Raw genomic sequence first — 57,671 nt, forward strand, 5'->3', positions numbered from 1 at the left:
CATTCAGACCGCGGTAAAGAGTTTGATAATCGGTTATTAGCGGATTGTTTTAAGACATTTAATATCACGCATTCATTAAGCAAGAAAGGGTGTCCATATGACAATGCGGTAGCGGAAGCGACATTTAAAACAATTAAAACGGAATTTGTAAAAGGCCAACGTTTCAACTCAACGGCTGAGTTACAACGCGCTTTTTCGGCTTATGCTTATTGGTATAATCATAAACGATTACATTCTTCGTTAGGCTACTTGCCTCCCGTTGAATTTAAAAAACACTTACCCCTTAATTTTTTTGTTTGAAAATGTGTTGCCATTCCATCATTTGGCAGTTAACATATTTTATGAATTTTAACTTAAGACTAGTGATAAGTTGACAGGTTAAGTTTTGATAAAGCTTTTGACATAAAAAACCAGCTTTAAGCTGGTGTTCTTTGTGACTTGGTGCCAGTGGTCGGACTCGAACCGACACGCTTTTAAGGGCGGCGGATTTTGAATCCGCTGCGTCTACCAATTTCGCCACACTGGCATTAAACGTGTAAATAATTAAACGTTAGCATTATACTAAGCTTTACAATATCTGCAACAGGTATTATCGTAAAGCGTTTTGGTTGCCTAAAAAATCAACTACCACCTGCGTTTCCAAGCAGGTAATTTTTTAAGGATTATATAAGCAGTTTGTTTAGCTACTGCATTATCAACATTGTGATTTTGAGCATATTGTAATGTAACTTCATGCCATTTTTCATCAAATGTTTTCATTGTGCCATCTTTATGAGCACAATGTTTACAATAGTTTTTAGACATATCGAGCAATGGATAATCAGCAATAGCAGTCATTGGCATGCCACATGCAATACACATTTTCATATTTTAAATTCCAATAATATTAAAAAAGGTGACTAAATAATTGCCATCTTTATATGTATAAAAATCCTACTCTGAGTTAAACAAGATTACAATATATATTAAAAATAGATAAATAGATTTAGAAATTAAGATCGAATTGAGGTGTTACTGGATTTAAGTCTTGTTGTTGTCGTTGCTGTTTTGATAATAGATAACGGCGTTTTAATGCCCGTTGTTTACATAAACGCAAAACTTTTTGCTTTTGGCTATCACTCAAGGTTAACCAACTAAATCTTTCTTCTCTTGAGCGATAACAAGCAATACAATAGCCTTGTTTATCAGTTACACAAACTCGTTTACACGGGCTTGGAATATCAAAAAATTCAATCTGATCCAATTTATTCCTCGTTTCCTAAGCAAAACGACATATTGACTAATGTTCTTTTAATCCTAACCCTTTGCTTAATACTTTAAAACAGTCATCACAATCATGTGTAGCTGCATGAAGTAATGTTTGAGTCGGTGCGTGGATTAATTTATTGGTTAAGCGATGTGAAAACTCAGCAAAAACATCGTCAATGTTAGCGCCCTGCCTGATGGCATTTAAGGCTTTTATTTGTAACTCACGTTTGATACTTTCTGCATTACTACGATACTGCTTAACATAAGCAACTGCATGTCTAGTCTTAAGCCAATCAATGAAAAGTTCAGCTTGTTCTTGAATAAGATATTGCGCTTCTTTAGCGGCAATAGCTCTTTGTTCTAAATTACTTTCAACCGTTTTTTGTAAGTCATCAATAGTATAAAGATGCACATTATTGAGTTGACTAACCTCTTCCTCGACATCGCGAGGAACAGCTAAATCAATAAACAGCATTTTACGATGATTTCTAGCTCGTAAAGTGCGCTCAACCATGCCTTTACCTATAATAGGTAAAGGACTCGCTGTTGAGCTGATCACAATATCAACATCTTTAAGTCGATTAGCGATATCAGGTAATGAAATGATTTCTGCATCAATATCAACCGCAAGTTTTAATGCCTTTTCACGGGTTCGATTGGCAATAATAACTTGATTAAATCCATGCGGTTTTAAGTAACGTGAAATAAGCTCTATTGTTTCACCCGCGCCAACAAGCATAATATTTAAATTAGAGGTATCACTAAAAAGATGGCGAGCAACTAAACAAGCAGCATAAGCGACAGATGCTGTATTAGTGCCAATATTGGTTTCACTACGGACAATTTTCGCTACATGAAATACTTTTTGAAATAGTTTTTTTAATTGAACAGATAAGCAATTTTGTTCTTGAGCAAAACTATATGCTTGCTTAACTTGCCCTAGAATTTGTGGCTCACCAATGATCATAGAATCTAAACCACTTGCTACCGACATCAAATGTTCAACAGCTTGTTGACCGTCATACCAATAAAATGAATCTCGGTATAGATCAACATCAAGATGATGAAATTGTCCTAACCAACTTTCTACAGATTGTTTTAATCTTAGATAGTCAGTTTGATGCTCATAACTAAGATAAATTTCTGTTCTATTGCAGGTAGACAAAATAACACACCCATCAACTAAAGGATGTTGGTATAAGCTGTATAGTGCTTTATCGACAATCTCATTAGGAAAAGCAAGCCTTTCCCTTAAAGCAACTGGCGCTGTTTTATGATTAACACCAAAAATTGTAATAGACATTGCATCACTTCTTTTTTGAAGGTTATTAGATATATTATTTTATTAACAGTTCTTAAACTTCCATATTATACATAAAAAACAGTAAAGGTTCTTTTTCTTATTCAGTAAATTATCAGTTATAATACTGCACTTATTGACACAAACACTAACAACTAAGAGTTATTTTATGTCTAAAATCAAATATATATTTGTTTTCATATTACCTTTACTTATCACCGCTTGCCAAATAACAAAATCTCAAAACAACACTTCGATTGAACAGCAGTGGCAAATCCGCCAACAAAATCTAAAACAAATAAACACATTCCAAGTTAAAGGTAGTATAGCTTACATAAGTGATAAATCTCGTAATTATGGACGATTTTTAATAGCTCAACAATCAACTGATAACTACCAAGTTAAATTAACCTCCCCCATTGGTAGCAATATTTTAACATTAAACGCCGAACCTAATTATGCCCAACTGGTTGATAAAGACGGTAGAAATTACCAAGATACCAATGTTGAAAATCTTATGAAAAAGATATCCAATGTAAATATTCCACTTAATTCTTTGCATAATTGGTTAAAAGGATTTTCAGACAACATCAATACTGACAAGTTAGATAGTTCAGGAAGATTACTTTCAACTGTCTTTATACAAAATAACAATAAATGGACATTAAAAATTCCAAGTTACTCTACTTATACTTATCAAAACAAAAAGATAGATTTACCTGCAACTATAGAGCTTACGCATGAGGACGAAGTTGTTCGCTTAAAAATTAGTGACTGGATTTTACGATAAAGGATAATAGTATGAAACAGTGGTTATCACCTGCTAAATTAAATTTATTCCTTTATATCACTGGACGCCGTTCTGACAATTATCATAATTTGCAAACGTTATTTCAATTTATTGATTATTGCGACATCCTAATCTTTAATGTTCGTCAAGATAATAAAATTAACTTATTAACCGATTTTACAAATGTACCCGTTAATAAAAACTTAATTGTTGTTGCTGCTGAACAATTGAAATCCTATACCAACCGTAATGATTTAGGTGTAGATATTACAATTGATAAAAAAATTCCTATGGGTGGTGGATTAGGAGGAGCCTCATCTAATGCTGCAACAGTATTAGTAGCACTTAATCAGCTATGGCAACTTAATTTATCAACCGAAATACTAATGGATATAGGACGAAAAATTGGTGCCGATGTCCCTATTTTTATTTATGGTCATGCGGCTTTTGCCGAAGGAATTGGCGATCAATTTCACCCTGTAGATATTCCTGAATATTGGTATTTAGTCACTTGCCCTAATATTGAAATATCAACAGTCGAAATATTTAATGCTCCTGAGCTAACTCGCAATACGCCAGCTCAAAGCATTACTGATTTACTTTCATTGAAGTTTAACGAATTAAAAAATGATTGTGAGGAAGTAGTTAGGAAACGTTATCCGACAATAGATAATATAATTACTTACCTTTCCCAATACGGTACAACTCGATTAACTGGCACAGGTGCATGTGTTTTTACACAGTGTGAATCAAAACAGCAAGCATTAGCTATTCAAAACAAACTTAACGCATTATCTATAAATAGTTTTGTAGCTAAATCGTTAAACAATTCGCCTTTATACTAAATTTAAACAAAAGGTTAACCAAAAAGTATCACTTATTGGTTAACCTTTTTTATCCGTCAACTAGTTTGATATTTATTACAACTACGTTTTATCTGTAATTTGGTAAAAAACGCCTATTAATGCCTATATCCCACTCCATGAATCGTTTTGATCAAAATAGGGGTTAATGGATCAATTTCGATTTGTTTGCGTAATTTCGAAATATGTTGATCGAGTGTTCGGCTGTTTGGCATATAATCATAGCCCCAAGCATAATCAAACAACATATCACGGGTAACCACGTTATTTTTATTTTTATAAAGACATTCTAGTATTTTGATTTCTCGTAACGAAAGCTCAATAGTTTGTTCCCTACGTTTAGCACATAACTCAATTGGATAAACCTGCAAATCACCAAAAACAAAAGAATCATCAACTTTTGGATTGGATTGTTGTGATTTTAAATAACGTTTAGCTATAGCTTTAATTCTTGCTCTTAGCTCATATACGCCAAATGGTTTACTCATATAATCATCAGCACCTAGTTCAAGCCCTATTACGCGGTCAATTTCTTCATCTTTTGCAGACAAAAATAAAATTGGTACATCATCATTGGTTTTACGGATTTCACGACAGACGCTGTAACCATCAAGTTCCGGCATCATAATATCTAAAATAATAAAATCAGGGGGATTTTGCTTAAATAATTCTAGTGCAGCTTTACCATTAGATGCTTGAATAATTGAATAGCCTTCTTGTTCTAAAAGATCGGTCATACCTTTACGGATATATAAATCATCTTCAGCAATTAAAATCTTCATTTTTACTCCATAATAATTAACGAAAAGGCTACGCCAGGGTTTTCATTTACAACCTGAATGGTGCCATTCAATTGCTGTGCTAATTGGTTAGCTATGGTAAGTCCAATACCTGTACCAGCAACACCTTCTGTTATTGATGAATTGATACGATAAAATGGTTTAAAGATCTGCCTGATTAAATGACTCGGTATGCCGATACCATAATCTCGAACTGTAATGATTGTTTGTTTGTCATTTTTATTGAGTAACAAATCAACTTTTTTACCTCTTGCAGCATATTTTTCGGCATTACTTAAAAAATTATTAACAATTTGTAACACACTATCTTCATCGGTATTAATCATGCAATTTTTATCACAATTAATAATTAAATTAAGTTGCAAAGATTTCTTTGCTAACACAGGTTTAAAAGTAGTATAAACTCGTTCAACTAGGTGTGTTAAATTGACTAGTTTAATATTCAGCTTGGCTGGCTTATTAAAATTAAGCACATTTTGTACTAATCTTATCAATCGCTTGCTTTCACTTGTTATTACCTCTAAATAATCTGAAATTGGCACGGGCTCATCTATCAGTTTTTCTTGTAATAGTTCAGCATAAAGTGTGATATTGGTTAAAGGTGTTTTAAACTCGTGTGAAACCTGACCAACAAAGCTAACTTGTTGTTTTGCTAATCGTAATGTTCGAGTATATTCACGATAGCAATACAAAACAATAAAACTAATAGCAATGATAAATAAACCAATAACCCCGCCACCAAGTAAATACAATACTAATAATTTAGGAGATTGATAATAATAAATTAATTTCCAACTCTGTAATGGATAATCTAGCGTAATAGTGATACTATCGGCCAATTGTTCACCATTAACATAAATCTGTTTATCGTGATCTAATAACATAAAATTATCGGCTAACATTTGATCGTCAAATAAACAAATCACATTTAACGAAAAATTAATGGTTGAAAGCTCAAAACCAATTATCGTGTCTGATTCAATTACCCAATAAATAAGATGATCATAGGATTGATACCAACCAAATTTAGGTTGAAATTGCTCAGATTGAGAATGATGATTAACTAAAATTGAACTATCGTATTCAATTGATTCAACAATATTGCTCCATTGCAGATCGGTTTTATTGCTAAAATAAACAATTTTATTATGTTTGATCTTAAAGATATTTTTAATATCGGTTTGTGATGCTAAAAAAACATCAATATCAGTTTGATCGCTATGTAAAAACTGAGCCAAACTATTAAAATAAACAGCTCGTTGATTTAACAGCGATTCAATTGATGATTTTATATTCTTCATTTGACTTTGTGCTAATAGCTTCTGATTAGTTTGGCGCATTAAGACCTCATGCTCAATAGTTCGCCAACCTAAATAGCTAAAAGCAACTATTAATATAAAAAAAGACAAAACCGCTGTTAATTTTTTCATAAGTTATTTTTTTATCACACTTTTCATATTTTGCTTAGATTCATACTGTTTTTCAGTCACTTTTTTACGATAAGTGTTCTCATCATCGGTAAGAATTGCATCAGCCATTATATTATTTTTATCCATTTGTTCTTTTAATCTACTACTTACTTCTGGCTCGCGTTCGCTTAACATATCTGCTCGATCTCTAAGCTTTTTACTATTTTCTTGCAATAACTGTCTTGCTTCTTCTAATTTACCTTCATTATAAAGTTTTAAAGCTTTTTCATTTTCAAGTGCAACTTTTTGTATTTCTGATTCGGCAACGACTTCATGAACAATGGCTTTATTAACTACATCTTGATTATCAGTATAAGCAATTTTAACGACTTGGGTTTCATTTTCGGTTTTATTTTCTAATAAATTATTATATTGCAAATCAATTTGGGCAAGTGTTTTATTTTGCCCAACTTTACCTTTTTCTGGGATAACTTCTAGTAATAGGTATTTTTCTTGATTTGAATACAATTGATTCATTTTAACTATAACTTGATTATCTTTAATCACACCATCACGACCAAGTAAACGCACAGGCTTAACACCGTCTTTCAAATGAATAGTAATAATTACATCTTGCGCAACAGCAGACATAACATCTTTAAATTCACGCACAAATACATTTTCAAGCTTTGCTGTATCATCAATAAATACATGATTACCATCACTATAACTTGCAATCGAGGACATTAACTGCTCATTATAATCACTACCAATACCTAACGTAGTAATAGCAATATTCTTTTTAGCCGCAATAATGGCTAACTCTGAAAGTTCGCCAACCGAAGATGGTCCAATGTTAGCTTGCCCATCAGATAACAAAATAATTCGATTAACTTTATCTTTAGTTAGTTGCTTTTCAACTTGATTAATACCTTTACTTAAACCAGCAAATAATGCTGTACCGCCACCAGCAACAATGTGTTTATTAATCAATCTTATAATTTTTTGTTTATTAGTAACTTTAGAAGATGGCACAATAACTTTAGCATCAGAATCATAAGCAACAATTGATAACATATCTTCATTATTAAGCATATTAACCGCAAGAATAGCCGCTTCTCTTGCTTTTTTAATACGGTCACCAGACATAGAACCAGAACGATCAATGACTAAAGCTAAATTAATCGGTACACGCTTAGATGAGTCAAACTCAATTCCAGTTAACGACACTTTTAAATAATTCTTTTCTTCTGAGTTTTCTAAGATAATAGGCGATGCCAATTCTGAACGAACCTGTATTTGATTATTTGTTTTAGCATTCCCCAAAAAGCTCAAGGCAGAAATTCCAATAAAAATAAGTGATTTAATAAATTTCATGTTATTTCCTTTTTTATATGAAGTTTATCCAATTATCTGCTTTTTACAAAATAAACTGTCTGAATATTGTATTTATTTGTAAAAAAATGTAAAAAACCAAGTCAAGGATTTTAATTTATGCCGATATTGCTTTTTGTTTATTGCCATGCCAAATGGCGAAAGTATATAATAAAAAATTGTCCATTCTTATAGAAATGATATAGAGAACATTTAATATGACTCAATTACAAGAAAAACTTGCACTTATTAAAAATAGTATTATCACCATACCCGATTACCCTAAAAAAGGGATTCTATTTCGTGATATTACTAGCCTGCTTGAAGATCCTGTTGCATTTCGTACTTCGGTTGAGCTATTAATCGATCACTATAAAGATAAAAAAATAGATAAAGTGGTTGGCACCGAAGCGCGTGGGTTTATCTTTGCAGCTCCAATTGCATTAGCATTAAATATTGGTTTTGTACCAGTAAGAAAGCCCAATAAGTTACCGCGTCACGTATTTAAAGAAAAATATCAACTAGAATATGGCACTGACACGCTTGAAATTCACTCAGATGCTATCAAAGCGGGGGAACGCGTATTAATCATCGATGACTTATTGGCAACTGGCGGTACAGTTGCGGCAACAGCAAAATTGATTCAAAAAGCAGGCGGCATTGCCCAAGATGCAGCTTTTGTAATTAATTTACCCGCTTTAGAAGGTAAAACTAAACTCACTAATATGGGCATTAATTGTTTTACATTAGTGGATTTTGATGGTGAATAACCTATCTATTTAAAACATATCTTTTTAAGGGTAATTTATATTACCCTATTTATATAACCTTTATCACTTCTATACCGCTGTACAACTATCAATGGGTAACCTACTTACAACATCCCAACAATTCAGAACAGCTATAATTCAAAGCACTACACCACAAAACAAAATTGAATAAAAAATCAAATTTAAGCTTGATTTAGTTTGTTTAGTGAATTATTATTCAAAAATAAAGCATAATTATAAAACAAGGGTGGATTGAAAATGAAAAAATTTAGTCATATTATTGCAAGAACACCAGCTAAATCACTAATTAATGGTTTAACATCATCCAATTTAGGCAAACCAAATTATCAAAAAGCCTTAGATCAGCACAATAATTACATTCGAGCATTACAACAGTGCGATGTCGATATCACCATCTTACCTGCCGATGAACGCTTCCCCGATTCAGTATTTGTTGAAGATACCGTTCTTTGTACACCTCATTGTGCCATTATAACAAGACCAGGAGCTGAAAGCCGTAGGGAAGAAACTGAAATCATTGTCGATACCATTGAAAGATTTTATCCAAATAAAGTAGAAAGGATTACCACACCAGGTACCGTTGAAGCGGGCGATATAATGATGGTTGAAAACCACTACTACATAGGTTTATCAGCACGAACCAACCAAGCTGGTGCCAAGCAAATGATTGCTATTTTAGAAAAGTATGGACTAACGGGATCTATCGTAACACTAGAAAAAGTTCTTCACCTAAAAACAGGACTTGCTTATTTAGAAAATAACAACTTATTAGCCGCAGGCGAATTTATAACTAAACCCGAATTTGGGCACCTTAATATTATTGAAATTCCTGAACAAGAAAGCTATGCGGCCAATTGTATTTGGGTAAATGATAGAGTAATTATGCCAGCGGGTTATCCAATAACAAAAGCAAAAATTGAAAAGCTAGGTTACCAAGTGATTGAAGTGGATACCTCTGAATATCAAAAAATTGATGGTGGCGTAAGTTGCATGTCATTGCGATTTTAAAATAACTCAATGAAAACTAACTGATATTTAACTAAAAAATAAGTGAATCGATGAATACACCAATACGAAAAAAGCTAGGCATCCTGCCACTCACACTGTTAGTGGTTGGCAGTATTGTAGGCAGCGGTATTTTCAGCCTACCACAAAACATGGCCGAAAGTTCGGGCTCTGGCGCTATTTTAATTGCATGGATAATAACCCTATTTGGCATGTTAATGCTAACACGGATATTTCAGTATTTATCGATTCGATTTTACAAAATCAATGATGGATTATATGGATATGTGCGTGAAGGCTTTGGCGATTATATCGGCTTTAATGCGGCGTGGGGTTACTGGATATCGGCATGGATGTCGTGCACCAGCTACCTAGTGATTTTATTTAGTGCATTAGGATCTTTTGATTGCTTGAGCTTCTTTGGTCATGGTACCACATTACCTGCCGTTATTACAGCTATCATATTTTTATGGATAGTGCACTATTTTGTATTAAAAGGAATATATCGTGCCTTTTTATTAAATTGTTTAGTAACATTCGCGAAAATAGTGCCTATTGGTTTATTTATTGTTTGTGTTAGCCTTGCCTTTAAAATATCGACATTTAAGATAGGCTTTTGGGGAACACCACAACTAGGCTCAATTATCGATCAAGTAAAAAACACCATGCTCTATACCGTCTGGGTCTATTTAGGGATTGAAAGCGCAACTGTGTATGCTGCTAGAGCCAAAAACATCATCAGCATTAGCCGAGCCACCTTTTTTGGCTTTGCTATTACCAGCTTATTGCTTGTTTGCGTATCTGTGTTATCGCTTGGTATTGTGTCACAACAAGAACTTGCTCAAATGAAAAACCCTTCCATGGCACTTGTTATTGAACATGTAGTAGGCAGCTGGGGAGCAACATTAATTAATATTGGTTTAATTGTGTCAGTCAGTGGTGGATTACTATCATGGTTAATGCTAGCGGCCGAAATGCTATTTTTAGCTGGCCAAGGCACACAACACACAGTACCAAGTTGTTTTGGAAAACTCAACAAAGCAGGCACACCATCCAACGCATTATGGTTAACAACATGTTTAATAACTGTATTAATTATCCTTGCCCACTACTATCAATCTGGTTACAACACCTTAATCCAATTATCAACCTCAATGGTGCTTATTCCCTATTTACTGGCGGCTCTCTTTGTTTTTAAATTAGCCGTTCAACAAGGTAAAGCCTACTTAATTATGATTGGCGCTTTAGGATCGCTTTATGGCATATGGTTGATTTATGCCGGTGGCACAGTTTATTTATTACTGTCGATGATACTTTATAGTATGGGACTCTGTTTTTACCTTTATGCCAGAAAGGAACGATCTTTGCCAGCATTTAATTACTTGCATGACAAAGTGTACGCTATTGCAATCATCCTATTAGCTATCATCGCTATTTTACACTTCTACATAACACCAAATTAATTAGTTAGGCGTTATTTTCGAAATAGATAAAAGTCAGCTAATAACTTTCTGAAGTCTTGAGAATAACGCCCATCACCATCTCTCATACACAATTGCTGCTCATCAATTTTATTAGGCTGGATAAATGAAAAAGCCAATAATGATAACGAAAAGTCTTTATCTGCACTATATCTAACATTCATCAGTTGGAGTAAATATAACTGATTAGATTCACATAATAACCTAAACTGATTGGATAAATGATAAGGTAAAACTAAACAAAATTGCCCTTTCGGTTTTAGTAAGCGCTTAACTGTATCAATAAGCTGTTGAAAGTTCAAGCATTCGGTATAACGTGCCAACTGTCTTTGGGAATTGCGACAATCAACGGCAGATTCAAAATAAGGTGGATTAGTCACAATCAAATCATAGCCCACCGCATAACTTGGCTGAAATTGATTAATATCGGCATTAATCGCATTAATCGAAGTAAACCCAGCTTGTTGGCTATTTTGCTGACATTGTGCTACCGCCTGCATATCAATATCGATGGCATCAATTTGGCGGTTATCATGTTCTAACCGCTGAGCTAACATTAACGCAATTACGCCACAACCACAGCCAATATCGAGTATTTTTTGCGGAGCCGAATCAATCGGTACCCACGCCCCTAACAAACAACTATCAGTTGTAACTTTCATTGGACTTTTATCATGTGCCACAAAAAAACGCTTAAAAGTAAAGCCACCTTTTTTTAACGGTAATGAATTATTCTGCATAAATAAACTTCTTAAACAAAGGCTTGTTAGATGCTATCGCATCAGCCCAGCGAGTTGGTTCTGGCAAACGATAGCCCCGCAAGCATAAATTAACCCAATTTAAAGCACTATCTTGACTTACTCGGTGACCTGTTGAAATAAATAAAGGATTGCAATTATTTTTACTACATAAAACCCAACCAATCTGTTCTTGCTTGTCTTGTAAAGGTGTTACATTACCTGCTTGCTTAGGTAATATTTCGTATTGACCGCAAAGCCTTTTTTTAGCAACACCAATTGTTGGCATATCTAACAACAAACCTAAATGGCTTGCAATACCTAAACGCCGAGGATGAGCAACACCTTGGCCATCAACGAACAACAAATCTGGCTTCTGTGTTACCTGTTGCCAAGCGGCAAGTAGCGCAGGGTATTCCCGAAAAGACAAATAACCAGGAATATAAGGAAACCCTGTCTCAACCCGAGCAATATGATACTCAACAACCTCGAAAGTTGGATAGCGCAAAATGACGATTGCTGCTCGAGTAATCTTGCCATTATCTTCAAAACCAACATCAGTACCACCAACGTAATTTATTGACGCATTAAAGTCATCATCGCATTTAACCTGCTTGGCTAACGCCTGCTGTGTTTGCATTAATTGTTCTAAATTGATAGACATTTTTATTCTGTTCAGTATCATTATTCCAATAGATTGATTTTATCAGAATTAGCATGCCATATACATTAGCAAATCCTACCGAGTTAACAGAAGAAATCAAAAAAAGTCGTTTTATTGTCAATGCAGCGCCAGTCACATCAGCTGAACAAGCCACCGACTTTATTAATCAAATAAGCGATCCCAACGCCACCCACAACTGCTGGGCATGGAAGATTGGACAACAATACCGATTTAATGACGATGGTGAGCCCACTAGTACAGCAGGTCGCCCTATTCTTTCAGCCATTGAAGGACAAGATTGTGACCAAGTGGTTGTAGTAGTAACTCGTTACTTTGGTGGCATAAAATTGGGTACTGGAGGATTAATTCGAGCCTATGGCGGTTCGGCTAGCCACTGCTTACAACAAGCTGAGCTAATTGAACTCATTGCCCGCATGACGCTACAATTTCACTGCTATTATAACGAATGGCCAATTATCGAAAATCGTCTAAAGGAACTTGATTCCATTATTGAAAATCAAGAGTTTGATGCTGAAGGTGTAAATGTAAACGTCGCTATCACAAAGGACAAATTGCAACTTCTACAAAAAAACATTAGCGACATTACCCGAGGGCGAGTGATTATTGAGCTATAAATTAACAGTTAGTTCAAAAAAAACACTAAAATGGTGGAAAAATTACCTCTTTATCCCGACTGATTCTAGCCAAAATATTAGACAGTGCCATCTCTAATTTTATCGTTTTGGTAATATTGTTATATTTTTGTTCATATTGCTGCGGCGATATCTAGCCGTTGACTGAATTAGAGCGTATACGATTATAATAGGTTTGTCTCCTATGAGTTTTATTTATATCATAGAGGCAACTTTTGTCCCACTTTTTAGCGAGGAGCACCATAATAGAAAGAATGATTCCGACAGCAATAGCTTCTATTTCATATGAGAAAAATTTATTATTTAAAAAATCACATTTTTCAGGTTGAACTCCAATGATAATCGAGGTATGGAGGATATTTTAATTGCTTGTGTTGATGATTTAAAACGTTTTCTGGATGCGATTAATTCGGTTTATCCAGAGACCAAAATTCAACTCTCTATTATCCATATGGTGCGTAACAACCTGAAGTTCGTCAGTTGGAACAATTATAAAGCGCTAACAAGGGACTTAAAACCCATTTATCAAGCATCGACACAAGAACTAGCATTACAGACACTGACTCATTTTCAAAAAGTGTGAGATAATAGATCCCCGTATATTGGTAAAGCTTGGCGACGGCACAGGGAAAACCTCAGTACCTTTTTTGTTTATTCGCAAGATATCCGTAAGGCGATTTACATAACTAACGCGATAGATTCATTTAATAACGTCATTCGCTACGCCATTAAAAAATGTAAAGTCTTTCCAACAGATGATGCGGTGAAAAAAGTGAGCTATTTAGCAATACAACAAGCATCTGAAAAATAGACAATGCCGATCCAAAATTGGAAAAGCGCGATGAGTCGATTTATGATAGAATTTTGGTGAACAGGTTCACCGTCACCTTTAACGGGTAAATAAATAAAATTTAGGATAGGATCTAACAAGGCGAAACTAATTTTAATAATTGGTAAAATGGTGTTAATTTACTCAATCTCATCTTCAACTTTTTGGGTACGCTTTATTTTGCAGGTAACTCAACAGCAATTTAAAATATTTATTCACTATATGGCTTAATAAGTACTGAATAAGCCTGTTGATAACATTTTTAATGCAATGATTATTATTTGTTTTTTTGATAAGGTTAAATATTAAATTACCATGAAATCCATTTTATTTTGACTAAAAAAGCAAGTTTTTTTGGCTTTTATGAACTCCTTCGTTGGGTAGGTAAGGTAAGCTAATATATTTATCGAAATAGCACACTGGAATAAATATTCAATTGATTAGTAAACCAGATAGTAAAACATCTATCTACAAAAAGGCGATAGTCATAAACCACAACAAATGAACTATCGCAATAGGCCAAGAATTTATTTTTATAAAATACAAATTATTAAATGTTTATTAATAACTAATAAACATGGTGATATAACATTTCAATATCTTTTTCATTAACATCGCGTGGATTTCCTCCAGTACAAACGTCGGCAAATGCAGCCTTAGCAAGTTCGGGAATATCCTGTTCTTTAACACCAATATCACGCAATTTGGCTGGAATGCCGACATCTTTATTTAGTTGTTTAATTGCATCAACAACATGTTTGCGAACATCTTGTATTGGCTGATTTAAAATATCATCCAATCCCATTGCTTTGGCAATATCATGGTACTTGTTACCCGTTGAATCAGCATTAAATTCCATGATATAAGGCAATAATACTGCATTAGCTACACCGTGTGGAATATTATAAAAAGCGCCCAAAGGATGGGCCATGCCATGAACAAGCCCAAGGCCTACATTTGAAAACCCCATACCGGCTATATATTGCCCAAGAGCCATATCTTCTACTCCTTTAGGATCTCCTTTAACCGATTTGCGTAAAGCGCGACTAATAATTTCTATTGCTTTTAGGTGCATCATATCAGATAGTTCCCATGCACCTTTAGTAATAAAACCTTCAATAGCATGAGTTAATGCATCAATACCAGTTGATGCTTTTAAGCTAGCTGGCATTGAAGCCATCATTTCACTGTCAACAATAGCAACAACAGGAATATCATGCGGATCGACACACACAAACTTACGTTTGTTTTCTTCATCAGTAATGACATAGTTAATGGTAACTTCAGCAGCTGTTCCTGCTGTAGTTGGAATGGCAATAATTGGCACTGCAGCCTTTGAGGTATTAATTACCCCTTCTAAACTACGCACATCAGCATGCTGTGGATTATTGATTATAATACCAATTGCTTTTGCCGTATCTTGTGGCGAACCACCACCGATGGCAATTAAATAATCAGCCTCTGACTTTCGAAATATATCTACACCCTTTTTAACAGTACCAATAGTTGGATTTGGAATCACTTCGTCAAAAATATCATAGCTAAACCCAAATTTATCCAATAAATCGGTGACTTTTGTGGCTACTTTAAATTTAATAAGATCTTTATCGGTAACGATGAGTGCTTTTTTGAAATGGCGTTTTTTTACTTCATCAATCAAATGGCAAATTGAACCAGCACCAAAGTACGAAGTCTCATTTAATATCATGCGATAAGTCATATTATTACTCCTTAATTCTAATATTTTTTGCGATACACTTACTAAATAAAGAGGTAATGATTGGAACAACAATTGAAGTAATTACCACCGAGGCCGCAACAAGTGTGGTTGCGGCAGGTGCCGCTTCGGCAAAAATTGGAGCTACTTCAGCTACTAAAAAAGGCGTTGCAACAGCAGCTCCAGCAGTACCTGATGCAGCAATACCAGCAACACCTCGACCACCACCAACAAATATGTCAGCCAAAATGAGCGGTATTCCTGATACAACCATAACAAAAATAGCCACAAATAAACCTAATAATCCAGTTTTAAAAATCACAGTTAAATCAATTGTATTACCTAAAGCAAAAGCAAAAAAAGGAATAAGTGTTTTTGTGCCAACACTAAATAAGCTCCTTAGTTCTTCATCTAAATTACCTAAAATGAAACCTGTAATAAATGGAATTAAGACACCGACCAAATGCTCTGGTTGAAATGACGCCAAGCCAGCAGAACCTAAAATAATCATAGTCATTAAAGGTCCTGACTCCATTGAAATTAATACTGATGCCCCCGCCTCTTCTTTTGTTCCATACTCCTGCATTAAAGAGGCATACAACCCAGCATTAGTCATATCAAGCGACGCCACGATCGCTAAAACTGATAAACCAGCAAAAAATCCCGTTTTAACTAAGCCTCCATCAGGTAGTATTTGTGTAAAAATAAAAGCACATGCCCATGCTACCGCTAATTTAGTCGCAACTAATGTGCCTGATTTTTTTAGTACTGTGCCGGTGTCGCTCACTTTAATCGATGCGCCCATGCAAAATAACCAAACAGCCAAGATAGGCACCACACCAGTTATAATACCGTTAGTAAAAGAACCGAAGTATTTAGCTGTTCCAGGTAAAAAAGTATGTAAAAGCGCACCTAAAAAAAGAGGTACCAACATCATACCACCGGGTACTTTATCAATAAATTTTTTAATTTTCATAAATAAGCCCTTTTATTAGCAGTTAAAAAGTTCTTTTATTTTCTTAATTTGCTCACCATTTAAAGAAGCACCAAAATTTCGTGAAACCGGTTCTAAATAATGTTGTTTTTGTTCAACCGCAACTTTAATGGTTGTTACAAAATCATCACCAATGTTATAAATATTCGACAATCGACCAATTTCTTTATGCAATTGAATTAATTCATTAAAATCATTATTTCTAAAGGCTGCCATTACATTCGCAAAAAGTTCAGGAACAACATTGTTGAGACCCGATAAAACTCCTGCCCCCCCATTCATCAAATTCGGCACAAAATACTCATCAAAACCAGAAAAAACAGCAAAGTCTTTACGAATTTTTTGTGAAGCTAAAACAATTGATCGTGTATGAGATGCGCAATCAACCGTATCTTTAATGCCAATAAATTTTGGAAAGTCAGTCATTAATCGAGTAACTAGTTGTGAATCAACATCGCACCCAGTTCTAGCAGGAAAATTATATATAAACCAGTTACCTACAAATTTTGAATCTAAATATTTATAATATTCATATAATTGATTCGGTGTTTGTGCAAAATAGAAATGTGGTAATGCCATTACGGCGCCATAGCCAGCATCAAATGCTGCATCAGCAAGCTTTACCATATCGTCAACAACGGTGGTTGATACGTTAACAATTAAAGGTAAATCAGTAAATTGATGAGCTTGCTTAATGATTTCTAACCGCTCTTGTATGGTCATGGTGACAAACTCACCAATAGTGCCCATAACCAAAATTCCATTAATTTTTGAATCAGTTAACATTTTGTAGTGCTGTTCCATTGCACCAAAATCGATTTTATTTTGACGGTTAAACGGGGTAATTGCAGGACAGATAGCACCAAAGTATGGATTTGAATTACTCATAATAACTCCTAATTAAATTAACAACATTATATTGAAATTAATTTCAATATAATGTTGTTAATAAATCAGCTCAACTTAATTAAGGCGTAAATAACTCACTATTTATTTAAAATGTGACTGTGATCGAAAATTAGGCAGAATCACCAGAAAGAAATCGCTATTGTTGAAAATAAAAAAATATTTATACTTACATCAACTTCAATACATGAGTGTAATTTGTGACAACAGGAATAACAACGCAAGCTCCCGCCATAGATAAAGCAACTAGAATATTTCACTTTATTGCAAAACACGATGGCGCTACTTATACACAAATTTATCAAGGATTATCGTTACCACAAAGTTCAACTTCGGCATTACTTGCCAGTTTGGTTACTAATGGCTTATTACGGCAAAACGATGGTAAATATTTTTTAGGCCTTGTTTTTTATGAATTTGGTAATAAAGCAATCGAACAATTTAATATTAAAGATTTAGCAGCTGAGCCACTTTCTTTTTTACGCGATAAAACACAACTTGCGTGTCATTTAGGTGTGTTAGACGGCAATTCAGCCATTTATTTAGCTAAAGTAGAAAGCCCAAGTGCTATTCAAGTAAAAAGCTGGTTAGGCCGTAAGCTATCTTTACATAGCTCAGCATTGGGTAAAGCGCTTTTAGCATGGGAAACAGAGCAACGAGTTGATGAGTTGTTCCCAAATGAAAACCTAGTCATAAAAACGCAAAACACCATTACTACAAAAACTGCATACAAAAAAGAGTTAAAAAAAATACGTGAACAAGGTTGGGCATTTGATAATTCAGAAGACTTTGACGAAGTAACCTGCTTAGCGGCTCCTGTCTATGATAAAAATGGCAAAGTTATTGCCGCAATTAGTACATCAGGAGTTCGATTCCAAATGCCAAACGAAAGAATAAACGAATTTGTTCAATATTTGCTAGCTGCAACCAAGATGCTATCCGACAAAATAAAAAGCTAGTAGGTATATTTATAACAACCAGTTCGCTACCAAACTATTTGTTGTTCAAATTGTTGTTCAAAATGCCCATAACTTAATCTAATTGTCCCTAAGTTATCGCCAAAGTCAGTTCCTTGCGATACTGTCACACCTTTTGATAGCAGTTGATTAAGTAAAGCTAATTCTTGTGCTACCGTTTTTACAGGTAAATGCGCATATAAATGAAAGCCACCTAGTGGAGGTTGATAAGTAATCTCACCACCGAAATAGCAATCCAACCAATGCATTAACTGCTCTGCTTTGATTTGTAACGTTTGCCGTAGCTGTTGTTGATGGACAGTGTGATGATGTTGTAGATATTCTTGAGCTAATAATTGTGGCAATATACTTAACCCCGAATCAATGTGTTGCCGAATATTGGACAGATTTTTGATAATATTATGCGGTGCCACCATCCACCCAATACGAATATTTCCCCCTATATATTTTGATAGCGATCCTAAATAGATAACTTGATTATGCTGATCCCATTTTTTTATGGGCAATACTGGCAAATTTGGTTTAAACGCTAAACTGCTATAGGCGTCATCCTCAACAATACCTATACATTGCGAACGACAAAATGCAACAATTGCCTGTTTTCGTTTATTACTCATAACAAAGCCCATTGGGTTTTGAAATATAGGATTCAAAAATAACCACTTTATTTGATGTTGTTGTACGCAATTTGATAGGCTTTCAAGAGTAATACCTTCATTATCACATTCAATACCATATAAACGTAATCCAGCAGCCTGAAACAAAGGTAAGGAGTAAAAATAGGAAGGAGATTCAATGCCAACTGCATCACCTGGCTTAAGTAAACCCTGTGTAATAAGAAATAACGACTGTTGAGTGCCCGATGTAATTAAAATTTCGTTAATATCAACTTGCATAGAAAACTGCGTTTGCATATAAGTTGCAATTTGAGCTTTAAGCGATGGCAAACCTAATTGTAATGCATCGCTGTTTTTTTCATGCATAATCAATTCATTTAACGAAATATTGGGTAGTTGGAGTCTGGGAATTAAATTAGTTGGCAAATCACCATTAGCCAGATCGCAAATATGCACTTGTTGTGTACGCACTTGAGCCACTTTTTGTTGATAAAATGATTTTTTATCTCGATAAAAATGGGCAGGTAAACGCCAATTGATCGATGAATATGTTTGCACACCCCATTTTTTATTATTGACATAAGTACCACTGCCTCGACGTCGAATTAGTATGCTTCGTTCAGTCAACAGCTCCAATGCATGTACTACAGTTGAGCGGTTAATCTGTAACATTTTGGCTAGCTCCCTTTCTGAAGGTAACCTTTCGCCTGCAATCAAAATTCCTTGCTCAATATAATGTTCAATTAAGTGAGTCAGTTGTTGAAAAAGCGATCCTTCAAATTGGGTTAGTTTTTGTTTTTGCCACATATTTTATTTTTAAACACTTGTTTTTTTAGGAAATACATTAAAAATCAAATAAAATCAATAGCCTACCTGAACGATTTTTATAGTAACACCAACAAACCTAAAATTGGATGGTTTTATTATAGTCCAATTGGCTGTTTCGTCTAACTGTTTCTTTTTGAATAATACTTTTCAAACAAGGTCAATTTTCAACTAGGAGTAAAAAATGAATCAAATTACAGGAACACAGACAGTTAAACGTGGTATGGCACAAATGCAAAAAGGTGGCGTAATTATGGATGTTGTTAATGCTGAACAAGCTAAAATTGCCGAACAAGCTGGTGCAGTTGCAGTAATGGCTTTAGAGCGAGTACCATCAGATATTCGAGCTGCTGGCGGTGTCGCTCGAATGGCAGATCCTACTATTGTTGAACAAGTCATGAATGTTGTTAGCATACCTGTCATGGCTAAAGCACGTATTGGACACATTGTTGAAGCACGTATTTTAGAATCAATGGGGGTTGATTATATTGACGAAAGCGAAGTACTAACCCCAGCCGATGAACAGTACCATCTTCTAAAAGAAGAATTTACCGTGCCTTTTGTTTGTGGTTGTCGTGATTTGGGTGAAGCACTACGTCGAATTGGTGAAGGAGCATCAATGTTACGTACCAAAGGCGAACCAGGAACAGGGAATATTGTTGAAGCTGTTCGCCATATGCGTAAAGTAAATGAGCAAATCCGTTTGGTAACAGGAAAATCAAAAGATGAGCTAATGACTTTTGCTAAAGAAATTGGCGCACCTTATGAGCTTGTATTACAAGTAAAACAACTAGGTAAGTTGCCTGTTGTGAATTTTGCCGCTGGTGGCGTTGCGACCCCTGCCGATGCGGCACTTATGATGCAACTGGGTGCCGATGGTGTTTTTGTTGGATCGGGCATTTTTAAATCTCAAAATCCAGAAAAGTTTGCCAAAGCCATTGTGCAAGCTACTACTTATTTTGATGATTATCCACGATTATCCGAATTATCAAAAGGATTAGGCGAAGCAATGAAAGGCATTGAAATCAGCACACTTGCTCAATCAGAAAGAATGCAAGATCGAGGTTGGTAATGGCAAAATCATCCAAACTAAGCAATGTTAAATACATTGGTGTGCTCAACTTACAAGGAGCTGTTAGTGAGCATATTTTGATGCTAAATAGTATTGATAACGTACAAGCAACACTAGTTCAGAAACCTGAACAATTAGCTAATTTAGATGGTTTAATCATTCCTGGCGGAGAGTCGACCACAATTAGTCGATTAATTAAACAAAATGGGCTTTTAACGCCCATTCAACAATTTGCCAAACAAGGAAAAGGAATCTTAGGTACTTGTGCTGGACTAGTGCTTTGTGGCAAAACGACAACTCATAACGAGGTCGAATTATTAGATTTGATGGATATTTGCGTTGAACGCAATGGTTTTGGTCGGCAAATTAACAGCTTTGAGACAATATTAGATATACCAACTATTGGTGAGCAAATTCCAGCAGTATTTATTCGTGCTCCTTATATTGCTAAAGCTGGTGAACAAGTCAATCAGCTAGCTTTTATTGATAATCATTGTGTAATGGCGCAGCAAGATAACATTTTGACTTGCTCATTTCATCCTGAACTAACCGTCGATAATCGAATTATGCGTTACTTTGTTGATAGATGTTAATAAATTGTAGAAAAACGCCGGGTTGTTTACACTTCATGGTTAAAATAATCCCCTAAAAACTCATAAGGCATTTTTCCAAAAATCGCTTTATGCGGTTTAACGGTATTATAAAAATTAATAAACGTTTAAGCTTTTGTTTTCTATCTTTTGAATTGTAAACATTTACCTTTACTTAAAAATGAAACAAAACAGCAAACTAGAGAATATTTATTTGTCGGCATAAAACAGTTGTTTTGTTTTTTACTTAAACACGGTGCTTTCCTGAAACTTTTTGACAAAAATAAGGCTGTCTTTGTTTAGATAAACTACGTGATAACCATCGTATCAATCAAACATTTACCAAACCTACCTACCCACAAACGAATGGGAAAGCTGAAAAGAGTGATACGAACTTTGAATTTTGATGTGGCATAATTCGCAAATATTTTGGTATCGACATGCAACATTTGACCCAGATAGATTTTGTTATAGCGTTTAGCTTGCCGTATTAATTTATCCTCAATGGATTTTTCGACTTTAACCAGACTTTTAACTCCATAACTGATGGTTTTATAACGTTCATTTTTACTGGTTAAAGGCACAAAAAGCTTCAATCGGGCTTTTTTTAGCTCATTATAAATTTCCTAGCAACTGACCATAAAGCATTTAGCAAAATCAGGGACCGTTATTTTTTTTTATGATATAAGTGCCATATCTCTTGTCTGCGATAAGGCGTTAGTTTTGCTTTTTTATGTATATTCATTACAGTAATTTCTCAAATTACTGTAAACAACGCGAGAAATTCCTACACATTAACTCACATGAGTCTATAACTTGACGACTAATACACCAATTTATTGCGGATCTAGCCTGTACTAGTATTGTTCTGGCTCTTTTAAGATTGATTTGTTCTTGCTTTTCAAAAAAAGCGACCATGTCACGCACAGATATTTTATTAACAAGTATATCAGGAAATTGATTATAAAGATTTTTGCATACAACGGCTTGATATAGTGTGGCAGTTTTATCTCTAATCGTTGATACATATCTTTTCCATCCAATAACCAAGGCAAGCATTTAAAATCATACCTGTATTTTTTGCTTGGTTGTGCTTTTTTGGATCTATCCTTTGTTATATAGGTCTCTCAGCTCACAGACTAAAATCCTAGCATCTTTAAGTGGTAATGATGATAACACTCTCTTGCTCTTGTCATTCACCGAGTTTTTTTATTCAATCTGAAACAAATTTGAAATGCAATTGTTACTTTTTGTGATATTCTTACGCCCAAACTATCACCATCAGTTAACTCAGGCAACCCAGTGTAGGGTTTATTTAATATTGATTTTAATTTTGTATCACTTAATGCCATTTTATTTTCTACATTCTGTACACATAAGAAAATATAGTTATGTACTCAATCTGTACACATTTGCAAGTGAACAACTAAAAAAACGCTTAAATAGCTAAAAACAAAAATGAACAAAAAATTATTATATATCATTGAATTTAAATAAATAAAAGAACAATTACGAACAAAGAAGCACAATGAAAAATAATCAAGAACAGCCAAGTTTTTACTTCCACGATTATGAAACTTTTGGCATCAACCCAGCTTTAGATAGGCCTGCTCAATTTGCCGGAGTTCGGACTGATGAAAATTTTAATATTATTGAAGAACCATTGGTTATATATTGCTCACAAACTCAAGATTACTTACCAAATCCTGAAGCAGTATTAATTACAGGAATTACCCCCCAAGAGGCAAACCAAAAAGGCCTTTGTGAAGCGGAATTTACTCGTTTAATCCATCAAGCATTTAGTGTGCCCAATACATGTATTTTAGGTTATAACAATATTCGCTTTGATGATGAAGTGACACGAAATATTTTATATCGTAATTTTTACGATCCTTACGCTTACAGTTGGCAAAATGGTAATTCAAGATGGGATCTACTTGATGTAGTTCGAGCTTGTTATGCGCTAAGACCGGAAGGAATTAATTGGCCAATAAATGATGAAGGCTTACCAAGTTTTCGTTTAGAACATCTAACAAAAGCGAACAAAATTAAGCACGAACATGCACATGATGCAATGTCAGATGTTTATGCAACTATAGCAATAGCCAAATTAATAAAAGAAAAACAACCTAAGCTTTTTAACTATTTTTTTACATTACGCAATAAAAATAAAGTTGCTGAACTTATTAATACCGTCAACATGACACCTATTATTCACATATCAGGTATGCTCGGTAACTATCGTGGCAATATGTCATTAGTTTGCCCCATTGCTTGGCATCCATTACAAAATAACGCAGTGATTGTTTGTGACCTAATGGGTGATATTGATTCAATTATTGATCTACCTGTAGAAAAAATTAAAGAAAAGCTCTATACCAAAACAGAAGATCTTGAGTTTAATGAATCACGAATTCCTTTAAAATTAATTCATATTAATAAATGCCCCATTGTTGCTCCAATAAAAACATTATTATCAGAAAATAGCAAAAGATTTAATATTGATGTAGATCTTTGTTTAATCAAGCAAAAAAAATTATTCCAACATCAAAAAATACTACAAAATAAAATGGCAGAATTATTTGCAATAAATGAAAATTATTCTACTCATCCTGATGTCGATGCCCAAATATATAATGGATTTTTAAATAAACAAGATAGTTTACGTTGCGAAATAATTCGCACAACACCTGCTAATTTATTAGATACTTTATCATTAACATTTGATGACTCTCGCTTAGCTCCTCTATTTTTCAGATACAAAGCACGAAATTACCCACAAACACTAACAGAACAAGAACAAATAATCTGGCTAGATCATTGCCGTGACAAACTTAATATGTTAAAAGTACAAGATTATTTATTAACATTAGAACAACTTGCTGAAAACTATATTGAGCACCCTAAAAAACTAGCAATAATTAAACAACTTTATCATTACTGCCATTATTTAGTTGGTAATTAATTTTGACGGGCGTATGATATAGGCAAATAACTTTATGTCACTCTAACATCCGTCATAATTTAGAATTAAGATTAATAGCATTTACGTTATGAAACATTTTCTAGCTAAACACGCCACCATCAAACATAGGCTATATTCTTTATACTATACACTTTTTAGTTATGGTCGTGGATTGGTCATATTAACTCTTTGTTTATGGGTAGGTAATATTATTTCTAAAATATTACCTATAATGATTCCTGACAGTATTATTGGTTTATTGATCCTGTTTTTCTTACTTGCATTTCAGTTAATTCCCACTTGCTGGATCAAAAATAGCTGTAATCTATTCATGCGTTACATGACATTACTGTTCATTCCTGCTGCAATGGGGATTATGGATAATTATTCACTCTTATTGCAAAATTGGGTTCCGATTGTATTTGCCAGTGTTGGCGGTACTCTAATTGTGCTACTTTTTACTGCTTTTTTAACAGAACATTTCTATAAAACAGTAAATCAAGATCCAGTTGTATCACCAAAAAATGAGGATAATCAACCATGATATGGATGCTACCATTAACGCTTTGTGTTTTTCTCATTGTTCGAAAAATATCGTTTAAAATAAAAAATCCATTATTTAATCCGCTAGTAGTTACTGTTATTGTTTTAATCCCAATATTACTAATAACCAAAACAAATTACACTCAATATGCTAGTAATGTGCAAATTATTAATGACTTATTACCTTATTCTGTTGTAGCCCTTGCCTACCCTTTATATGAACTTATTCCACAAATTAAGGCTCGCTGGAAATCAATAATGATTATTACGTTCACCGCTTCACTTGCATCAATGATAACGGGAGTTTGCATTGTATTTTGGCTAGGTGGAAATAACGAAATTGCCGCATCAATATTACCAAAATCAGTCACTACAGCTATTGCAGTAACAATTGCAAGTAGCCAAGATGGCATACCATCAATAGCTGCATTATGTGTAATACTTGTTGGAACACTAGGCGGTATATTTGGGCACCAGATATTAAATTTGGTAAAAATAAAATCAGCTCCAGCAAGAGGATTATCCATTGGCGCAGTTTCGCATGCAGTCGGTACTGCTCGTTGCATTGAGATGGACTATAATGAAGGAGCATATAGTTCATTATCATTAGTTTTATGTGGTATCATAACTTCATTGACAGCTCCGTTTTTATTTCCAATAATGGTTTTTATTTTTAACTGGTTTTAGCATGAAATTTAAAAAAATTATTGCTTATATTGCTAGCTTCTGTTTTTTTTTGATGGCAGTAATTGTTAGTTTAGATTATTGGATCAGCTATAAAACAGCACCTTATATCTACCACGATGAAAATAAACTTCCCTATCGTGAGATTGGTGTTGTACTTGGTACATCTAAATATGTTCGCAATGGTGTTATTAATGGGTTTTACCAAAATCGTATTGATGGTGCTATCGAGCTTTATTTGCAAAGTAAAGTTAATTATCTTTTACTTAGTGGAGATAACGCTCTTTTGAGCTATAACGAACCAATTACTATGAAAAAAGATTTAGTAAAGGCTGGTATCCCTAGTGATTCAATTTTTTTAGATTATGCAGGTTTTAGAACCCTTGATTCAGTTGTTCGAGCTAATAAGGTATTTGATGCGAATGATTTCACCATCATCACTCAAGAGTTTCATTGTGAAAGAGCAATTTTCATTGCGCTTGCTCAAGGTATACAAGCACAATGTTTTGCTGTACCTTCCCCTAAAAGCATGAAGTTAGTTAGAATTCGCGAAATGTTTGCACGAGTTAGTGCTTTTATTGATCTTTATGTTCTAAAAAAAGAACCTAAATACCTTGGTCCTGTTATTCCAATCCTATCTAATACTCAATAGATATTCTTAATAAGAAAAATTATGTCAAAAAGTTTCAGGAAACTATGTGTTTTAGTATAAAAACAAAATAAAAAAACGATAATCTAATAAATTAGATTGCATTTTTATGCAAAAAAAAGTAATATTTAATCAATTTTAGCATCATATAAAATATCTAATTAACAATGAATATTGAATTAAACCATATTAACTGCTTTTATGGTAAACATCAGGCATTAAATGATGTTTCACTTTGCTATCCATTGGGTGAAACTATTGTATTACTAGGTCAAAGTGGAGCAGGTAAAAGTTCTTTATTAAAAGTATTTAATTTACTTGAAATTCCAACATCAGGCAACATGACTATCGCTAAAGAACATTTTGATTTTTCGAAAAAAATCAATGAATCAACAGTTAGATTATTAAGAAAACATGTTGGTATGGTTTTTCAAAATTATAATTTGTGGCCACACTTAACCGTACTAGAGAACTTGATCGAAGCACCTTGCCAAGTATTAAAATTATCAAAGAAAGAAGCAAGTGATAAAGCAATGGCTATATTAGAAAGGCTACAAATTAATGATATGGCTCATCGTTACCCTCTTCATCTTTCAGGAGGACAACAGCAACGTGTTGCAATAGCTAGGGCATTAATGATGGAGCCGCAAATCTTATTATTTGATGAACCAACAGCGGCATTAGATCCGGCTATTACTTCACAAGTTGCTGAAATTATTAATGAGTTGTCGCAGACAGGTATTACACAAATTATAGTTACGCATGAAGTTGATTTTGCTCGTAAAGTTGCTTCACAAGTAATTTACATGGAACAAGGTAAAATTATAGAGCAAGGGCAACTTGAATGTTTTGCTCATCCTAAAACTGAAAAATTTAAAGCTTATTTGTCACATTAATTAAAATAAAATTGGGTGGATATATGAAAAAAACATTACTCGCTATTTTTCTTGCAGGCACAGCCTTTTTTGCTCAAGCTACAGAGACCTTAACCATAGGCACAGAAGCAACTTATGCGCCTTTTGAATTTACTAATGAAAAAAATGAAATTGTTGGATTTGATATTGATGTGATTAATAAAATTTGTGACGAAATCAAAGCCTCTTGCAAAATTGTTAATCAATCTTTTGACGGCTTAATTCCAAGCTTAAAAACACGTCGAATCGATGCAGCAATAGCAGGAATTGATGTAACTCCTGAGCGTCAAAAACAAGTTGATTTCACTAAAATTTATTATGATGATAGTTCAATCCAATTTGTTACCTTAAAAGATACATTAACTAGCCTTGATCAATTAAAAGGTAAACGAGTTGGTATTCAAAAAGGGACAACTTATCCAAAATACCTAACTGAAAAATACCCTGATGTTAAACAAGTCAGTTACGATAGTTATCAATTTGCTTTTTTAGATTTAAAAGCGAAGCGAATTGATGCGATCGTATCAAGCTCAATTGTTGCTGGTGAATGGCTAGATAAAGAAACTGATATTGTACCACTAGCAGATAAAATCACCGATCACGAGTTTTTTGGTGAAGGTTTAGGTATAGCAGTACGTAAAGGTAATGATCAATTATTGAATCAATTTAATCAAGCTCTTGATAAACTAAAAGCAAATGGCGAATTAGACACCATTTATAAAAAATGGTTTAACAAATAGTTATTAAATAGTAAAAATCGACGTCATTATGATCTCGCCGCATACTTTCTTTGCGGCGAGTTTATTTTTTATTAAACAATGTTAATTTAACAACGGTTTTCTTATGTCAGACTTTCTAACGGATAAAATAAATTGGATTCTATCTTTGATGGATGGATATATATTGCCACTAACACAAGCAACATCAATTACATTATCATTAGCTTTAGTATCATTAGTGGTAGGCATATTTTTTGCTTTTATTTTTACGCTATTAGAATCGTCTCCAATTAAACCAGTTGCATGGTTAATGTCACTTTTTAATTTAACGATTCGCGCTTTACCTGAACTATTAATTGTTGTCGCTATTTATAACGGATTACCGTTATTACTTATATTATTAAATGATGGTTTTACCATTAACCTTTACTTTACTTCATTAACAATACAGCTAGACATTCAAGATTTTAATATTAATCCTTTTTTATGCGGTGTTTCTGCACTATCACTTTTATACGCTGTTTATGCCTCTCAAACGTTACGCGGTGCATTTAAAGCAATTTCTAACGGACAAAAACAAGCAGCTCAAGTACTTGGGTTAAGTAAATCACGCACGTTTTTTCGTATCATAATGCCACAAATGTGGCGCCACGCATTGCCGGGATTAAGTAATCAATGGCTAATTTTATTAAAAGATACAGCACTAGTATCAGCTATTGCCATTAATGATTTGATGATGCAAACAAAAGCAATTATAGCTCGAACAAACCAACCTTTTTTATGGTATTTCATTGCGATGATTATCTATTTAATCATCTCAATTTTAAGTCAAAAAGTTATATCACAAATTGAAAATCGTTCAACCTATTTTGAACAATCAACATCAGCAAAAAATTAGTAAGGTCTTATTATGTTTGATACTTTTATTTATTATCTTAAAATCATACTTCAAGGTCTGCCTAATACATTAAGCTTAGGAATTTTAGGGATTTTATCGGCAGGATTGCTAGCAATTATCTTATCTTGTTTATTGTCATTAAATTCGTATGCTTTAACTAAAGCAATTCGTACATATATTATTTTATTTACAGGTTCCCCACTACTTGTACAACTATTTTTAATCTATTATGGACCATCACAATTTAGTGGTACATTAAGCAAAGTACCCGCACTTTATGAACTTATCTCATCGCCTTGGTTTTGCGCATACTTAGCTTTAACACTTAATAGTGCAGCTTATACTACACAAATATTTTACGGTGCATTAAAATCGTTACCTCAAGGACAATGGCAAGCTTGCGAAGCACTCGGTATGGATAAAAAACAAACATTAAAAGTTATTTTACCTTATGCATTAAAAAGGGCTCTTTCAACTTACTCTAATGAGGTTGTCTTTGTTATAAAAGGCACGGCATTAGCATCGATGATTCCCGTAATGGACATTATGGGATATAGCAACCAATTAAATAGTGATTATTATGATTTTTCTATTTTTATTGTTGCAGGCTTAGTTTACCTCTTGATAAATGGTTTACTTAGCACCATTATGAGGATTATAGAGAAAAAATCCCTCAAATTCGAAAACTAATATGAGCCAATTTGATTCAGCATCCTTTTTAAAAACAGTCCCACATAAGCCGGGAATTTATCAAATGTTTAATGATAAACAGACGATTATTTATGTGGGAAAGGCTAAAGATCTTAATAATCGCTTAAAAAGTTACTTTAATAATAGTAAAAAAACGCTAAAAACGGATATGCTTGTTAGTCATATCCATCATATTGAATTTACAATTACCAATACCGAAACCGAAGCCTTACTGCTTGAACAGACTTATATAAAAAAGTATCAACCCAGATACAATGTACTGTTAAAAGATGACAAAAGTTACCCATTTATAAAGTTAAGCAAAGAACAACATCCGCAATTGTCTCTTTATCGTGGTGCAGTCAATCGAAAAAAAGATGAGTTTTTTGGGCCTTATCCTAGTGGATATGCAGTAAAGCAAATATTAGCTTTATTACAAAAAACGTTTCCAATAAGGCAGTGCTTAAATTCAACCTATCGCAATCGAACACGCCCTTGTCTACAATACCAAATTAAACGTTGCCTAGGCCCTTGTGTGCCAGGTTTAGTTAGTGATGAAGATTACCTTGAACAAGTTAACTATGTTAGATTATTTTTATCTGGTCAATCAGATCAAATACTACAAAAAATAACTGAAGATATGCAAAAAGCTAGTAGTGAGCTTAACTTTGAAAAAGCAGCGGTTTTGCGTGATCAACTTCAAGCAATAAAACACATTAATGAAAAACAAGCAATATACAACAATAATGATAATCTTGATGTTATTGGATTCCATTATGAATTAGGATTAGCTTGTATCTATGTACTGTTTATTCGTAACGGACAAACTTTTGGTCATCGATCATACTTTCCTAAAGTACCATCAAATACAGAACTAGAAGAAGTTATCGAAACCTTTTTAGGACAGTTTTATTTACAAGGTAATCAAAATAGAAATATCCCTAAAAAGATTCTACTTAACTTCTCATTGTCTGATAAACAACCATTGGAAGAAACTCTATCGCTTATTGCTGAACATCAAGTTAAATTAGTTGATGAACCTAAAGGTGATAACCTAAAATTACTCAATATTGCAACCGTGAATGCTCAAACAGAAGTCAAAAATAAACTACTAGCAAATTCTACAATTAAACAACGTTATGAGGGATTAAAAGATTTTTTAAAAATTGACAAAATTAATAGAATGGAATGTTTTGATATCAGCCACTTTATGGGTAAAAACACTATTGCATCTTGTGTTGTGTTTGATGATAAAGGGCCAGTGAAATCCGAATTTCGTCGTTATAATATTACCGGCATTACACCTGGCGATGATTATGCGGCAATGGAACAAGTCTTAACGCGCCGTTACAGTAAAAAAGATCTACCCGACGAAAAAGTTCCTGATATTATTTTTATCGACGGTGGTAAAGGACAACTTAACCAAGCACTAAAGGTATTTGAACAACTAGAGGTAAATTGGAACAAAAATCATCCCATACTAATTGGTGTTGCTAAAGGTGCTGATCGTAAAGAAGGATTAGAAACTCTCTTTTTTGAAGCTCATGGTACAGGACATTATCTTGATGATCACTCCCCTGCACTATTACTCATTCAACAAATTCGTAATGCATCGCATGATCACGCTATTGTTGGGCAACGCAAAAAAGGGACAAAACAACTTACTGATAGTGCCCTAGAACATATTGAAGGCATTGGAGCGAAAAGACGTCAAGCACTACTGAAACATTTTGGTGGATTAAGAGAGTTAAAAAATGCTAGTATTGACGAGATAGCCCAAGTACAAGGTATATCCAAACCACTAGCAGAAAAAATTTATCTAAATTTAAAGCAATAACACATTGAAAAAATAACATATTTCAGGCAACATAAACGCCAAGAAAATATTGTTTTTAATAATTAGTAATACATTGATTAATAAAGCAAAAAAAGAGCTTATGTCACATGAAAATTAATTTCCCAACAACCTTAACACTATTTCGAGTCGTTTTAATCCCCTTTTTTGTGTTGGCATTTTATTTATTTCCTCATGGATGGTCTGGTTTTTTTTCTGCATTGATTTTTTTAATTGCTGCCGTGACTGATGTATTAGATGGTTATCTTGCTCGTCGTTTAGGACAAACCACTAAATTTGGTGCGTTTTTAGATCCCGTCGCTGACAAAATTATGGTAACCATTGCATTAGTTTTAATTACACAATATTACCAAGCATGGTGGATCTCAATCCCGGCAATTATTATTGTTTCACGCGAAATAATCATATCAGCGCTGCGTGAATGGATGGCCGAAATCGGCAAACGTAACAGTGTTGCTGTTTCATCAATTGGCAAAATCAAAACGATTGTCCAAATGACAGCGCTAACTTGGCTTCTTTGGCGACCTTGTGATATGGTCATTTACGCAGGTCTTGCAGCATTATTTATTGCAACAGTATTAACGCTATTATCAATGTTACAATATTTATGGATAGCACATAGCGATTTATTAGAAGGAGAATAACTTTTGGTTAATATTTCCATCTTACTTCTTTTTATATAAGTAGGTTTGTTCAAAAATTTCGTATAAACAAAATTACTCACCCCCCTTCAAAATCAACCAATAACTTCTATTTAAATTGTCAATCAGTCAAACATTAAGCAATTGAACGATTTATTTAAAATTTTTATTGACTCAAACCATAAGATCGGTAAAATGCACAGCATTCAAAATGAATTACTATTTAGTAATCAATTTTGAGCCCGGGTGGTGAAATCGGTAGACACAAGGGATTTAAAATCCCTCGGCCTTTTTGGCCGTGCGAGTTCAAGTCTCGCCCCGGGCACCACTTCTTACCTATGCGGGAATAGCTCAGTTGGTAGAGCACGACCTTGCCAAGGTCGGGGTCGCGAGTTCGAACCTCGTTTCCCGCTCCAAATTTTTAATTTAACAAATTTTCTTAATTTTTATACTTAAACGTATAGTTTTCCTGAAAATTTTTAACAAAACTTAAGATAATAGCAATATTATAAAGCTCCCACTCTAGCACAAATTTAATTTAGCTCATAAAATGAACTGGATTGATGCTGTTCCTTACATTCCTCGTTATGGGAGCCTAAAGTCAGAGTAAGGTAGATCACAAAGGAAAAAGCAAGCATGCTCATCCAGAACCTAAAATCACAATGAATAAAAAATGTTTTTTGCGCTATCAACGGGTGTGCGGATGAGTGAGATATTTACCCTAACGTGGCACAATGCTGATCTTGTTAATCGTGTAGCAACTGTTACTAACGAAAACGCAAAATCAGGAAAAGCAAGAGCTTTATTACTAAATCATGACGCAATGGAGTTAATACGCAAATTAAGATTTAGATATAATTGTGAATATGTATTCACTCGTTCAACTAAAAAACGAGTTTATAATATCGACAGACGGGATTTTAAACAAGACTGTCAATTATCAGGAATAGATAATTTTTATTTTCATGATTTACGCCATACTTGGGCAAGCTGGCACGTTCAAGCAGGTACACCGCTCTATACGCTCACTTGAACGCTGATCACATGCTTGAGTTTGCAAACAATGTCACATTTACGGCACAAGGCTCATTAAATGGCACGATGAAAAATCTAAGAAATGCTTAAAAAGCTTATATAAATCATGGTTTTAAATGGTGGCCCCTACTGGACTTGAACCAGTGACCAATCGATTATGAGTCGACTGCTCTGACCAACTGAGCTAAGGGGCCATTTGGATGTGCTACTTAGTTAGTAGGTTTGTGATTATAATAGAGTTAAATCCAATTTGCTACAATTAATTAATAAAATAGATTGGTTTGATTATTTATTAATCTGTGCTTTGTTAGATTTTGTGTGAACTCAATTACTGATATTCTTTGTTTAACTAAACTGATACAATAATTTAAGCTATTATTCGTTGTTATATTGGATGAGGGAATTTTATGTTTACCAAAAAATCACTAGTGATTGGTGTTGCGATATCAGCAACTTTACTTTTAAGTGCATGTAGTAACTCTAATCATCAACTTACTTCTGCCGGTAGTCATGTTCAATTCATAGATACTAAACCTGCTGCTTCTTGTCAATTATTGGGTAAAGCAGAAGGACGCCGTAGTAGTTTCTTTTCTGGCCTTAAAACACATAGCGAACTTATTCGTGATGCTGCAACAGAATTGATGAATAAGGCGGCTACGATGGGTGGCAATGTGATTTATAATGCACAAGATACATCTATGCAGTACATTTCAGATATTGCACCAACAGATGCGGTTATGGTTGGTGAGGTTTATAGCTGTAAATAATGCTGATTAAATGAAAAAGGGAGGTTTTTCTCCCCTTTTTGCTGATACTAATGACTTGTAATATTTTGAGTTAATTTAGTGATTTTGTTTTTCAAATCGCTGCATAAAATCAATTAAATAATTAACGCCTTCTTGATCCATGGCATTATAGATAGATGCACGCATTCCACCTGCAATTCGGTGACCTTTGATGCCGATAATGTTAGCTTGAGTTGCTTCGCTTACAAATTTTTTATCCAACTCTTCATTTGGTGATAAGAAGGTAACATTCATAATTGACCGATTAGCTGCTACAACATTATTTCGATAAAAATCAGATTGGTCGATGAATTGATATAGTAATTGTGCTTTAGCTTGATTTCGTTGCTGCATTGCTTTTAATCCACCAAGGCTTTTTATCCATTTAAATACTAGCCCCGACAAATACCATGCAAATGTAGGTGGAGTGTTAAACATTGAATCGTTGTCCATTAAGATTTTGTAATCTAGTACTGATGGTAAGATTTTTTGTGCATAGCCAATTAGGTCTTCACGCACAATAACTATAGTGATACCTGATGGACCAATATTTTTTTGGGCGCCCGCATAAATTATGCCATATCGATTTATGTCAATAGGTTGTGATAATATGCATGAAGATAAGTCGGCAACAACAGTTTTGTTGTTAAAATTAGGCTCTTCGAAGATTTGAACACCGTCGATTGTTTCGTTTGGACAATAGTGTACATAGGCAGCATTATCATTTAATTGCCATTCTGACATAGGTTTAACAGCCGTTAGTCCGTTTTGTTTGATAACAACATTTTGTTCATTCACTTGGCAATATTTGCTGGCTTCTTTGATTGCGCATTGGCTCCAATAACCACTATTAATATAGTCGGCACTGATTTTATTCCCTAAAATATTTAATGGAACTGCAGCAAATTGTGCTCTGGCACCGCCTTGGCAATAGAGAATTTTGTAATTGTTAGGAATGTTTAAGATTTCTCGTAGGTCGTTGGTGGCCTCAATAGCACAGGCGTCAAAATCTTTACCTCTATGGCTTAATTCCATGACTGATGCGCCAGTATTATGCCAATTTAATAATTCAGTTTGAACTTGTTTTAATACTTCAGCAGGCAATTTTGCTGGACCGGCACTAAAATTATAACTTTTACTCATTATGATTAACTTTAATCCATTCAAAAAGAACTCTATTTTTACACTGTATGAACAGATATACAATCAGATTTTTTGTCAAAAAGTTTCAGGTAAATGTGCGTTTAAGTATAAAATACCGGCTAATGCCGGTATAATTGTTATTAGATTAATATAGATGTTTATGAAAGTTGTTGCTTGGCAACTTCAATCGCTGATTTTACCTGTAGTGGTGAAACTCCACCTTTGGCACAACGTTTAGCTAGGCATGATTCTAACGATAATATTGGATAAACATCATTATCAATAACTGGGCTAAATTTTTGTAGTTCTTCAAGCGAGAGTTCTTCGAGTGCTTTTTGCTTTGCAATAGCATCAACAACTGCTTCGCCAACAATGTGGTGAGCTTCACGAAACGGTATGCCTTTGGCAACTAAATAATCAGCCAGTTCAGTTGCATTAGAATAACCTTGTTTGGCAGCTTCTTGGCAATTTGTGTAGTTAATCTTAATATCCTCTAGTACTAGTGTGGCCATATCTAAGCATTCTTGCCAAGTATCAAGTGCGTCAAATAGGTGCTCTTTGTCTTCTTGTAAATCTTTATTATAAGCAAGCGGTAAACCTTTGAAGGTCATTAAGGCACCCGTTAATGCACCCGCAACCCGCCCTACTTTGCCACGAATCAGTTCTAATGCATCTGGATTCTTTTTTTGTGGCATGAGTGAAGATCCTGAAGTCACTCGATCTGATAGTTCAACAAAATTGGCCTCTCCACTATTAAAAATAATAAGATCTTCAGCAAAACGCGATAGGTGTACCATACCTATTGAGGCATTATTTAATAGTTCAAGAATGTGATCTCGATCAGACACCGAGTCCAAACTATTATTAGTTGCTTGAGCAAACCCTAACCAATGGGCTAATTGTTCACGATCCATTGGATAGGCAGTTCCTGCTAATGCGCCTGAGCCTAATGGACTAACATCTAAACGTTGTAATGTATCTTCTAAACGGCTGACATCACGACTTAGCATTTCAAAATAAGCCAAGCACCAATGCGCAAATGTAATTGGTTGTGCTCGTTGCAAGTGGGTGTAACCAGGCATAATGGCTTTTTGGTGCTGTTCAGCGGTTGTAATTAGTAATTGGCGTAAGTGATTTATCGCATTAATTAAATGAGGAATTTGGTCTTTACACCATAATTTTAAGTCGGTTGTTGATTGGTCATTACGGCTTCGTCCTGTGTGTAATTTTTTACCTAAGTCGCCAATTTTTTCAATCAGTTTTTGTTCAACCCAACTGTGTATGTCTTCGGCATCACTTTGTAAAATTTGGTTAGGATCTTGTTTAACCAATAACAATAATTCATTTAAGGCTTTTTCTATTTTTTTTTGTTCATCATAAGATATAACGTTAACCGTCACCAATGCTTTTGACCAAGCAATTGAACCAATGATATCTTGCTCTGCAAGACGATAGTCAAAGCGTAATGAATCATTAAAATGCTTAAATCGTTGATCTGCTTCTTGGCTAAAACGCCCACCCCATAATGCCATAATTACCTCAATATTATCTTAAATGAATGTTATCTTAATGATTAGCTGTACAATTTCAATTCTCGTTTTGTATATTTATTTTTATAATAAAATTAAATTTAATCAAGAATAAAAATAATATATACAGGGCATTGCCTGTATATATTATTATCGCTATTTTATTTGCAAATTGGCGTTTACTTTTTTGCTTTTTTGGCTGTTTGTTTTTGCTGTTCCTCATTTAAAGCACGTATACGTGATGATAATGAGAATAGACGAATAAATCCTCCTGCATGGCTATGATCATAAACTTCATCTTCACCAAATGTAGCAAATTCTTCGTTATATAGGCTATTTGGTGATTTCTTTTGCACGGCAGTTGCATTACCTTTATAAAGTTTAACCACTACTTCACCCGTCATGTCTTGTGCCAAGACTTCAGCCGCAGCTTGAATTGATCGACGATATGGTGCAAACCAGCGCCCATCGTAAACAACATAAGCCATTTCAATACCTAGTTGTTCACGCCATTTAAAGCTATCACGGTCTAATATTAATTGTTCTAAACCACGTAATGCTGTCATCATTATTGTGCCGCCAGGTGTTTCATAACAACCACGCGATTTGATACCGACTAAGCGATTTTCAATAATATCAACTCGACCAACACCATGTTTTGCACCAATTTTATTTAATGTTGCAACACAGTTATATGGTGATAGTTTTTTCCCATTGACTGAAACCACTTCACCTTTTTCAATACCAATGGTCACTAATTCTGGTTGGTTTGGAGCATCTTCAGGCGAAACAGTCCAAGCCCAGCAATCTGTATTAGCTTGGTTCCATGTGCTTTCAAGTACACCACCTTCAGTGGAGATATGCCATGCGTTTTCGTCACGGCTGTAAATTTTTTCAACAGTTGCAGTTGTTGGGATTTTACGGACTTTTAAATAATCAATTAAAGCTTCGCGTGAACGCAAATCCCATTCACGCCAAGGAGCAATCACTTTAAGTTGTGGTGCAAGTGCAGTATAGGTTGTTTCAAAACGCACTTGGTCATTACCTTTACCAGTTGCTCCGTGACAGAGTGTATCAGCCCCGACTTCTAACGCATATTCAACTTGCGCTTTTGCAATAATTGGACGAGCCATTGAAGTACCAAGATAATAAGTTCCTTCGTATAAGGCCCCTGTTTTTAAGACCGGATATACATAATCTTTAACAAATTCTTCTCTTAAATCAACAACTTTACAAGCAACTGCACCCGATGCTTTAGCCTTTTTTTCTACATCTTTTAGTTCTTTTGGATCTTGACCTACATTAGCAACAAAGGCATAAACTTCACATCCACCATAATTTTCTTTCAACCAAGGAATAATGGCTGATGTATCCAAGCCACCCGAATAAGCCAACACAACCTTTTTTGTTCCACTTTTTTTCATGTTATACCCTTTCTAAATTAACTGACGATAAAAATGAGTTAAAGACATTTTTTTATTAATTGTTAGATATAGATAACTAGCTTAATATAATAGCTGCTCAATATCTAAGCAATGATTCTTGTGCCTGTAGTGCCTGATTGCCCGTTAAATAATTCGATGAGTTGGTGGGATTCTTTCCAACTAGCAATATCAATTGGTCGCCCTAAGGCCTTGGCGGCTTCGAAAGCTGAATTCACTTTAACGACCATACCATCTGTAATAACACCTTTAGCAATCAGTTGATCCGCTTGCGATTGAGTTAATGATTCAATGCGTTGTTTGTTTTCGTCAAGTACGCCAACTACATCAGACAATAATATTAAATCTGCATTTAAGGTCTTAGCTAGTGCTACCGCTGCGTGATCGGCATTAACATTCATCATTTGTCCCGCTTGAGTAATACCAATCGAACTAATAATGGGAAGGTAACCCGAATTAATAAGTAGATTTATTAATGCAGGATCGCCTGCTTTGGCTTCACCAACATAACCTAAATCTTCTGAAATTTGTTTAACTTCTACACTATTACCATCAGCTAAACAGAGTCCTACACTTGCTATTTGCTGTTTTTTTGCTTCTGACAATAAAGTAGTATTGGCACTACCAGCAAGGCTGCCAACAATCACGTCAATTTGATCTGCTGGAGTTACACGTAATCCATTGCGACGAACTACAGGTAAAGAAAGCCTATCCATTAATGAATCCACTACCGTACCACCACCATGAACAATAATTAATGATCGTTGAAAATTTTTTTTGTACTCACTAATAACGTCAAATAATTTACTTAAGGCATCTTTATTGTCGAGCAATACGCCCCCAAGTTTTATAATTAATGGTTTCATTTTAGTTTCCTATTAATTTAACCTACTTTTAATTCATTAAATATTTTGTACAGAGTGTAAAAATAATTCACTCATTTTTATAATAGTGATGTGGTTTCATCAAAATTATATCGAATGTTCATGCACTGCACAGCTTGTGCTGCTGCGCCTTTTAATAAGTTATCTTCAACAGAAATTAATATTAAATGACGATTTTTTAATACAAATCCAATATCACAATAAGGCAAACCAATAACAGATTTTAATCCTGGCCAATCTTTTTGATAAACTCTAATCAAAGGTTTATTTTGGTAATATTTATTTAAAGCTTTGAGGATATCTTGTGATGTTACACCTTCTTTTACTCGACAAGTAATTGTGACGTGGATACCTTGTTTAAAACTGCCTAAATGAGGTGTAAAGATCACTTCTTGACCTAAATGTGTTGCAATTTCGGGTTGGTGTCGATGAGTAAAAAGTCCATAAGCATGTAAACTTACTTCACAAAATATATTATTATGCGAAGGTTTTCGCCCTGCTCCACTCACCCCACTTACAGCATTAATAACAGGCCATTGTGAATTATCTAATAGCCCCTCCTCGATTAATGGTTTTAGTGGTAATTGTGATGCTGTAGGGTAACATCCTGGTACAGCAATAAGTTGTGCCTGTTTAATTTGTTCACTATTCCACTCTGCTAAGCCATAAACTGCTTTATCTAACCATTTTTGATGCTGATGGGTAAAACCATAATAATCGGTATAAAAAGAAGCTGAGTTAACTCTAAACGCACCCGACAAATCAAAAACTGTACAACCATGTTCTAAAAAATAAGGAGCTATATTGTGGCTGACAGCATGTTCAGTAGCTAAAAAAACAATATCAAGATCATTGATATAAGTAGAATAATCAGCAGTGGCAATAAGTGGTAAATCAACAACACCTTTTAACTGAGAGTGTAAATCATAATCAGAAATAAGTTTACCACCGTCTTGGCTGTTTTCTGACACAGTTAAAGCAATAAGTTGTATATGCGGATGTTTGTGTAAATAATAAGCTAATTTTGCCCCTGCATAACCACTTGCACCAACAATAATTGCTTTTAACATATCTATCCTTATCTATTTTTTATGCAATAATGGATATATAATAGGCTATTTATAAAACTAGCACAAGTATAAAATGAATTTTTATTCACTTTTTTTGAATTTAATTTCATTAATTTTTTTGCAGACTTTTAATATTTCAACGTATTATGTTTAGGAAAATGCCGAGTTGTTTACACTTCATGGTTAAAATAATCCTCTAAAAACTAATAAGGTGTTTTTCCAAAAATCGCTTTATGTGGTTTAACGGCATTATAAAAATTAATTGTATGAATTTCTCACGTTATTTACAGTAATTTCTTAAATTATCCCTACATCTTAATTCTGCATCCATATTCTCATATATTTTAATTGGTTTAAGGGGGATTAATTCTTTGTGGTTTACTTCACATTCAGAATTTTTATTTGAAAGAATAATAATTTGTCCCAATGGTAATTTCAAATCAAGAAGTGCATATGGTACAACAGGAGCTAAAGAATAAAACTCTCTATCTCTGTTATCTGGAGGAAACTCATAATAAACAACTTTTTTATTATAAACATACACGATTGTGTCAGAATGTTCCTGATATATTCCAAAATCAGTATTGGTATCAGAATACTGAACTTTTTTGACATCAATACCTTGATCACGCATAAACTTTAAATAATATCCGCTGATATTGCCACTTATTAACCATACTTCATCCCATTTAAAATCAGTATAATCAGTTAACTTGATAGTTTTAATAGAATTTTCTTCAATATCATTTAATATTTTTTCTAATGGTGCTTTATTACAAGTTGTCAAAACTAAACAAATAATTAATAACAAAATGATTTTTTTCATTTTTTGATTTTCCTTTTACCTTAAAACTGTATTTACTGTTTTATAACTCTAATTTTTTCCTAAAATATTATTTATTTTAAAACACCAAATATAAATTGATGTTTAATTAGTAGAAAAAATTTTACTTTACTAGGATCTGATTATAATTAATTCATATTAAATCATTAACTACATAATTTGCATAATTTAATGTCAATATAGTTAAAATTAACTTGCATAATTATCATAATATGTCAGAATTCCCTGCCGCTTTAAGCGGGTAAAAAGGCAAAACTATACTTAGTAGTTTTTTATTGTTTTTTGGGACAGAGGAGCAAAGTAAGTCATGTCCGCAATAAAAATGAAACGAGTTTTAACCACACCTGCATTAATTGCATTTGGTTTAGCTTATATGGTTCCTTTAGGGATCTTTACCACTTATGGGGAAGTCACCGTTGCCAGTAATGGACACTTACCTATAGCTTATATCATCACCCTTTCCATGATTTTTTTCACTGCATTAAGCTATTGTCGTATGGCAAATAAGCTACCTATTGCTGGTTCAGCTTATTCTTATGTACAACGTACTTTTGGTGGGAAAGTTGGTTTTTTGGTGGGGTGGGCGCAAATCCTTGATTACCTATTTTTGCCAATATTAAATTATTTGGTTTTAGGTATTTATCTTAATGAAGCATTTCCAAGCATTCCTGCTTATGTTTTTGTATTGGGTTCGCTTATTAGTGTTAGCTTTTTAAATTACCTTGGTATAAAACTGATTAATTCAGTAAACTTTACCTTAATCATTGTACAAATGGTTTTTATCGGGTTATTTATATTTTTGAGTTTAACTAATGTTGATTTAACTCCTGAAGCAATGATGAAACCATTGCAAGTTAATACTAGCGATTTTAGTGGTTTAATGTCAGGTGCAGCAATATTGTGTCTTGCTTTTTTGGGGTTTGATGCCATTGCAACCCTAGCCGAAGAATCTAATGATGCACAAAAATCATTACCTAAAGCCATTATATTGACTGTGCTAATTGCGGGTTGTATCTTTTTAGTGGTTTCTTATTGTGCGCACTTAGCTTACCCAATGTGGACTGATTTTGCTGATAATAAAGATACTGCAAGTTTAGAAGTGGTTCGTCAAGTTGGTAAAATTAGCCAATTAGGCGGTGATTTTATGTATAATTTCTTCCAAGCAGCCTACTTAACGGGAGTTTTTGCATCAGCAATGACTGCGCAAACCAGTGTATCACGAATTTTCTATGCAATGGGACGTGAAGGAGTATTACCTAGACAGATCTTTTATAAAATTCACCCACGCTTTAGAACACCCTACTTATCGATTATTTTTGTTGCCTGTTTTTCATTGCTATCATTAGTATTAGATCTTAGTTTAGTGGTTTCAATGATCAGCTTTGGCGCATTAGTGGCTTTTACTTTTGTCAACTTATGTGTGATTAAAAGCTACCTTGGTGGTAATAATGCAAAAACAGCATCAACGTTATTTAAGTATGGACTATTACCTGCAATTGGCGTTTTACTTTCATTGTGGTTATGGACAAGCCTCGATGCGACAGCGATGATTGTTGGTTTAGTTTGGTTAGCAATTGGGTTTATTTATTTGCTTTATCTTACTCGAGGATTTACTCAATTATTACCGTCAATTGATCATAAAGAGCTCAATTCGATTATTAAAGATTAATTTAATCTTTTTAAATTAGGTCTACTTAAAAGTATCTAGTTACGCCTTTTAAAAAACAACTCCGTCGACCTAAGTCGACGGAATCAAATAAAAAAACAATTATTAGCTAAGCTAATGTTGTAATTACTCACCAAAACCAGTAGCAAACAATTCACGAATTTCGTCCATTGCAGCTTGTTCGTCTTCACCATCACAGATGATTTCAACAGTTGAACCACCTTTAACACCAGCACCAAGTAAACCCATCATACTTTTTAATTTAATTGCTTTATCATTATAAACAAGCTCGATTGAAGATTTATAACGGCCTGCTAATTTAACTAATGCTGTAACAGGGCGAGCATGAAGACCAGTTGAATTTTTTACTACCATTTGTTCTTTTAACATAATAAAGTCCTTATTTATATCTTAACATTAATACAATGCCTGTATTTATATCACAAATTAAATCATTTTTCTCTTTTTTAGTTATAATTTTTATACAATTTTTTTAATTACTGGCGTTTTAGACAAGTTATGTCCAATAATATCGTACAATATGAAAAAAAACGGGTGCAGAAAAACAGATAGAGTCTAAACGATCAAGCATACCACCATGCCCTCCAATAAGTTTACCCCAATCTTTGATACCTTTATCTCGTTTTATTGCTGACATGACCAGTCCGCCCAAAAATCCAAGTAGAGTAATCATCAGCGAAATCAAACCCGATTGAATAAAAGTAAAAGGTGTTATCCAAAATAAACAAGCACCAATCAAACTTGCCGATAACACTCCACCAATAAAACCTTCAATGGTTTTTGATGGTGATAAATTTGGGCTAATAGGATGTTTACCGAATAATTTACCAAAAACATATTGTAAAACATCTGAAAGTTCAACAACCAAGACTAAAAAAGCAATCAAAAGTAAATTACGATCTTGATAATGTTCAATGTTTAATGCTGATAATGCTGGCACGCAAGAGATACTATAAACAGTAATCATTAATCCCCATTGTACTTCAGCCGTTCTTTCTAGAAAATTATGGGTTGAGCCTGTGATTGCTGCTAAAATAGCTAATAACAAAAAACCATAAACAGGAATAAAAATACTAAATAGCCCATACCATGACACAGCCACTAAAATATATTGTAAAGGTAAAACAATAAAATAAGAAAATATTAAAGCATAATTGTCATAATCATTAGCCGAAGTTAAAGTAAGAAATTCTCGCAAGGCGATAGCGGATGCTAGGAAAAATAGAAAAATAACTGCCAATTTACCTAATAAAAATGCAATACCAATAATTACTACCATTACCCACCATGAATTAATGCGAGTATTTAAATTATCAATGACACTATTCGGGCTTTTTATGCGTTTTTTTAGTTGTAAGCCTATTATTGATGCAATAATGAGTAATATACCTATCCCCATAAACAATAATAAAGTATCACGTTGATAATCAGACATTGTCTTCCCCCTTAATTACATTTGCAGTGTAATAAATTTAAATCAATCCTAAAGCGATACTATTTAACCAAAACAAATTATTCCACTGATTAATATTCCAACTAATAGTAGCATTTGTAAAATAAGCCAAAAAATTTGTTTTTTTAATAATTTTATTGTTCCTTTTTGGCGTTCAATAATTGATCTTGTAGGGAGTTGATTGGTGTTAATTAAATTTAATTGTTGTAATGCTTCATCTAATTCTATTAACTTATTTGGTAGCTGATCAACATTAATGGCTAAATAATCGAATAACTTTTTATCAAATTCAATACGCAGGGCATAATATTTGCTTATTAATCCCATCAAAAAAACAATAATACAACCAATAACGCATAGTAATGAACCTATCCACCAACTTGCTATCAATCCAAAACATAATGTTATTACCGTTATAGCTAATGAAAAAATATAAAATTGCTTACTCATTGCCAATAAGCTACAAAATGTCACCAGTGTAGTTTGATTTGTAATTTTAGGTGATTTTGTTTTGTTATAGCTTAGCATAGGTTTCCTTTGTATATTTGTAAAAATAGATCTGATAAAATTAAACGTTGCTTAGTTGTAATAACTACTGAATGACGGCTTGACTTAACTTTAGTCATGGCATCATCAAGACTAGAAGCCCTTTTTGTTAGTAATAGCCAAGCAATTACTGCAGTTGCACTACGTGAATAACCTAATGCGCAACAAACTAGTACATTTCCTTGTTTATGATACTGCTCAATAATTTTAGAAACTTGCTGACATTGTTCAAGAGTTAGTGGTGTCATATCTAACACTGGAATTGAGCTATAATTACTAGAAATATGTCCTATAGGTAATTCGGCACACAGATCAACAATCGAGAAACAAGAATTTTTTCGTAATGTATTATTAGAGGGTATTCGTCCTAAATAAACATTATCACAAATCAAATCTATGGAGTTTTTTCTTAATGTCCATAATCGAGAATTAATCCACATGATTATAAAATAAGGTAAATATAAAATAGTAGTGGCAAGATTAAAATGTCCGTTAGTCTGCTTTTGAAATCCTATTGCACCAACAAATAAGTAATTGCCACAAACCAATAATAAGGAACCCGAAAGCCACAGCAACCAAAGCCACCATCCATTAAAGTAGATTGCTAAACTCAGAGATAACAAAAATAATATAAAATAGATACCAGCCCAAACATAGTGTTTGGCTAATTGTCTATTTTTTAATGGCGATAAGTTGTTATCCGGCCATAACCAAATACAAAAACAACCAACCCATAATCCAGTTGGAATATCAAAAAAATGGTGTTGCCAAGTTGTTAATACTGACACGCCTATTAAGAGACACCAAACATGCAAAATATAACGAGCAAGCTTGCTATGTAAATAATTAACATAAAACTGCCATAAAATGATAAGTAATGTGATGTGTAATGAAGGTGCTTGATTAAATGGCTTATCAAATCCCATTAAAACATTAAATAATATTCCAGAAAAGCCATCTAATGGTGGGCGTTCAAAACTAAATGTAAGCGGAAAGATTAAAAAAACAAAAATACAAATAATCTGAGCTGATAAAAGTCTAAAGCCAAGTCTTTTAAGAGTTGGGTAACAGCTAGTCAACAAAATAGCTAATCCATACATAAGATCTATTGACCAATATGATATGATAGTCCAAGGCCATAAAGGTATTGAGTGTTCCCATTCAAAAACTAAACTGCCTACATCACTTCGCATCGCTGTAAGTTCATTGGCAAAATTATAGCTAGTAAAAAAGAAAACGGTTAAACTAACTAACCATGCTAACTTATAAGCAGTTAGCTTATTAAAGCAATATTTCAACTCACATATTCTCTATTATTTAATTCGCTGAGCCAGTGATACGGTAAATATCCCCCACTGATCAATACGCATGGTAATCTTTTTAAATCCAGCCTCTGCGACAAGTTGGTCCATTTCAAGTTGGGTACGTCTGCGCATAATCCAAGGTTGTCCATTTCGGTGTGATGTTAATGCCCTTGCTATAAATTCAAGTTGTGGGTGCCAAGGTTGATTAGTATAAATTAAATATCCTCCTTCAGGTATTGAGTCAGCAAGGCCAGATAGGGAGTTACGTAGCAACTGATTATCACTAAACAGCTCATACAAACCAGATACAACGGCTAAAGTTGGTTTAGGTGATAATTGGGCTAGTTGCTCACGATTAAAAGCATCGCCTTTTTCAAAACGTGCTATATTTAATAAACCCTTCTCTTCTATTAATGTTTGACCTGCAAACACATTAATATCGCTATAATCTCGTAGTAAGATCGAATTGGGTTTATTGGCTATTTGATTAATCGTTTCTAAAATATAACGCCCATGCCCTGCTGCTATATCAACAATATCGACTGGCTTATTTTGCTCATGAAGTTGATTGATAACTAGTTTCAACAGTTCTTCAAGGTGTATTTTTCGTTGACGGATACCCCGCCACCCGATAGATTGTAAGTAAATGTAATCTAAAAAACGCCCTAGTTTTGAAGTGCCAGACGGTTCATTACGATAGACATAATCCAATGAGCTCCCTGAATCAAACCCCATTGTCGTGCCCAATTTTATCCCATCTGAAAGTCGGCTTGCATATGCTAAACTAGCTTTAATAAATTTCCAATATAAAGGTTTAATCCAACCCGATGGCGGTAAGGCTAAATTATCTGCTTCTTGTCTTGTATAACCAATCATATCGGCATTAGTAAATGACTGAATCTTAGGTTGATTTGCAAAGGCTCCGAAAATAAATCGCCTTGCACGATCGATTGCTAGTTTTCGTTCTTTTTCACCAAAAGTATCATGATAAAAGCCAGACAACACATGAAACTCTTTTTGCTCAGTACCTAAATTGTCATAAAATTGTTTTTGCGGTTTACGTCTTACTACATAATCCGAACCTGAAACTAATAATTGCGTTGGAATGTTAATGGCATTGGCATCTTTAACAATACGATCAGACACAGCATATAAATCAAGAAGTAACCGAACCGATATCGGTCTAGTAATTAATGGATCTTGGGTAAATGATTTGGCATGTTCAACGTCATGTGTCAACAATTTAGGTTTAACATAACTGTTAACAAAAAAATTGCCTTTTAAGTTATACAGCAATTTCAAACCTGGTACGGCTAATGGGACATATAATTTTACACTAAAAGCAGGTGAAGCTAATACCAAAGCTCGAATATTGGGTACATAATCATGTACCCATGCCGAGGCAATGACAGCACCAACACTTTGGGCGATAATGGCAATATCTTCTTGACGAAGATTATACTCCTGCATGATATGTTCAATGAAACAGTTAGCATCTTTAATTAACGTTGCAAAATTGGGTGCATCACCTCGCTCACCTTCTGATTGACCATTACCTCTAGCATCCCAAGCAAAGATTTGATAATTGGGTAAATTTAATTCATCAGCAAGATGTGCGACACGTCCCGAATGTTCATGCCCACGATGAAAAATGACTATTGCTCTAGGCTGATTAGCATTGCTATTAACAACAGGCCAATAGCGATAAAATAACTGACAACCATCATGACTAATAAATGTTTTTTGTTGCTGTTGACGCATAACTTTCCCTCGTTATTTTTGTGTTTCTTGCATGCCTTTTCGAACTCGGTTAATAACAGTATAAATAAGTAAAAAACTGATGATCCATAATAACGTATTAATCCACATTAAAGGTAATAAATAAGTTGCAATACCTAAACTTATCACCCCAAAAACAAAGGCTCGATCGCTTTTACCCATTGGTCCATCATATCGCCTTGACGCGCCAATCATAACACCTAAAATGCCACTATATTCTGTTAAAATGGATAGTAAAACCACACAAATAACTAAATTGATATTTACTTCTTGAAGTTGTGTAAAAATAAGTAATAGCACGCTGTCAGAAATGACATCACAAATTTCATTTAAATAAGCACCTAAATTTGATTTTTGCTGATATTCTCTAGCTAACATACCATCGATCGCATTAAGTGCCATACGGATAAACATCCATATTGGAATAAGAAAAAAAATCCATTGATATGATGCCAATATTCCAACAATAAAAGCAATCATAATAGAACCCAAACAGGCAACTAAAGTTACTTGATTAGCAGTAATATTAGCTTTATAAAGACGATCAACATAAGGACGTAGTCGTGCTTGAAACTTCGGCTTTAATTGATAAATTGATAACACAGGAAATCCTTGTTTAAATTTCTTTAGCTAATCCTTGTTTAGCGATTTTTATCACATTTTTTAAATCAACACCTTGTGCTTTGGCGGCAAAAATACAACCACAATAACATTGCCGATAAACATCATACTCTTTACAAAGCTCGATAGAGCGTTTATAACCATTATTCTTTTTGAAATCAGAAGGGAGATAATTGACCGAAAAGATTTCTTGAATTTCAAACCCCAGTTCATTTATTTTCTGACTATTCTTTTTAGGGCTTAGTGTTAACGCACTTGCAAAATAGTCAAAGCCCAATTCTTGTGCTTTAATTGCTGCCAGATCTAATCGCATCTTGTAACAAATATGACAACGCTCACCACCTTCTGGTGCATCACGCAAATGACCAACTTGTTTAATAAATTCTGCTGGCTGATAAGGTGCTTCTAAGAATTGAACGTTATTACCTGTTTTTTGATTAAAGTCAGCAATAAATTTCTGTTGCACCACACTACGGTGCTCATATTCAACTCTGGGATGGATATTAGAATTAGCAAAATAAATCGTAATATCTGCATATTGTGCTAAATACTCTAAAACATAGGTACTACAAGGTGCACAACAACTATGAATTAGTAACTTTGGTCGAACTGATTCTGATTGCCAATTATTAATCACTTCTTTTAAAACAGAATCGTAATTTACTTTATTATGTGGATTTAATTTTTCGAGAATATTTTTAGCATTAATTAACATGGGAACTCATTTATTTTGTTTTCTATTTTTTGGGGTCTAGCTAACTAAGATCTTAGTCGGCCAATTATGATATAGCTATACACATTAACCTTCAAGGAAAAAACTAAAATTCTATATCTAACTTTATGAAACTGACATATTTTTATATATAACAAATGAGGTTTATCATAAAGGTAAAAAAGAAATTCAAACATATTAATACAACTTCAAATTAGTGCCATTGCTGACGTTGTTGTATCAATCAATTTTTATTTGATTATTTATAATAAATGAACTATTGCTAATTTAATTTTCTCTCCTAGCATTGGTCGATATTATCTTTTGAACATAACGTTTTTCTAAAATAAATGCGATACAAAAATAGACAATGGTTAATATCCACAAATGCCAATATTGCTGACTAAATTCGGAAAAACTTGCTCCCATTTGATTTATTTTTACTGACCCAACTATAGCTGGCACAGCTGGAAATATATAGCCAATAAAATGGAACAAAGGAGGCATCAATTCTTTTGGCCAAGATAATCCTGTAACAAAAAAGATAATCATACTTGACGGTATAATTAAGCAAAATACATCACTTACCGTATGGACAAAATGTGAAACAATTTTACCTAATAACGAAGTGGATAAAATAAAAGGAAGAATAAATAATAAGGAAACAAATAGATGACTTAAGCGCGGTAAGTCATACCAATAGTTAGCAAATACGGTATAAATAATAAAATAGATTAAATAAAGCACTAAATAAGTCAATAATTTACCAGAAAGCAGTAATAATGCCGATGAGACCGTGTGATTCTGTTTATTAACAAAGGCTATTTCAAAATCAGAATTTTTACTAAATAGACGGCATAAAATACTACCGATAAATAATGTCTGATTTAAGATCAAAATAAAAGCGGCAGGGATAATATAGGTTGCATATCCTGATTGAGGATTAAATAAACTAATTAACTGGCTATTAAAAGGGGAAACATTATTATTTGCTACTGCAGGATCGACACCTTGCGCTATTTTGCGTGAAATTGAAATTTTAGCGCCAAAATTACTGGCAACGGTATTAATGGCGGTAGCAACATTACTATAAATTAAAATATAGCTTGCATCGCCATAATATGACACTGGGCTAGTTTTTCCTTCTAATATATTTTTTTGAAAACGGTAAGGTATGAGTACAACTCCATATATTTTACGTTCTTCGATAAGTTTTTTAGCTGTTTCTAAGTCTGCTATATGTAAATCTATATTGATGGATTTATTAGCATCAAGTTGTCTTACTAGATCTCGACTGTAATTGGTATTATCTTGGTCAATAACAGCAATAGGAACATCTCGGATTGCTTCATGTAAATAGGGTTGTGGGTAAAAGATGAAATAGATAAATATTCCCACAAACATAACACTAACTATCGCTTTGGTTTGGAAAATTCGTTTTAATTCATCATAGGAAATTAATAGTAAAGATTTAATCATATCAACCGCCTACGGATCTTTCGTAAAAAAAGATAAACAAGAATAGCCATAACACCCAATTGGATCACTAAATAAACAAACGGTTGTAATGAAGTTACTATATTTGGCGATCTTAATGTTTGATCAAGACGAATTTGTATATACCATGTTACAGGTAATAAAGCACTCCAAATATAAGCAAAGGTATTCATTGCAATCCGAGGGAAAATAAGCCCAGTAAATCCAAACGCAGGTGATGCTACTAAGCTTGCAGTGCCATAAGCTTGTGCTAGTGTTGATCCCGTTAAACCAAAGAAAATACCATACAAACATGAAGTCAAGATAAAGCTTATATCACCAAGTATAAGCAATATTAAATGTCCATTTAAAGGCAAATTAAAATTAGCAATTAAAACGGTATCAAATAGAATCAAGCAAAATAAAAAATAGATAAAATAAGGAATAATGCGTCCTAATAAAAAGATAAAAATATTATGATTAGCTAATTTTAATATTTGCTGATACCCCATTTGAGTAAAACGATCACGAGTAATACTAGTAACCATGGCCATCATAATAATGATTTGTAATATAGTGGGAATTAAACCACTAATTAACGTATATAGATAATTTAAAGTTGGATTATATAAGGGATGTAAACTTGTCGGAATAGTTTGCATTTGGCTTTGTGCAACTGGTGAAGCAATTCCTTTTTCTAATAATCCTTGCAATACTATTTGACTATTTGCTGTTTTCAATGCGGAACTCATCGCCCGAAAAATAATCGTTCCAGCTGACATATACTGATTATTATAAAAAGCGACAACTTCTGGCTGATGACCAGCTATAAGATCTTTTTCAAACTCATGTTGAATGAAAAGCACAGCATAAACATCACCTTTAATCAACGCATGTTTAGCAGAGGTAAGATCTTGATAACGTTCAGCTACCTGTAGCTGAGGTGAAGCAGCAACTTGTTGAATCAATAAGCGAGATGACTTGGTTGTGTCTTGATCAACAACAGCAATAGGTACCTGAGTAATAACACCGGCATGGTACATATAAACAAATAAAAAAATAAATAATAAAGGATAGATGAAAACCAATAAACACCAAATACGTTGTTTAATTAATTTACGAAGTTCCCATCCAATTACTTGAAATAGCCGGTGATACATTAATATCGTTCCCTTTTGTGTAAAATCTCAATATTATTCAAGCTAGCGAGATTGCCACTTTGTAGTAACGCTCATTCCTGGGCGGAGACCTGACACTTTATTAATTGGTTTAGCGCGCATTTCAAAAGTCTTTAAGTCAAAATCACCCGTTGCTTTAGTCGCCTGCCAATTCGCATATTGACCTAAAGCATTTAATACAGTGACTTTAACATCTATAATCTGATTGTTTAATGCCGGTACTCTTACTTGAAACGTATCACCAACTTTAAGGTTTCCCAGCAAATCTTCGCGTATATTAAAAGTAAACCAAATATCATTTAAATCAATAATAGAATAAAGCGGAGTACCTGGGCTGTATAATTGCCCTGTTTCAGCAACTCGAGTCGTAATTTGACCGTTAATTGGAGAAACTAAAGTTAATTCATTAACATCAGCTTTTACTTGCGCTAAAGCAGCCTTTGATTGTTCTACTTGAGCATCAGCTAATTTTTTCTGTTCTATGCTACTGCCATTTTCAGCCAATGTCAGATTAGCTTTAGCTGCTTCATAAGCTTTAATAGCGGCTTGATATTGATTAAAGGATTCATCATAATTTTGCTTTGAAACCGTTCCATTTTTGGCTAAACGATTAATTCGGTCATAGCTAGCTTGAGCTAAAGCTAAATCCAATTTTGCTTTATCTAATTGAGCTTTTTGTAGATCAATTGTTTCTGGCCTAGTACTATACGTCGTATCACGACTTGCTATTGCCACATTTAATTGTGCTTCAGCGCTTGCAAGCTGAGCTAACAATGCAGGACTTGAAAGAGTAAGAAGCGTATCACCTTTTTTAACATCATCCCCAACATCATAGTTAAATTGAATCACTCGACCTTGTACTCTAGCGGCAACATCAACACGGTTAGATTCAACTTCACCCTGTAATATAATGGTACTAGGTTGATTAGCAAAATAGATAATAATAACCATAGCAATAACAGCAATGATTGCTATAATCAAAGAAAGACGTTTTTTATGCATAAATTGTGCTTATAAATGATTAGAATAAAACTAAAATGATATTATTGGGATATAATATAAAGCCAAATATTAAATTACGCAATAAAATATGGGATTATACAATATAGGCTTAAAAAAGATTTACATAAATAAAGCTAAGAATGTAAGAATAATTCACGTTGTTTACAGTAATTTGAGAAACTACTGTAATTAATATACATAAAAGAGCAAAACTAACGCCTTATCACCGACAGCGATAAGATGCTGATATCAAAAAGAAAAACAACTGTCACCAATTTGGCTAAACACTTTATGGTCAACCGCTAGACCATTTATAGCGTGATAAAAAAACCGATGAAACCTTTTTAACCAGTCAGAATGAGCATTATAAAACCATCAGTTAGGGTTTTAAATGTTTGTTTAAAATCGAAAAGCCCATTGAAAATAAATTAAGACCGGCAAGCTAAAAGTGATAACAAAACCTATCCGAGCAAAATACGACAGACTGATACCTACGGTTTACCTTTACTTAAAAATGAAACGATGCAACAAACTAGAGAAGATTCTCTTGATGATATTTATTTGATTTTTAATGTTTTTATACATAAACGTAGTACACTCCTGAAACTTTTTGACAAAAACTATACTATCTTGATTTATTTAGATAAACTGTGTGATAACCATCATTTCAACCAAAAATCGACAAAAATAACTTGCCCACAAACCAATGGAAACGCCAAAAACGTGATGCAAAATTTGAATTCAGATATGGCATAATCAGCAATTATTTGGCAATCCAAAAGAAAGAAAACAAAAACTCAAGCGGTTTTGAGAAAACATTTTATGCGTTTTTAGAGGGCTATTTTAATCATGAAGTATAAACAATTTGGCGTTGTCCTACAGTTTTATTGTCACAATTTATATTAATTGACTGGACTATTTAATTAATTTGCCAACTGATAAGCTAAAGCGTAAAATGCCCATCCTATTTTGCTTAACCTATTACTTATAAGTAATACTGACCTGAAATCAGAGGCATTTTTAATGACAAATTTATATGCAAAACCAGAGTTACTTTCACCTGCCGGTTCTTTAAAAAATATGCGTTATGCTTTTGCATATGGAGCGGATGCGGTTTATGCTGGCCAACCACGATATAGTTTACGAGTTCGTAATAATGAATTTAATCATGAAAATTTAGCAATTGGTATTAACGAAGCCCATGCTCAAGGTAAAAAGTTTTATGTGGTAGTTAATATTGCTCCTCATAATTCTAAACTCAAAACTTTTATTCGTGATTTAGAACCTATTGTAAATATGAAGCCTGACGCTTTTATCATGTCTGATCCTGGCTTAATTATGTTGGTTCGTGAACATTTTCCTGAAATGGAAATTCATTTATCAGTCCAATCTAATGCTGTTAACTGGGCAACGGTAAAGTTTTGGCATCAAATGGGATTAACTCGTGTTGTGTTATCCCGTGAATTATCGCTTGATGAAATTGCTGAAATTCGTGAAAAAGTTCCTGAAATGGAGCTTGAAGTGTTTATCCATGGTGCACTTTGTATGGCATATTCTGGGCGCTGCTTGCTTTCGGGTTATATTAATAAACGTGATTCAAACCAAGGCACTTGTACTAATGCTTGCCGTTGGGAGTATAAAGTTGCAGAAGGTAAAGAAGATGAAGTAGGACAAATAGTCCATAAATGCGAACCCATTCCTGTGCAGGAAATTGAACCTACGTTAGGAATTGGTAAAACTACCAATAAGGTCTTTATGCTTGAAGAATCAGGTAGACCTGGCGAATATATGCAGGCTTTTGAAGATGAACATGGTACTTATATTATGAATTCAAAAGATTTAAGAGCGGTCGAGTTGGTGGATGATTTAACTAAAATTGGTGTGCATTCTCTTAAAATTGAAGGGCGCACTAAATCATTTTATTATTGTGCAAGAACGGCACAAGTGTATCGCCAAGCTATTGATGCAGCCTGTGAAGGTAAGCCTTTTGATCCTCGCTTATTAGTTGAACTTGATTCTTTAGCTCATCGAGGCTATACCGAAGGTTTTTTACGTCGCCATAAACATGAAGATATGCAAAACTATATGCATAGCCATTCTGTATCTGATCGGCAACAGTTTGTCGGTGAATTTAGTGGTAAACGTTTAAATGGCCTTGCTGAGGTTATTGTCAAAAATAAGTTTTCGGTCGGTGATAGTGTTGAAATGATGACACCAAAAGGTAATAAAACCTTTATTATTGAACGTATGGAAAATAAAAAAGGACAGCCTGTACCTGCTGGATTAGGTGATGGACATATTGTTTATATTCCAATCCCTGAAGAAATCGATTTGAATTATGCATTATTGATGCGTAATTTTGATTAGTTTTGTTAAACAGAATAACTGTTCGGGTGACCGAACAGTATGTTAACTTTTATGCTAATTTTGATTTTCTATTGGCGAATCAAATCATCACCATAACCGATCCATTTATAAGTCGTCAGTGCTTCAAGTCCCATTGGCCCACGAGCATGCAATTTTTGTGTACTAACTGCTACTTCTGCACCTAATCCAAATTGTCCACCATCAGTAAAACGTGTTGATGCATTGACATAAACAGCAGCTGCATCAACTTGATTTACAAATTGTTCTGCGTTAATTAAGCTACGCGTTAGAATTGATTCTGAATGACCTGTACCATATTCGCGAATATGTTCTATAGCCAGTTCAAGCGAATCAACAATAAGTACATTCAAATCTTTTGATAACCATTCTTGTTGTAATTCCTCATCTTTAACGGGAAAGACGGTTGCTGTACAGGTTTTTAATATGTCATAACAGCTTGCATCAGCATGTAAAATCACATTATTATCTGCCATGATCTGGCTAAATTTTGGTAAAAACTGCTTTGCAATATTTCGGTGAACTAGTAACGTTTCAAGCGTATTACATGTGCTTGGGCGCTGAGTTTTAGCATTAACAATAATTGGTAGGGCTTTATCAAAATCAGCTGTTTCATCGACAAAAATGTGACAGACTCCAATGCCACCTGTAATGACGGGGATTGTTGAATGTTCACGGCATAATTTGTGTAAAGATGCACCTCCACGGGGAATAATCATATCAACGTATTTATCAAGTTTAAGTAGCTCATGAACATATTTACGATCAGGATCATTAATACATTGAACAGCTGTTTGCGGTAAACCAACTTGTTTTAATGCTTTTTGGATAACAGCAATTATGGCTGCATTAGTATTGATTGTTTCTTTTCCACCACGAAGTATTGCTGCATTACCTGTTTTTAAGCACAAAGCTGCAATATCAATTGTTACATTTGGCCGTGCTTCATAAATCACACCAATAACGCCTAAAGGCACTCTATGACGTTGTAGCTTTAATCCATTATCTAAAATTGAACCATCAATCACTTGACCAATAGGATCTGTTAAGGAAACCACTTTTCGTACATCATTGGCGATAGATGTTAACCGTTCAGGTGTTAAAAGTAGACGATCTAAAATAGCTTCGTTTAAACCTTGTTTTTTTGCCGCTTGGATATCTTTTTCATTTGCACTGAGTATACTTGCGCTATGCTGTTCTAATAAATCAGCAATAACCATCAAAGTGTGGTTTTTTATAGTGGTAGAACATTGCGCTAGTTGATATGAAGCAAGTTTAGCTGTTTTACCTATTTGCTGTAACATTATTATTGCCTCTAAAGTTTATTTTTAATAATTGTAGTTGTTAATAATTGTAGTTGTTAAGCATTATTTTTTCTAAAAAATCTCTTGTATAACGTTAATATTATATTGAAATTTGTCAAAAATTTTTATTTTATTATTTATTTGGCGTTTTTCTACACATAAAAAGCAAACTCACTTATACCCCACTAACATTTCACGTTTTAAACCAAACCCTTTTCGTTTTTGAACAGTAAATCCAGCATTAATTAAATGACGACGAACAAATCCAGCTGCTGTAAAAGTAGCAAAACGCCCACCATGAGCGGTTAGTTTAAAACAATGTTTAAATAAACATTCTGACCACATATCAGGATTTTTTGCTGGTGAAAATCCATCAAAAAACCAAGTATCAATCAATACATTTTGCTTTGCTAAAAAATCTGAGTAATTGCTAATATCATCATAACATATCGCTAAACTGACGTTGTCAAACTGACAAGTCGCATCAATTAAATGCGTTTGAAGCCGCTTAGCTAACAAAAATAAAGGCGAGTTTTTAGAAATGACCTTATCATGAATCTTGATTAATTCGTCTAATGATAATGGATATTTTTCGACACTAAAAAAAGTAAGATACTTAAGTTTATGATTTGGGTGCTGACGCCTAAAATTTAAAAACGTTTGCCATAAAATCAAAAAACTCAATCCCGAACCAAAACCTGTTTCAGCAACGACAAATGTATCTTTTTGATGTTGAGTAAAACGCTGAAGTAAATCATTACCATCAATAAAAACATAAGTGGTTTCGGCAATTGCCCCTTGCGTATTAAAATACACATCATCAAAATAAACAGAAACAGGCGCCTGATTTTCATTCCAAGAAATAGTCGATTTATGCATGAATATCCTTTTAAACAGTAATATTTAACAACTGTATATTAATGTTGATTATGTATATAATACGCCAAGTTAACTTATGAGGTAAATTATGGTATTTCTTTTTCGTCTAATTAGTGTTGTGATAATTGGTATTGCTATTTGTGTGTTAGGCACCATTTTTTGCTTGTTTAATCCAAGAAATCCCAAAAATGTTGCAAGATTCGCTCATTTATTTGGATTTTTCTTTAAACCGATATTTGGCGTAAAAGTGGATACTCGCATTCACCCTAATATTAGTAAAATAGGTAGCTGTGTGTATATTGCCAATCACCAAAATAATTATGATATCGTTGTAGCTAGCGATGTTGTACAACCTAAAACAGTCACTGTTGGTAAAAAAAGTTTGGCTTGGATTCCTTTTTTTGGGCAGCTTT

General features: G+C 33.9%; 56 protein-coding genes, 4 tRNA genes and 1 pseudogene (1 of these 61 running past the window's edge). 28 read left to right on the forward strand and 33 right to left on the reverse strand.

Annotated elements, in window-relative coordinates:
* The coding region (locus GA0061080_RS02925) for an integrase core domain-containing protein (protein ID WP_141683080.1) at positions 1-300 on the forward strand (300 nt) is incomplete at its 5' end.
* A gap of 139 nt (positions 301-439) precedes the next feature.
* On the opposite strand, the gene GA0061080_RS02930 is transcribed toward GA0061080_RS02925, so the two are convergent.
* From GA0061080_RS02930 to hemA, 4 genes are all read right to left on the reverse strand, one after another.
* A tRNA-Leu gene (locus GA0061080_RS02930) sits at positions 440-526 on the reverse strand.
* A 98-nt stretch (positions 527-624) separates the two neighbouring features.
* Positions 625-867: a zinc ribbon domain-containing protein gene (locus GA0061080_RS02935; RefSeq protein WP_065575322.1), complete on the reverse strand. Its 243-nt coding sequence runs from the start codon at positions 865-867 to the stop codon at positions 625-627.
* Positions 868-985: 118 nt separating this feature from the next.
* Entirely contained in the window at positions 986-1,243 is a 258-nt protein-coding gene (locus GA0061080_RS02940; RefSeq protein ID WP_065625977.1) for a DUF1289 domain-containing protein, read from the reverse strand.
* A 36-nt stretch (positions 1,244-1,279) separates the two neighbouring features.
* Positions 1,280-2,551, reverse strand: coding sequence for a glutamyl-tRNA reductase (hemA, locus tag GA0061080_RS02945; RefSeq protein WP_091120764.1), 1,272 nt, complete (start codon positions 2,549-2,551; stop codon positions 1,280-1,282).
* Between the two features lie 166 nt (positions 2,552-2,717).
* On the opposite strand from hemA, the gene lolB reads away from it, so the two are divergent.
* Both lolB and ispE read left to right on the forward strand, forming a co-directional pair.
* Positions 2,718-3,338, forward strand: coding sequence for a lipoprotein insertase outer membrane protein LolB (gene lolB, locus GA0061080_RS02950; RefSeq protein ID WP_091120768.1), 621 nt, complete (start codon positions 2,718-2,720; stop codon positions 3,336-3,338).
* 11 nt (positions 3,339-3,349) lie between these two features.
* On the forward strand, positions 3,350-4,183 hold the full coding sequence (ispE, locus tag GA0061080_RS02955) for a 4-(cytidine 5'-diphospho)-2-C-methyl-D-erythritol kinase (protein ID WP_091120773.1): 834 nt from the start codon (positions 3,350-3,352) through the stop codon (positions 4,181-4,183).
* A gap of 116 nt (positions 4,184-4,299) precedes the next feature.
* Here ispE and GA0061080_RS02960 read toward each other — a convergent pair whose 3' ends face one another.
* The 3 genes from GA0061080_RS02960 to GA0061080_RS02970 are packed head-to-tail and all read right to left on the reverse strand — an operon-like array spanning position 4,300 to position 7,787.
* Complete coding sequence (locus GA0061080_RS02960; RefSeq protein WP_091120777.1) at positions 4,300-4,983, reverse strand: response regulator transcription factor; 684 nt, start codon at positions 4,981-4,983, stop codon at positions 4,300-4,302.
* Positions 4,984-4,985: 2 nt separating this feature from the next.
* Positions 4,986-6,431 carry a sensor histidine kinase gene (locus tag GA0061080_RS02965; RefSeq protein WP_091120780.1) on the reverse strand — a complete coding sequence of 482 codons (1,446 nt, stop codon included), beginning with the start codon at positions 6,429-6,431 and terminating at the stop codon, positions 4,986-4,988.
* A 3-nt stretch (positions 6,432-6,434) separates the two neighbouring features.
* Entirely contained in the window at positions 6,435-7,787 is a 1,353-nt protein-coding gene (locus GA0061080_RS02970; RefSeq protein WP_091120784.1) for a vWA domain-containing protein, read from the reverse strand.
* A 215-nt stretch (positions 7,788-8,002) separates the two neighbouring features.
* On the opposite strand from GA0061080_RS02970, the gene apt reads away from it, so the two are divergent.
* From apt to GA0061080_RS02985, 3 genes are all read left to right on the forward strand, one after another.
* Positions 8,003-8,554 carry an adenine phosphoribosyltransferase gene (gene apt / locus GA0061080_RS02975; protein WP_091120787.1) on the forward strand — a complete coding sequence of 184 codons (552 nt, stop codon included), beginning with the start codon at positions 8,003-8,005 and terminating at the stop codon, positions 8,552-8,554.
* Positions 8,555-8,812: 258 nt separating this feature from the next.
* A complete protein-coding gene (ddaH, locus tag GA0061080_RS02980) occupies positions 8,813-9,583 on the forward strand; it encodes a dimethylargininase (protein WP_091120791.1) in 771 nt (256 codons plus the stop codon).
* 50 nt (positions 9,584-9,633) lie between these two features.
* Positions 9,634-11,043, forward strand: coding sequence for a basic amino acid/polyamine antiporter (locus tag GA0061080_RS02985; protein ID WP_091120795.1), 1,410 nt, complete (start codon positions 9,634-9,636; stop codon positions 11,041-11,043).
* A gap of 11 nt (positions 11,044-11,054) precedes the next feature.
* Here the strand turns inward: GA0061080_RS02985 and GA0061080_RS02990 are convergent, their stop codons facing one another.
* Together GA0061080_RS02990 and nfi are read right to left on the reverse strand one after the other, a co-directional pair.
* Positions 11,055-11,801 carry a tRNA1(Val) (adenine(37)-N6)-methyltransferase gene (locus GA0061080_RS02990; protein WP_091120799.1) on the reverse strand — a complete coding sequence of 249 codons (747 nt, stop codon included), beginning with the start codon at positions 11,799-11,801 and terminating at the stop codon, positions 11,055-11,057.
* Positions 11,791-12,456: a deoxyribonuclease V gene (gene nfi / locus GA0061080_RS02995; protein ID WP_369332949.1), complete on the reverse strand. Its 666-nt coding sequence runs from the start codon at positions 12,454-12,456 to the stop codon at positions 11,791-11,793. Before nfi ends, GA0061080_RS02990 begins: the two co-directional genes overlap by 11 nt.
* Positions 12,457-12,515: 59 nt before the next feature.
* Between nfi and GA0061080_RS03000 the strand changes: the two genes are divergently transcribed.
* Both GA0061080_RS03000 and GA0061080_RS12895 read left to right on the forward strand, forming a co-directional pair.
* Positions 12,516-13,097 (forward strand): IMPACT family protein, encoded by a 582-nt coding sequence (locus GA0061080_RS03000; RefSeq protein ID WP_091120806.1) that lies wholly within the window; start codon positions 12,516-12,518, stop codon positions 13,095-13,097.
* 358 nt (positions 13,098-13,455) lie between these two features.
* Positions 13,456-14,008, forward strand: a pseudogene (locus GA0061080_RS12895) (transposase); the annotation flags it as partial.
* A gap of 504 nt (positions 14,009-14,512) precedes the next feature.
* Here GA0061080_RS12895 and fucO read toward each other — a convergent pair.
* From fucO to GA0061080_RS03025, 3 genes are read right to left on the reverse strand one after another with little or no spacing between them, the layout of a single operon-like run.
* Complete coding sequence (gene fucO / locus GA0061080_RS03015; RefSeq protein WP_091120813.1) at positions 14,513-15,664, reverse strand: lactaldehyde reductase; 1,152 nt, start codon at positions 15,662-15,664, stop codon at positions 14,513-14,515.
* Positions 15,665-15,668: 4 nt separating this feature from the next.
* The gene (gene kdgT / locus GA0061080_RS03020) at positions 15,669-16,637 is read right to left on the reverse strand and encodes a 2-keto-3-deoxygluconate transporter (protein ID WP_091120815.1); all 969 of its coding nucleotides are present in this window, start codon (positions 16,635-16,637) and stop codon (positions 15,669-15,671) included.
* Positions 16,638-16,652: 15 nt separating this feature from the next.
* Positions 16,653-17,543, reverse strand: coding sequence for a dihydrodipicolinate synthase family protein (locus GA0061080_RS03025; RefSeq protein ID WP_091120819.1), 891 nt, complete (start codon positions 17,541-17,543; stop codon positions 16,653-16,655).
* 218 nt (positions 17,544-17,761) lie between these two features.
* Here GA0061080_RS03025 and GA0061080_RS03030 point away from each other — a divergent pair, with 218 nt between their 5' ends.
* On the forward strand, positions 17,762-18,520 hold the full coding sequence (locus GA0061080_RS03030; protein WP_209435713.1) for an IclR family transcriptional regulator: 759 nt from the start codon (positions 17,762-17,764) through the stop codon (positions 18,518-18,520).
* Between the two features lie 26 nt (positions 18,521-18,546).
* On the opposite strand, the gene GA0061080_RS03035 is transcribed toward GA0061080_RS03030, so the two are convergent.
* A complete protein-coding gene (locus GA0061080_RS03035; protein ID WP_091120824.1) occupies positions 18,547-19,962 on the reverse strand; it encodes an aminotransferase-like domain-containing protein in 1,416 nt (471 codons plus the stop codon).
* A 202-nt stretch (positions 19,963-20,164) separates the two neighbouring features.
* Between GA0061080_RS03035 and pdxS the strand changes: the two genes are divergently transcribed.
* Positions 20,165-21,052 (forward strand): pyridoxal 5'-phosphate synthase lyase subunit PdxS, encoded by an 888-nt coding sequence (gene pdxS / locus GA0061080_RS03040; protein WP_091120828.1) that lies wholly within the window; start codon positions 20,165-20,167, stop codon positions 21,050-21,052.
* Positions 21,052-21,645: a pyridoxal 5'-phosphate synthase glutaminase subunit PdxT gene (gene pdxT / locus GA0061080_RS03045; protein ID WP_091120832.1), complete on the forward strand. Its 594-nt coding sequence runs from the start codon at positions 21,052-21,054 to the stop codon at positions 21,643-21,645. Before pdxS ends, pdxT begins: the two co-directional genes overlap by 1 nt.
* Before the next feature lie 305 nt (positions 21,646-21,950).
* Here the strand turns inward: pdxT and GA0061080_RS03050 are convergent, their stop codons facing one another.
* Positions 21,951-22,226 carry a hypothetical protein gene (locus GA0061080_RS03050; RefSeq protein ID WP_141683082.1) on the reverse strand — a complete coding sequence of 92 codons (276 nt, stop codon included), beginning with the start codon at positions 22,224-22,226 and terminating at the stop codon, positions 21,951-21,953.
* A gap of 944 nt (positions 22,227-23,170) precedes the next feature.
* On the opposite strand from GA0061080_RS03050, the gene sbcB reads away from it, so the two are divergent.
* From sbcB to GA0061080_RS12755, 13 genes are all read left to right on the forward strand, one after another.
* The gene (sbcB, locus tag GA0061080_RS03060) at positions 23,171-24,607 is read left to right on the forward strand and encodes an exodeoxyribonuclease I (RefSeq protein ID WP_091120842.1); all 1,437 of its coding nucleotides are present in this window, start codon (positions 23,171-23,173) and stop codon (positions 24,605-24,607) included.
* Positions 24,608-24,695: 88 nt separating this feature from the next.
* Positions 24,696-25,151 (forward strand): CidA/LrgA family protein, encoded by a 456-nt coding sequence (locus GA0061080_RS03065; RefSeq protein ID WP_091120845.1) that lies wholly within the window; start codon positions 24,696-24,698, stop codon positions 25,149-25,151.
* Positions 25,148-25,837, forward strand: a complete 690-nt coding sequence (locus GA0061080_RS03070; protein ID WP_091120848.1) for a CidB/LrgB family autolysis modulator — start codon at positions 25,148-25,150, stop codon at positions 25,835-25,837. The genes GA0061080_RS03065 and GA0061080_RS03070 overlap by 4 nt, the downstream gene beginning before the upstream one ends.
* A 52-nt stretch (positions 25,838-25,889) precedes the next feature.
* Positions 25,890-26,486, forward strand: coding sequence for an ElyC/SanA/YdcF family protein (locus tag GA0061080_RS03075; protein WP_091121001.1), 597 nt, complete (start codon positions 25,890-25,892; stop codon positions 26,484-26,486).
* A gap of 164 nt (positions 26,487-26,650) precedes the next feature.
* On the forward strand, positions 26,651-27,379 hold the full coding sequence (gene artP, locus GA0061080_RS03080; protein WP_091120852.1) for an arginine ABC transporter ATP-binding protein ArtP: 729 nt from the start codon (positions 26,651-26,653) through the stop codon (positions 27,377-27,379).
* A 23-nt stretch (positions 27,380-27,402) separates the two neighbouring features.
* Positions 27,403-28,137 (forward strand): transporter substrate-binding domain-containing protein, encoded by a 735-nt coding sequence (locus GA0061080_RS03085; RefSeq protein WP_091120855.1) that lies wholly within the window; start codon positions 27,403-27,405, stop codon positions 28,135-28,137.
* Between the two features lie 148 nt (positions 28,138-28,285).
* Positions 28,286-29,014, forward strand: coding sequence for an arginine ABC transporter permease ArtQ (artQ, locus tag GA0061080_RS03090; RefSeq protein WP_091120859.1), 729 nt, complete (start codon positions 28,286-28,288; stop codon positions 29,012-29,014).
* 12 nt (positions 29,015-29,026) lie between these two features.
* Positions 29,027-29,704 (forward strand): arginine ABC transporter permease ArtM, encoded by a 678-nt coding sequence (gene artM / locus GA0061080_RS03095; protein WP_091120863.1) that lies wholly within the window; start codon positions 29,027-29,029, stop codon positions 29,702-29,704.
* Position 29,705: 1 nt separating this feature from the next.
* Positions 29,706-31,541 (forward strand): excinuclease ABC subunit UvrC, encoded by a 1,836-nt coding sequence (gene uvrC / locus GA0061080_RS03100; protein ID WP_091120865.1) that lies wholly within the window; start codon positions 29,706-29,708, stop codon positions 31,539-31,541.
* Positions 31,542-31,648: 107 nt separating this feature from the next.
* Positions 31,649-32,203, forward strand: a complete 555-nt coding sequence (gene pgsA / locus GA0061080_RS03105; protein WP_091120866.1) for a CDP-diacylglycerol--glycerol-3-phosphate 3-phosphatidyltransferase — start codon at positions 31,649-31,651, stop codon at positions 32,201-32,203.
* 237 nt (positions 32,204-32,440) lie between these two features.
* Positions 32,441-32,528 (forward strand) — tRNA-Leu (locus GA0061080_RS03110).
* A 12-nt stretch (positions 32,529-32,540) separates the two neighbouring features.
* Positions 32,541-32,616: transfer RNA gene (locus GA0061080_RS03115), tRNA-Gly, on the forward strand.
* Between the two features lie 257 nt (positions 32,617-32,873).
* Positions 32,874-33,233: a site-specific integrase gene (locus GA0061080_RS12755; RefSeq protein WP_280642371.1), complete on the forward strand. Its 360-nt coding sequence runs from the start codon at positions 32,874-32,876 to the stop codon at positions 33,231-33,233.
* Positions 33,234-33,352: 119 nt separating this feature from the next.
* On the opposite strand, the gene GA0061080_RS03125 is transcribed toward GA0061080_RS12755, so the two are convergent.
* Positions 33,353-33,429, reverse strand: a tRNA-Ile gene (locus tag GA0061080_RS03125).
* Between the two features lie 213 nt (positions 33,430-33,642).
* On the opposite strand from GA0061080_RS03125, the gene GA0061080_RS03130 reads away from it, so the two are divergent.
* Positions 33,643-34,002: a DUF4156 domain-containing protein gene (locus GA0061080_RS03130; RefSeq protein WP_091120870.1), complete on the forward strand. Its 360-nt coding sequence runs from the start codon at positions 33,643-33,645 to the stop codon at positions 34,000-34,002.
* 75 nt (positions 34,003-34,077) lie between these two features.
* Here GA0061080_RS03130 and serC read toward each other — a convergent pair whose 3' ends face one another.
* From serC to GA0061080_RS03160, 6 genes are all read right to left on the reverse strand, one after another.
* Complete coding sequence (gene serC, locus GA0061080_RS03135) at positions 34,078-35,163, reverse strand: 3-phosphoserine/phosphohydroxythreonine transaminase (protein WP_091120873.1); 1,086 nt, start codon at positions 35,161-35,163, stop codon at positions 34,078-34,080.
* A 158-nt stretch (positions 35,164-35,321) separates the two neighbouring features.
* Complete coding sequence (argH, locus tag GA0061080_RS03140; protein ID WP_091120877.1) at positions 35,322-36,695, reverse strand: argininosuccinate lyase; 1,374 nt, start codon at positions 36,693-36,695, stop codon at positions 35,322-35,324.
* A gap of 176 nt (positions 36,696-36,871) precedes the next feature.
* Positions 36,872-38,116: an argininosuccinate synthase gene (locus GA0061080_RS03145; RefSeq protein ID WP_034912769.1), complete on the reverse strand. Its 1,245-nt coding sequence runs from the start codon at positions 38,114-38,116 to the stop codon at positions 36,872-36,874.
* 104 nt (positions 38,117-38,220) lie between these two features.
* Positions 38,221-39,000: an acetylglutamate kinase gene (argB, locus tag GA0061080_RS03150; protein WP_091120881.1), complete on the reverse strand. Its 780-nt coding sequence runs from the start codon at positions 38,998-39,000 to the stop codon at positions 38,221-38,223.
* A 77-nt stretch (positions 39,001-39,077) separates the two neighbouring features.
* Positions 39,078-40,088, reverse strand: coding sequence for an N-acetyl-gamma-glutamyl-phosphate reductase (gene argC / locus GA0061080_RS03155; RefSeq protein ID WP_091120885.1), 1,011 nt, complete (start codon positions 40,086-40,088; stop codon positions 39,078-39,080).
* 280 nt (positions 40,089-40,368) lie between these two features.
* The gene (locus tag GA0061080_RS03160) at positions 40,369-40,914 is read right to left on the reverse strand and encodes a hypothetical protein (protein ID WP_091120889.1); all 546 of its coding nucleotides are present in this window, start codon (positions 40,912-40,914) and stop codon (positions 40,369-40,371) included.
* Between the two features lie 325 nt (positions 40,915-41,239).
* Here GA0061080_RS03160 and GA0061080_RS03165 point away from each other — a divergent pair, with 325 nt between their 5' ends.
* Positions 41,240-42,601 carry an APC family permease gene (locus GA0061080_RS03165; protein ID WP_091120892.1) on the forward strand — a complete coding sequence of 454 codons (1,362 nt, stop codon included), beginning with the start codon at positions 41,240-41,242 and terminating at the stop codon, positions 42,599-42,601.
* A gap of 123 nt (positions 42,602-42,724) precedes the next feature.
* Here the strand turns inward: GA0061080_RS03165 and GA0061080_RS03170 are convergent, their stop codons facing one another.
* The 10 genes from GA0061080_RS03170 to GA0061080_RS03215 all read right to left on the reverse strand — a co-directional run bounded on the left by GA0061080_RS03170 (position 42,725) and on the right by GA0061080_RS03215 (position 52,690).
* A complete protein-coding gene (locus tag GA0061080_RS03170) occupies positions 42,725-42,988 on the reverse strand; it encodes an HPr family phosphocarrier protein (protein WP_065558280.1) in 264 nt (87 codons plus the stop codon).
* Between the two features lie 127 nt (positions 42,989-43,115).
* A complete protein-coding gene (locus GA0061080_RS03175) occupies positions 43,116-44,054 on the reverse strand; it encodes a phosphatidate cytidylyltransferase (protein WP_091120896.1) in 939 nt (312 codons plus the stop codon).
* A gap of 63 nt (positions 44,055-44,117) precedes the next feature.
* A complete protein-coding gene (locus GA0061080_RS03180; RefSeq protein WP_091120900.1) occupies positions 44,118-44,600 on the reverse strand; it encodes a hypothetical protein in 483 nt (160 codons plus the stop codon).
* Entirely contained in the window at positions 44,594-45,916 is a 1,323-nt protein-coding gene (locus GA0061080_RS03185) for a phosphatase PAP2/dual specificity phosphatase family protein (protein ID WP_209435716.1), read from the reverse strand. The genes GA0061080_RS03180 and GA0061080_RS03185 overlap by 7 nt, the downstream gene beginning before the upstream one ends.
* Positions 45,917-45,931: 15 nt before the next feature.
* Positions 45,932-47,683: a bifunctional alpha/beta hydrolase/class I SAM-dependent methyltransferase gene (locus GA0061080_RS03190; protein ID WP_091120903.1), complete on the reverse strand. Its 1,752-nt coding sequence runs from the start codon at positions 47,681-47,683 to the stop codon at positions 45,932-45,934.
* 12 nt (positions 47,684-47,695) lie between these two features.
* Positions 47,696-48,304 (reverse strand): CDP-alcohol phosphatidyltransferase family protein, encoded by a 609-nt coding sequence (locus GA0061080_RS03195; RefSeq protein WP_091120907.1) that lies wholly within the window; start codon positions 48,302-48,304, stop codon positions 47,696-47,698.
* Between the two features lie 13 nt (positions 48,305-48,317).
* Positions 48,318-49,037: an epoxyqueuosine reductase QueH gene (locus GA0061080_RS03200; RefSeq protein WP_091120910.1), complete on the reverse strand. Its 720-nt coding sequence runs from the start codon at positions 49,035-49,037 to the stop codon at positions 48,318-48,320.
* Between the two features lie 285 nt (positions 49,038-49,322).
* On the reverse strand, positions 49,323-50,513 hold the full coding sequence (locus GA0061080_RS03205) for an ABC transporter permease (protein ID WP_091120914.1): 1,191 nt from the start codon (positions 50,511-50,513) through the stop codon (positions 49,323-49,325).
* On the reverse strand, positions 50,510-51,670 hold the full coding sequence (locus GA0061080_RS03210) for an ABC transporter permease (protein ID WP_091120917.1): 1,161 nt from the start codon (positions 51,668-51,670) through the stop codon (positions 50,510-50,512). Before GA0061080_RS03210 ends, GA0061080_RS03205 begins: the two co-directional genes overlap by 4 nt.
* A 42-nt stretch (positions 51,671-51,712) precedes the next feature.
* Entirely contained in the window at positions 51,713-52,690 is a 978-nt protein-coding gene (locus GA0061080_RS03215; RefSeq protein ID WP_091120919.1) for an HlyD family secretion protein, read from the reverse strand.
* A gap of 1,023 nt (positions 52,691-53,713) precedes the next feature.
* Here GA0061080_RS03215 and trhP point away from each other — a divergent pair.
* Entirely contained in the window at positions 53,714-55,057 is a 1,344-nt protein-coding gene (gene trhP, locus GA0061080_RS03225; RefSeq protein WP_091120926.1) for a prephenate-dependent tRNA uridine(34) hydroxylase TrhP, read from the forward strand.
* Positions 55,058-55,125: 68 nt separating this feature from the next.
* Here the strand turns inward: trhP and proA are convergent, their stop codons facing one another.
* On the reverse strand, positions 55,126-56,379 hold the full coding sequence (proA, locus tag GA0061080_RS03230; protein WP_091120929.1) for a glutamate-5-semialdehyde dehydrogenase: 1,254 nt from the start codon (positions 56,377-56,379) through the stop codon (positions 55,126-55,128).
* Between the two features lie 171 nt (positions 56,380-56,550).
* On the reverse strand, positions 56,551-57,258 hold the full coding sequence (gene mnmC2, locus GA0061080_RS03235) for a tRNA (5-methylaminomethyl-2-thiouridine)(34)-methyltransferase MnmC2 (protein WP_091120931.1): 708 nt from the start codon (positions 57,256-57,258) through the stop codon (positions 56,551-56,553).
* 88 nt (positions 57,259-57,346) lie between these two features.
* On the opposite strand from mnmC2, the gene GA0061080_RS03240 reads away from it, so the two are divergent.
* A protein-coding gene (locus GA0061080_RS03240) for a 1-acylglycerol-3-phosphate O-acyltransferase (protein ID WP_091120935.1) crosses the window boundary here: on the forward strand, positions 57,347-57,671 show its 5' end (the start). It continues 407 nt past the right edge of the window; only the first 325 of its 732 coding nucleotides appear in the window; it begins with the start codon at positions 57,347-57,349; its stop codon lies beyond the right edge, outside the window.

The organism is Gilliamella intestini (genome assembly GCF_900094935.1).
Taxonomy (GTDB): domain Bacteria; phylum Pseudomonadota; class Gammaproteobacteria; order Enterobacterales; family Orbaceae; genus Gilliamella; species Gilliamella intestini.

Excerpts from the sequence above, each read along its gene's own strand:
- GA0061080_RS02935 (WP_065575322.1), bottom strand. The coding sequence starts at position 867 with ATGAAAATGTGTATTGCATGTGGCATGCCAATGACTGCTATTGCTGAT.
- hemA (WP_091120764.1), bottom strand. The coding sequence starts at position 2,551 with ATGTCTATTACAATTTTTGGTGTTAATCATAAAACAGCGCCAGTTGCT.
- lolB (WP_091120768.1), top strand. The coding sequence starts at position 2,718 with ATGTCTAAAATCAAATATATATTTGTTTTCATATTACCTTTACTTATC.
- ispE (WP_091120773.1), top strand. The coding sequence starts at position 3,350 with ATGAAACAGTGGTTATCACCTGCTAAATTAAATTTATTCCTTTATATC.
- GA0061080_RS02960 (WP_091120777.1), bottom strand. The coding sequence starts at position 4,983 with ATGAAGATTTTAATTGCTGAAGATGATTTATATATCCGTAAAGGTATG.
- GA0061080_RS02965 (WP_091120780.1), bottom strand. The coding sequence starts at position 6,431 with ATGAAAAAATTAACAGCGGTTTTGTCTTTTTTTATATTAATAGTTGCT.
- GA0061080_RS02970 (WP_091120784.1), bottom strand. The coding sequence starts at position 7,787 with ATGAAATTTATTAAATCACTTATTTTTATTGGAATTTCTGCCTTGAGC.
- apt (WP_091120787.1), top strand. The coding sequence starts at position 8,003 with ATGACTCAATTACAAGAAAAACTTGCACTTATTAAAAATAGTATTATC.
- ddaH (WP_091120791.1), top strand. The coding sequence starts at position 8,813 with ATGAAAAAATTTAGTCATATTATTGCAAGAACACCAGCTAAATCACTA.
- GA0061080_RS02985 (WP_091120795.1), top strand. The coding sequence starts at position 9,634 with ATGAATACACCAATACGAAAAAAGCTAGGCATCCTGCCACTCACACTG.
- GA0061080_RS02990 (WP_091120799.1), bottom strand. The coding sequence starts at position 11,801 with ATGCAGAATAATTCATTACCGTTAAAAAAAGGTGGCTTTACTTTTAAG.
- GA0061080_RS03000 (WP_091120806.1), top strand. The coding sequence starts at position 12,516 with ATGCCATATACATTAGCAAATCCTACCGAGTTAACAGAAGAAATCAAA.
- fucO (WP_091120813.1), bottom strand. The coding sequence starts at position 15,664 with ATGACTTATCGCATGATATTAAATGAGACTTCGTACTTTGGTGCTGGT.
- kdgT (WP_091120815.1), bottom strand. The coding sequence starts at position 16,637 with ATGAAAATTAAAAAATTTATTGATAAAGTACCCGGTGGTATGATGTTG.
- GA0061080_RS03025 (WP_091120819.1), bottom strand. The coding sequence starts at position 17,543 with ATGAGTAATTCAAATCCATACTTTGGTGCTATCTGTCCTGCAATTACC.
- GA0061080_RS03035 (WP_091120824.1), bottom strand. The coding sequence starts at position 19,962 with ATGTGGCAAAAACAAAAACTAACCCAATTTGAAGGATCGCTTTTTCAA.
- pdxS (WP_091120828.1), top strand. The coding sequence starts at position 20,165 with ATGAATCAAATTACAGGAACACAGACAGTTAAACGTGGTATGGCACAA.
- pdxT (WP_091120832.1), top strand. The coding sequence starts at position 21,052 with ATGGCAAAATCATCCAAACTAAGCAATGTTAAATACATTGGTGTGCTC.
- sbcB (WP_091120842.1), top strand. The coding sequence starts at position 23,171 with ATGAAAAATAATCAAGAACAGCCAAGTTTTTACTTCCACGATTATGAA.
- GA0061080_RS03065 (WP_091120845.1), top strand. The coding sequence starts at position 24,696 with ATGAAACATTTTCTAGCTAAACACGCCACCATCAAACATAGGCTATAT.
- GA0061080_RS03070 (WP_091120848.1), top strand. The coding sequence starts at position 25,148 with ATGATATGGATGCTACCATTAACGCTTTGTGTTTTTCTCATTGTTCGA.
- GA0061080_RS03075 (WP_091121001.1), top strand. The coding sequence starts at position 25,890 with ATGGCAGTAATTGTTAGTTTAGATTATTGGATCAGCTATAAAACAGCA.
- artP (WP_091120852.1), top strand. The coding sequence starts at position 26,651 with ATGAATATTGAATTAAACCATATTAACTGCTTTTATGGTAAACATCAG.
- GA0061080_RS03085 (WP_091120855.1), top strand. The coding sequence starts at position 27,403 with ATGAAAAAAACATTACTCGCTATTTTTCTTGCAGGCACAGCCTTTTTT.
- artQ (WP_091120859.1), top strand. The coding sequence starts at position 28,286 with ATGGATGGATATATATTGCCACTAACACAAGCAACATCAATTACATTA.
- artM (WP_091120863.1), top strand. The coding sequence starts at position 29,027 with ATGTTTGATACTTTTATTTATTATCTTAAAATCATACTTCAAGGTCTG.
- uvrC (WP_091120865.1), top strand. The coding sequence starts at position 29,706 with ATGAGCCAATTTGATTCAGCATCCTTTTTAAAAACAGTCCCACATAAG.
- pgsA (WP_091120866.1), top strand. The coding sequence starts at position 31,649 with ATGAAAATTAATTTCCCAACAACCTTAACACTATTTCGAGTCGTTTTA.
- GA0061080_RS12755 (WP_280642371.1), top strand. The coding sequence starts at position 32,874 with ATGTTTTTTGCGCTATCAACGGGTGTGCGGATGAGTGAGATATTTACC.
- GA0061080_RS03130 (WP_091120870.1), top strand. The coding sequence starts at position 33,643 with ATGTTTACCAAAAAATCACTAGTGATTGGTGTTGCGATATCAGCAACT.
- serC (WP_091120873.1), bottom strand. The coding sequence starts at position 35,163 with ATGAGTAAAAGTTATAATTTTAGTGCCGGTCCAGCAAAATTGCCTGCT.
- argH (WP_091120877.1), bottom strand. The coding sequence starts at position 36,695 with ATGGCATTATGGGGTGGGCGTTTTAGCCAAGAAGCAGATCAACGATTT.
- GA0061080_RS03145 (WP_034912769.1), bottom strand. The coding sequence starts at position 38,116 with ATGAAAAAAAGTGGAACAAAAAAGGTTGTGTTGGCTTATTCGGGTGGC.
- argB (WP_091120881.1), bottom strand. The coding sequence starts at position 39,000 with ATGAAACCATTAATTATAAAACTTGGGGGCGTATTGCTCGACAATAAA.
- argC (WP_091120885.1), bottom strand. The coding sequence starts at position 40,088 with ATGTTAAAAGCAATTATTGTTGGTGCAAGTGGTTATGCAGGGGCAAAA.
- GA0061080_RS03160 (WP_091120889.1), bottom strand. The coding sequence starts at position 40,914 with ATGAAAAAAATCATTTTGTTATTAATTATTTGTTTAGTTTTGACAACT.
- GA0061080_RS03165 (WP_091120892.1), top strand. The coding sequence starts at position 41,240 with ATGTCCGCAATAAAAATGAAACGAGTTTTAACCACACCTGCATTAATT.
- GA0061080_RS03170 (WP_065558280.1), bottom strand. The coding sequence starts at position 42,988 with ATGTTAAAAGAACAAATGGTAGTAAAAAATTCAACTGGTCTTCATGCT.
- GA0061080_RS03175 (WP_091120896.1), bottom strand. The coding sequence starts at position 44,054 with ATGTCTGATTATCAACGTGATACTTTATTATTGTTTATGGGGATAGGT.
- GA0061080_RS03180 (WP_091120900.1), bottom strand. The coding sequence starts at position 44,600 with ATGCTAAGCTATAACAAAACAAAATCACCTAAAATTACAAATCAAACT.
- GA0061080_RS03190 (WP_091120903.1), bottom strand. The coding sequence starts at position 47,683 with ATGCGTCAACAGCAACAAAAAACATTTATTAGTCATGATGGTTGTCAG.
- GA0061080_RS03200 (WP_091120910.1), bottom strand. The coding sequence starts at position 49,037 with ATGTTAATTAATGCTAAAAATATTCTCGAAAAATTAAATCCACATAAT.
- GA0061080_RS03205 (WP_091120914.1), bottom strand. The coding sequence starts at position 50,513 with ATGATTAAATCTTTACTATTAATTTCCTATGATGAATTAAAACGAATT.
- GA0061080_RS03210 (WP_091120917.1), bottom strand. The coding sequence starts at position 51,670 with ATGTATCACCGGCTATTTCAAGTAATTGGATGGGAACTTCGTAAATTA.
- GA0061080_RS03215 (WP_091120919.1), bottom strand. The coding sequence starts at position 52,690 with ATGCATAAAAAACGTCTTTCTTTGATTATAGCAATCATTGCTGTTATT.
- trhP (WP_091120926.1), top strand. The coding sequence starts at position 53,714 with ATGACAAATTTATATGCAAAACCAGAGTTACTTTCACCTGCCGGTTCT.
- proA (WP_091120929.1), bottom strand. The coding sequence starts at position 56,379 with ATGTTACAGCAAATAGGTAAAACAGCTAAACTTGCTTCATATCAACTA.
- mnmC2 (WP_091120931.1), bottom strand. The coding sequence starts at position 57,258 with ATGCATAAATCGACTATTTCTTGGAATGAAAATCAGGCGCCTGTTTCT.